This is a genomic window from Sorangium sp. So ce1335 (assembly GCF_051521615.1).
Lineage (GTDB): Bacteria > Myxococcota_A > Polyangia > Polyangiales > Polyangiaceae > Sorangium.
In genome coordinates this window covers 11,959,824-12,017,494 of the sequence record NZ_CP150363.1, presented here as the reverse complement: position 1 = coordinate 12,017,494, position 57,671 = coordinate 11,959,824, and the positions used below count along the sequence as shown (strand labels likewise).

Genomic DNA, 57,671 nt, shown 5'->3' with positions numbered 1-57,671 from the left:
TTTGGGGATCCACCCCCGCGGCAAGGGGTTGCTACTGATGATGCGTGCCGGATACGTCGCGAGTGCCAATATACGATGGATGATTTGCGCGATCTTTTGACGCGTTCCGGGCTGCAAGTGCCCTGGAAGCAACGACATCGCGTGATCGGCGTGGTCGAGCGTGAAGCGTACGAGAGGGACGGGACCGAGCACGTCGAGCACGTGAGCGAGTCTCGTTCTATAATTATCCGCGCTTCGAATCGCCTTCACATGATCCGGATACTGCTCGGCGAGCTCCCCGGATAGAACCCGCTCCGCGAATTCGGCGAACGTCGTTTCGCCTGTTGCGCGGGCCCGCGCTTCGCCCCGGCACAGATGGTCGATGGCGAGCCGGACATCGCGGAGCGCGTTCCCCTCGCGCGCGGCAGCCTGCTCCAGCAGGGGCACGCCGAGCACGACCTGTCCCGCAGCGATCAGGCGCCCGGCCAGCTCGGCCAGCACCTCGAGCCGCGCGTTGGCTTCATGCTCGGTCCGGCACGTCGGCAAGCTGAACGTGCGTCGGCCGGTCTCGCCGAGGCTGAGGCGCGCGGTCCACGTTTTCCCGCGCAGCCGCACGGAGCCGGAGCCGTTGGCGCGCTTCTCTGCTGCGCAGGCCGCCGACTGCGGGCGCTTCATCGAGTCCGGCGAGGCCGCGTCGGGCGCGGCCGTATCCGCCACCGGAGAGAGGCGCCCGCCAGGGCGGCTCGAGCGCAATCGCCGGTCGGTCGACGCCGGTGCAGGGAGGGATGAGGCAGGGGACGAAGCCGAGCGCTTGGCGCGCGCCCGTCGCTGGGGTACGTCGGTCATGGGTCGGTCTCCGGTGATGCGGGGGTCGATCAAGGGCCCGTCCGGCGTTCGCAGCGCCGAGCGGGCCCGCTCTACTTCGGCGGCAGCCTACCACGGCTCGCGTCTGCGGGAGGACGGCTCGCTCGGCCGGTCCGGGCGCACGGGACGGGTTCGAGGCCGGCTGTCGCCAGCACGGCGGCGACCCGCGTGCGCTCATCCGCCTCCGCCGTACGGCGTGATTCCGGCTCACTGGCCATCGCTTGGAGGTAGGTCACGAACGCCTCGCGGTGGACCAGGCGCAGCTTGCCGAGCTTCGTGATCGGCAGCGGGAAGCCCGGCGCGCGGATCGTATCGAGGAAGACCCGCGGCGGGATGCCGGTGACCGACTCGACATTCTTCTGCGAGAGCATCTCCGGCTGCGGCGCCGTGATGGTCAGCCCGTCCAGCGGGATCGCGAACGTCGCGATGGCCGTGGCCGTGGGGCTGCTCACCCTGGGCCTCTGTGACCCGCCGACGGGTGTCTCCGGGATCGTCCGCTCGATCGGGCGCATGCCGTTGTCAGCCTGACGAAGAGCAAGTTGTGCCGAACCACGCGCGAGAGCCGCGGATGCCATGCCGTACCTCCATCCTTTAGGGGTTCGTGAGCGACCGTGACCGACGGCGCCGCAAGGGGCACGAAAAGGTAGTTCTGCGGCCAAGGTAGTTCGACGCGAACTACCGTGGTACGCGCCCGGCGAAATCAGCACGTCGTATCGCGGGGTTAGGTGTTCCGGGAAGGGCCGCTGAGGCGCCGAAAAACGGGGGGAGCAAAGGGCGCGATTTGGTAGTTCTGGGCGCCCCTCGGCGCCGCACGCGGAGGCGACCCCCAGGGTGCGCCGGGGTCGGCGCGGCGCGTAGGATGCGACCGGCGCCCACCCGCGATCGGGCTCGCTTCACTTCAGCGGCGGCCTACCACACCTTGCACCTGCGGGAGGACCAAGCTGCCACGTCGCAGGGTCATGGGGCCACCCCGTCGCAGGGTCATGGGGCCAGGGGGAGACGACGTGATCGGCCTCGACCATGCCCGAGACCGCGAAGCGTGTCGAGGTCCCCGGAGCCGGGCGCGCAGCGACCGGCGACGTCTCTCTTTTCGCAGGGTCATGGGGCCACCCGGGCCCCCTGAGAGCTCCGGCGCAGGGATCGCGACGCTCAGCAGCAGGAACGTCCACCCCGCCCCCGGCGCCCCTCACGGTCACGTTGACGAGGGTGGGCGAGGCGCGCCGAGTGGAGCGAGGGGGTCAGCGGCGCGGCCCCGGGATCGACGTCCTCGCCGGGGCGGCAGCGGTCATCGCCGTTTGCTGCGTGGATGGCTGGGCGGCTTGCTGCGCGCGGGAACCGGCGCGGCCGTGTTGCTCTCGTCGAGCTTCGGCTTGAGCCGTGGCCTGTACGACTCGCCCTCGACGATGAAGTCGAACGCCGCGTTCTTGAACCGATCGACGGCGCTCTGCGCGAGCAGCACGTCGTCGAACATCGCGAGCCACTCGGCCGTGTCGCGATTGCTCGTGACGATCATCGACGCGTGACCCGTGCGCTCGAGGAAGAGCTGGTAGACGTCGCGGCTCTCTTCCTTGCTCATCGCCTCGAGCGCGAAGTCGTCGAGGATGAGCAGGTCGACGGTCGTGAGCGCGACCATCTCGGCGTCGCGTGAGTTGTCGAGCCTGCTCTGGCGCAGCCTGCGCAGCATCGCGTCGGCGCGCAGGAAACGCACGCTGTAGCCGTGCTGGCACGCGAGGTGTCCGAGCGCGTTCGCGAGGAAGGTCTTGCCCACGCCGACCGAGCCGAGGATGACGATGTGCTTGTGCTCTTCGAGGAAGCGCAGGCTCGTGAACCCACCGAGCAGACGCTTGTCGAAGCTGACCTTCGCGGTCTTGTCCCAGAGCTCCAGGCGCATGTTGGGATCGAGCCCGGCGTCGCGTACGCGGCTCTCCGTCGCGCTCGCCTCGCGGCGCGCGATCTCGTCGGTGAGCAGCATGAGCAACATCTCCTCGTGCCCCATCGACTGCTTCTCGGCCAGCAGCAGCCGCTCACGCAACGTCGCTGCGATGCGGCCGAGGCGCAGGCGCTTGAGCGCCGTGACGAGCGCGGGGTCGACTTCGCTCGAGCTCATCACGCCTCCTCCTTCGTCGCGGCAGCCGCCAGCGTGCGTGTCGCGAAGTGCTCGGTGCTGCGCGCGAACCGCGGCGTGGGGAGCGCAACGACCTTGCGCTCATCCGTGGGCGGTGACGCGGGCGTCTTCGCCGTCTCGAGCATGCGCGTCACGCGCTGCACGTCGACGACATCGAACGCGAGCGCGCTCTGGCAGATCGCCTCGACGCGCCCGTTGCCGAACTTGTTGCACAGCCGCAGCAGCGCATAGACGAGCCGCATGCGCGTCCACGGTAGCGGCACATCGAGCAGCCGCTCGGCGTAGATGCCGACGTGCACGCCGCACTTCTTCGCGCTCGCGATGAGCGAAGCCACATCGCGCTCGGCCGCGATGTCCTTGCCCACGGGGTAGTCGCTCGGGTCGGTGGAGCGCTTGCCCGGCGCAACGCGCGCGTGCACCTTCACGAGCTGCGTGCCGGCGTAGATCCTCACGGACACGCTGTCGGCGCGAACGCGCACCGTGCTGCCGACGTAGCGCGTCGGCACGCTGTAGAGCGACCGGAGGACCTGCACGTGATGGTCGGGGTGCACCTTCGCGTCAGTCCAGTGCGGTACGTCGAACGGCGCTGTCGGCGCCGGCTTCATGGCGCTCCTCTCGCGCGTCTCGAACACCTCGCGCGGCACTTCGCGCGTCGTGCCGTGGACACGCGCACCGGCGACGTCGCGACACCACCGCTCAGCGGACGCGCGCGCCTCGTCGAGGCTGGTGAACGACTCGCCGTCGAACCAGCTCTCGCGCACGTACGCGACCTGATTCTCGACACGCGCCTTGTCTTTTGGCGACCTGACTCGCGCGGCATCCACGAACAGCCCGCGCGTCTGCGTGTAGTCGAGGAACGCCGGCACGAGCACGGGCGCGAGCTCGTCAGCGCGAAGCACGATGGCCTTCGTGTTGTCCGGGAGGATCACGCGCGCCATCGCGCCGAAGAACCTCCACGCCGCATCCAGGCCTGCGCACACCGCCGCGGTGGTCTGCTCGAACGACGGCCACACGAACTGGTAGCGGCTGTACGCGAGCGTCACCACGAGCACCCACAGGTTACGAACCCGCTGTGTCGCTGGGTCGAACAGCTTACCCATCAGGCCGAAGTCGATCTGCGCGACCTCGCCGGGCTCGGTGTCCGCGACGCGAACCGTCGGCATCTTCTTGCGCCACGCGAGCTCCTCCCTGGCGAAACGCCAGAGCGTGTCGTAGCTCGCGGTGACGCCGTAGTCGCGCGTGAGCAGCGTGTGGATCTTCCGCAGCTTCAGCGGGCGAGATTGGGCTAGCCAGGCCTCGATACGTGCTCGATGCGCGTCGACCTGCCTCCACTCATCGCTCGCATCAGGCACCGGGCGCGCCTGCACGCGCTGGGCGATCGCGTGAACCTCCTCGTCCGTCGGCTCGCGGTCGCGTGGCAGTGGCAGGGTCGCTGCGGCCTCGAAGTACCTGCCGACCGTCTTGCGATCGAACCCCGTCTCGCGCGCCACATGACGCGCGCTCTGCCCCGCCGCACGACGGCGGAGCATTTCCTTGATGTCAACCATGATCAGCTCTCGGTAGGGCATCGGCCTCCTTCCGACGGCGACCCGCGCCGTCGTCGGAAGGAGCCCGTCTCAGATCCCGACCGCGGCGTCCCGAGCTGGCCCCATGAGGCTGCGAAAAACCTCGGAAGCTGGCCCCATGACCCTGCGAAAACCGGGTCACGCCCCCGCGCGGGTGGCCCCATCCTCCTGCGATTGGGGTGGCCCCATGACCCTGCGAAAAACGCCGTCAGGTGGCCCCATGAGGCTGCGAACTGGCACAAGCGCTCGCTCGCCCCATGGGTGCGCGCGGGAGACAGGTTCAAGGCCAGCGGCCAGAGAACGGCTGGAACCCGCTCGCCGGGAACGCGGGGCGGCAGACGATTACCTCGCCGCCGCGCCCGGACCCCCGTCGCGCATCCCGATCTGCCTGTCCTGCACGCGTACCTCCCCCACCGGATCGATCCATCCAAGCTCGGGCTGCACCAGACTCGGTCGAGATTCGCGCCCATGGTCGTCGAGGCGGTGCGCACGCGGCCCGAGCCGAGCGACTTCACACTCGGCTCGCGTTTTTCCTCGCCGCGGCTTCATCATGGACGGCCAATCGCACCTCGACGAGGGGCAGCCGTGGCGCCCGCCGCGTGCACGCCGAACCGGCCCGAATGCTTCATGAATGCCTCGATACTGGCATGGATGGGCCGATTCCGCATGAGGTCAGCGCTTGACCCGCGAAGCAGCGTCGTGGCACTTCTGTGCGTCAGGGAGGCTGCGATGGCGCCAGTTCCGCGATGTGTGCTCCGGGCGTTGATCCCGCTCTGGATGTTTCTTGCTTGCATGCTCGCGCAGGGCGGGTGCCAGTGCATCTTCGGCGACCCGATCCCGGAGCCGCATGGCTTCATCGCCTGCCGGACCGAGCGCGCGCACCGTCCTGCCACGCCCCGCCCCGCGCCGGAGGTCGAGACCGTCGCGGCCGGCACGATTCCGGGGACGTTCTCGATATCGAGCACCGGGGAGGCCGTGTACACGATGGACTTGACCATCGTGCCCTCCCGCGCGGGCATGGGACCTCGGCTCCAGCTCGTCTATCGCAGCGATGGCGGCGACGGCGTGCTCGGCGCCGGCTTCTCCATCGCAGGACTGTCCGCGATCACGCCGTGTCCCAAGAACCTCGCGCAAGACGCGGAAATCCGCGCCGTGAGGTACGACGGCGACGACGCGCTCTGCCTCGACGGCCAGCGCCTCGTGCCCGTGCGAGAGGGGCCCGGGATCATCGAGTACCGGACGTTCCCGGATACCTTCGTCAAGGTGGTCGGGCACTATCCTCCAGAAGGGGCTTCGCCCGCCGAGGCGCTCTTCTTCGAGGCGCACCTGCCCAACGGCCGTGTCGTCGAGTACGGGCGCACCGAGGGCAGCAAGCCGCTCGCGCGGGGCGGCATCCCGCGCGCGTGGCTCGCGAACAAGGCCCGCGACGGGCGCGGTAACGCGATGACGTATGCGTACTGCGTCGCCGAGGCGGAGGACGGCCACGCCGCCGAGTACGCGGTGGACGAGATCCGCTACACGGGCTTCGAGGGCACGCCGTCGCTCGCTCCTTCGCGGGCGGTGCGCTTCGTGTATGGGACGAAGGATCCGACTGCGGTTGGCACCGGCTACTCGGGCGGCATGGCGCTCCAGCGCGCGCTTCGCCTGGACGAGATCCAGATGCTCGGCCCGGGCGATACCCTGGTCCTGCGCTACGGGTTCGGCTACGAGCTCAGCCCGGCGACGCACCGGACGCTCCTGACGCAGGTCGAGGAGTGTGCGGGCGACGGGGTGTGCAAGCCCGCCACGCGGTTTCAGTACAGCCGCGCCACGCCCGGGTTCAAGCGGATCACGACGAACATCGACAAGCCGGTCTCCGAGAGGGCGAGCCCGATGGTGTTCGACGTCGACGGCGATGGACGCGACGACCTCGTGATTCCGGACATGGTCGCGGGGCTCAGCACACCGAGCAATCCGATCACCGCGTGGTGGGCGGCGCGAAACCTTGGGCCCCGCGCCCCGCCGTCCTTCCTCGCGCCGGCGGAGCTCGCCTTCCTTGAAGACTGGCCCACGGTCGCCGATCCGAGTGGGCCCTCCGATCCGGCCCTTCTACAGCCCGAGCTCGGGACGGTCCTGGACTACGACGACGATGGGCGGGCGGACGTCCTGCTCCATGACGTCTACGGTTCCGAGGTCACATGGCATGTGCTCCTGTCCCGCCCGGACTGGACCTTCGCGCTCCACGACACCGGCATCCGCAGGCCCTTCCCGCTCCGGACCACGCCCGCGCCGCCCAGGTTGAGCAGCCCCGGCGCGTCGATGCACCTCGCCGATCTGGACGGCGACGGCGTGCCAGATCTGATCCAGTGCGAGGACCACGCCCGCGACGCATTGGCACCGCTGCCGCTCTTTGCGGTGTGGACCGCCCACCTCTGGCGGCCTGCGCGCGGCGCGATCCCCGGGGGGTTCAACCCCACGGGCGAATCGATCGAGCCGCTCTCCGGCTATCCCTGCGATACGGAATTCCACACGCTCGATCTCGACGCCGACAGCAAGATCGATCTCGTCGTGCCGTACTTGAGGCGGTTCGGTGACGGGTCGGTCCTCGTCGGAGCCAGCTACGACGCGATCACGCGCCGGGGCGATGGGCGCTGGGAGGTGTTCGACACCGCGCTCCCCATCGTGGGCCCCGGCGGCCGCGTCGTCTTTCTCGACGTGAACGGCGACGGCTTGCCCGATGCCGTCGAATCCGGCTTCGGCCATCGCCAGCTCACAACGTACATCAATACGGGGTCGACCTTCGTGCCCTCGGCGTTCCGGACCGTGGATGCGTTCAGCTTCGGCGATTTGCTGGACTTCCCGGATCAGGACGCGTTCTTCCGGTTCGCCGTGCCGCTCGACTTCAACGGCGACGGGCGGCAAGATCTCCTGATGCCGGTTCCACCGGGCATGCTCCTGGGCGGCTCCGATGCGCTGCCGTCGTGGGCCGTCTTGCTGGCGACGGGCGACCGCCATGGGCCGCCGTTCACGCTCGTCGACCCCCAGGTGCCGTTCGAGGCAAGCCTCGGCGACGCGGTCACCCTCGCCGATCCGCGCGGGCCGCGCACTGGCGACGTCGACGGGGATGGGGCGCAGGACGTGATCCTCTCGCTCGGCGGCGTGTTCAACGTCTTCCAGAACCTCTCTGCCGACCAGGATCTCCTGGTCGCGGTCTCCGACGGGATGAACGCGCACGACCCGACGGAGCCGGGCTTCGTGCCCAACGTGAGCATCTCGTACGGGCATCTGACCGACGACGCTTCGGTGGCAACGGGCGACGGAGCGGGGGATCCGGCGCGGGAGAGGCCGCTGTACCTCGCGCGTTCCGGCGCGGCGGACGACTGCGGCTACCCGCGTCGCTGCGTCGTGGGCCCTCGCCGGGTGGTCAGCGCGTATGCGCTCAACAACGGTGCGGATCGACCGCGGCGCTTCGAGATCGGCTACCGCGACGGGCGCTACCACCGGCTGGGCCGCGGATTTCTCGGGTTCGGGGAGCGGATCGTCTCCGACCTGGATACGGGCGCCGTGGCGATCGACGTCTACGACCACGTCACCTTCGACGATGAGCTGCAGGTGTTTCCCTTCGCCGGGCGCGTCCAGCGGACGTTGCGCGGGGCTCCTGGGCTGGCGAGCCAGCCCAGGCCGGAGCAGATCGAGCTCGCGTTCGTCGACGTGACGCGGACGCTCGTATCGACGAACGACGGCGCGACGTACTTCACGCTGCCCACCGAGCGCCGGGTGAGGCGAGCGCAAGGGGTCTATCCGCCCCCGGGCGGCGCGGCGCCCTCCATCGAGGCGTACGTGCGGGAGCTCGAGCGCGGCGGCGGCGCGACGGTGCTGCGCGATTCGGTATCGAAGGTGACGGACTTCGATGCGTTCGGCAACGTGCGCGCCGAGGAGGTCTCGACCGATGGCGTCGACCTGACGCTCGAGGTCACGCGGACGTTCAAGAACGACACCGAGCGCTGGGTCCTCGGCCAGCTCGAGACGCAGAAGGAGTGCAGCGCGGCGGCGGGGATGTCGCAGTGCCGGAGCCTCACGCGAACGACCACGATCTACGGCGAGGTGGAGGCCGAGGCCACGGAGAGCGACGACGGCCTGCCCGACACGAAGCTGAAGCTCACCTATGCGCGCGACGACTTCGGGAACATCACCGGCGTCACGGCGGAGGACGCCTTCGGGCACAAGCGCACATCCAGCACGGACTTCGACGAAGAGGGCCTCTTCCCCGAGAAGTACGTGAACGCGGCCGGGCACACCACGCTCGTGGAGTTCGACGGCGCGCTCGGCGTGCTCCTCGAGCAGATCGATCCGAATCAGCTCGTGACGACGTGGGCGCACGACGGCTTCGGGCGGCTCGGCATGGAGACGCGCCCGGATGGCACGACGACGACGGTGACGCTCTCCCGCACCAAGGACGGCGGCCCTGAGCAGGACGCGTGGCGGGTGAGGCAGCGGAGCACCACGGCTGGCGGCGCCGACGATACGATCGAATTCGACAGCCTTGGCCGCCCGATCCGGTGGTGGTGGTACGGACCCGACCCGGAAGCTGCGCAGGGCTCGAGCAAGGCAAAGCGCATCCTGCAAGAGATCGGGTACGACGCGCTGGGCGAGCGCATCGCGCGGCGTTCGGTGCCGGTCAGCGAAGATACCCTCGAACGCGAGCGGCTGTACGAGCGCTACGAGCACGACGCCGTGGGCCGCGAGGTGCGGCATACGACGCCGTGGAACGCGGTCACGACGACAGCGTACGATGGCCTGCTCGTGCGCGTCACCGACCCGCTCGATCACGTGACGGTGACCGAGCAGGACCCGCTGGGGCGCATCAAGACCATCACCGACGCGGCTGACGGGATCACCCGCTACAGTTACGGCCCGTTCGGCATGCTCCACACGGTCACCGATCCAGGCGGTGCGGTGACGCGCACGACGCGCGACGCGTTCGGCCGCGTCCGGCGGCTCGACGACCCCGATCGGGGCACGACGGTCTCGACCCATGACGGCTTCGGCGAGCTGATCTCCTCGACCGATGCGCTCGAGCGAAAGGTCACGTGGACGTACGACGCGCTCGGTCGACCCCGCTCGCGCGTGGAGCAGGACGGCGCCGAGCGCCGGACGACCACGTGGACCTGGGACACCGCGGCGCACGGGATCGGCAAGCTCCACACGCTTGCGAGCCGCGACGGAGAGAAGACATACGGGTACACCGACCGCGGCCAGCTCGACACGATCTCGCTCCGCATCGACGGCGAGCGCTCTGCCCTGGCGGCCAGGCTGGGCTACGACGGGCTCGGTCGCGTCGAGACGGTCACGTATCCGGCGCCTGCCGGCGCGGCGCCGTTCGTCGTGGCCCACGATCGCGACGCGCACGGCCATGTGCTCGCCGTGCGCGACAGCGGAACGAAGCGCGCCTACTGGCGCCTTTCGGACGTGGACGACGCGGGGCGCTTCCGGGAGGAGGTGTTCGGCAATGGCGCCGTCACGGAGCGGAGCTACTTCGCCGACAAGCAGCGCCTGAGGCACATGGCGACGCAGAGCGCCACGGGCGAGGTGCAAGACCTGGACTACGGCTATGACGATCTCCTCAATCTCACGCGCCGCACCGACGCCCTCCAGCCCGAGAACACGACGGAGCGCTTCCGCTACGACCCGCTCCAGCGGTTGACCTGCGCGTACTTCGGCGACGTCGAGCGCGCGTCATCGCCCTGCGCGCTCCGCTACGACTACCACCCGAACGGCAATCTCACCTTCAAGTCGGACGTCGGAACGCTCTCGTACGATGACCCGCTGCACCCGCACGCGGTCACCGGCGCGGGGACCGACGGCTTCGCGTACGACGCTGTCGGCAATCAGATCGCGCGCCCCGGCGGCACGACCGTGCGTTATACGCCGTTCGACCTGCCGGAGCGCATCACGCAGGGCGCGGCGACCATCACCTTCGGGTACGACGGCGACCAGCAGCGGATCCGCAAGACCACCCCGGAGAAGGAGACGCTCTACTTCGGCGACCTGGTCGAGCGGGTCACCGATCGGGCGTCGGGCACCGTGGAGCACCGGTACCACGTCCACTCGCCGGAGCGCGTGGTGGCGATCGTGACCCGGGGAGGCTCGGACGACGGCACACGTTACGTGCACGTCGATCACCTCGGCTCGGTCGATGCGCTCACCGACGAGGACGGCGACGTGATCGAGCGGCGGAGCTACGACCCGTTCGGACAGCGCAGGAACCCCGTGTGGGGAGAGCGCCCGCCTGCGTCTTTCCCGAGCGACATGACGCAGGGGTTCACCGGGCACGAGAGCGACGACGAGCTCGGGCTCGTGAACATGAAGGGCAGGATGTACGATCCCAGGATCGGGCGGTTCTTGACGACGGACCCGATCGTGTCGATCCCGTCCTTCGGGCAGAGCTGGAACCCGTACAGCTACGTGCTGAACAACCCGCTCGCCTACGTCGACCCGGGCGGCTTTCAGCAAGCGCCCCCGGAAGACGGGGCTCGCCCACCGCCGCCGCCTGGCGCGGAGCTCAGGTTGGAAGTACACGACCTGGCGCCGCTCGGACTCGATCTGCGCGTCGTCCCGTTGCCGAAGCTCGAGGCGCGCCCCGACACCGATACCAACACCGTGGCTGCCGAGACGGGCGGCGCCATGCCGCCGATCGACGTCAGCACGACCGGCAGCGCGTCCGGGCATGTGCCCCAGCCGGTGACCACGGCGCCGATCGACTGGTCGCAGAACCCTTATGTACAGCTCGAGGGCGGTTTCGTCGCCGGGCTGTTGCTCGGAGCGGTCCCTTTCGCCGGCGTCGGGCATGGGCTGCTGGACGCCGCGGGCGTGCTGGCCCATGGGACGCCGGAAGCCCGGATGGGCCTGGCCATCGGGCAAATCGTGGGAGGGCTGGCCCTCACGATCGGGGGCTTGACGGGGGAGGTCTTCGGGGGCATCACGAGCGCCACCGGCGTCGGCGCGGCGATTGGTGTGCCTGCGATCGTCGTGTCGACCGGGCTCGTCGTCGGTGGGGTCGGGAACATCGCGGCGGGGATTCAGGGGCTGTCGCAGGCGTTGATGTCACAAGGGTCGGGCAGTCCCGGACCGCAGAGCAAGGCGGCTGTTGCCAATGGCCCCCCGTCGCTCCCCGCATACGCTGGGGGCAAGACCTCCGGCGTACTCAGAACAGCATCCGGTGATATCCCAATCACTAGCGGTTATAAGGGTCCGTCTGCGGGCATGCCACCGGGGACGCCGGGCATGAACTGGCGTATCAAGTCACATGTTGAAGCTCATGCTGCGGCAGTGATGCGACAGCAAGGTCTGAAGGATGCAACCCTGTATATCAACCAAGCTCCCTGCGTGGGTACTACTGGCTGCGGCGCGATGCTGCCCAGAATGCTGCCCGAGGGGGCGCGGCTTCGTGTCGTCGGGCCGAATGGCTACGATAAGGTCTTCATCGGGCTGCCAGATTAAGAGGATACCGTGTTCACAATCGCATGGAACCAACACGAACTGCAGGCGGCATCAGTTCCGGATGTTGAGCGCATTCTTGACGAGCTTCATGAGGAATTTGCCAACGACGAACCGCAGCTTGTGACAGTGCAGTCAGAGGAAACGGGCGACTCGCTCGCGATTGGTATCGGTCGGGATAGGAGCGTATTGAACTACGTTAGTGGCAGCAAAGATCCGCCCTACTTCACGAGCACCGGGGAGCTTGATGTGGATGAGCCGATCGCGTTTCGCTTCGGCGGCGAGTGGTCTGAATTTCCCATAAGAAGCAGCGTTCCCAGCCTGGTTGCACGCCAAGCAATGAGACATTTTTGCATAACTGGAAAGCTCAGTCCTGACATCCAATGGGAACAGGATTGACATCAGCATCGTGCCACAGCCGGTGACCACGGCACCGATCGACTGGTCGCAGGACCCGTACGTGCAGGTGGAGGGAGGGGTCATCGCGGGGACGGCAAGCAATTGACATTCTGAGCAGTGTCGGCCAATCGCTTCGGCCAGGAGGGTCTCCGTGATGACGATTCCGAGGGTCTACAAATTTCGGTACAGCGAAGGCTTCGAGTGGCTGCTGCCGGTCAACGACGCTGACTTCGAGCTGCTTCGATTTGACGGGCAACGTAAATCCAGTTCATGGAGGCCTATCAGGATGAAGCGGCTCAAGGTCACTGAGCAAGGCCGGCCGCTTGAGCCGAGCGACTTCCCTGCGTGCTCAGGTGGCGACGTGCTCATCCTTGATCGGGCTGCACGAGACAGGATCGGATGGCATCTGGAACGGTACGGGGAGTTGCTACCTCTTCTCTGTGACGGCGGAGATTTCTGGGCGCTGAACGTGACCCGATTGGTCGACGCTCTCGACGAGAATAACTCCGAGCTTTTGAGGGCATCAGACACGGGAGCGATCCTGATGGTCCGAAAGCACGCGTTTCGCGCTGCGGCGTTGGAACGGGCTGAACTTTTCAAGGTGCCGCAGATGGTCTGCGGTTTGATCTATGTTACCGATCCATTTGTTGAGTTGGTAAGAGCGTCGGGACTCAAGGGGCTCGACTTTGTGCAGGTCTGGTCGCCGAACTGAACCCGCACGGCGGCAGGGGGTGAAGTCCGGGCGAGCGCTGCACAAGGCAAAGCAGTTGAGGCGCAAGTAGCCGCCGAGATTGAAGCCGAGGAAATGGCGGTCGGGGTTGTGCCGTCCGGGAGGCGGACGCCGATCGCCGTCCTGGCGGCGCACCTCGCCGCGGAACCCCTGCCGCCTCGCCGTGGGCGGCGCGAGCTCGTTCGGCGTCACGCCGTCCTCCCGCGGCCTGATTCCGACTATTCGGGAAACCGAAGCGTCTCGACGGCGATGCCGTCCTCCCCTCGGATCTCGCTGCCAGTCCAATCCCAGCTCACGCCGCCCTCACCCGGCGGTCCCAGCTCGAAGGTGACGCCCTCCAGCGTGAGCTGGTCCTCGTCGAGGTAGGCGATGCCGATCGAGTCGCCGCCGCGCCCTGGGCCGCCGTAGCCGCCGGGGCCCCCTTCGCCCCCGTTGCCGCCGGGACAGGACCACGTGCCGTCCCCCAGGGCGCCGCCCGGCGCCCCTCGGCCAGCCAGGCCGCCGTCCTGGGGCTCGCCTCCATCACCGCCCGGGCCGGCGGCGCTCGTGATGATCGCGCTGTCGCGCACCGTCACCTTGGCGTGGAGCGCGAGGAGGCCGATGCTCGGGTAGCCGTTCTCGCCTGCCAGCCCGCCCCTGCCGCCGCATCCGCCGGCGCCTCCGGAGCCGCCTCCGGCGCCTCCCTTGGTGGCCGCGCCGCATACGCTGAGCCCGCCGCGCCGTCCGCCCCCCCCGCCGCCGCCTTGACCCGGCATGCCCCAACGGCCGTCGCCGGCCTTGTCGCTATGCCAACCTGTCTCATCGATACGCCCGATGCCCTGGCCCGGCGCGCCGGCCGCGCCCCACGCGCCGCGGATCCCAGGCGTCCCGCTGGTGCATCCGATGTCGGGCACGTCCCCGCCTCCTCCCCGCCCAACGTTGTTCGGGTTCGGCGCGGGCGCCGGCTCCCCGTCGTCCCCGTCGCCGGCGCCGCTGGCGAGCCCGTCGCCCCCCTTGCCGCCGGTGCTCGGGGTCCCGCCGTCGCACGGGTTCACCATCGCGGCGCCGCCGGGGACGATCTCCGCCGAGCATGCGTCGCCGCCGTACAATCCGTGCGCGCCGCGTGGCGCGCGCAACGGTCCGGACAACGCCTTGCCATCGCGGCCCGCCCATCCATACGAGGCGCGAATCCGGCTTCGAACGATCTCCACCGTCGTGCCCGACCTCACGAGCACCACCGTCGGGCCGGCCGCGTCCAACCTGAACTGGACGATCCTCGATACACCGTCCGCGGCGCCTGTGTCCTCGGGGCCCGCCGGCTCGACGGTCAGCAGGACGCTCGTGTCGCGCAGGACCTGCAGCGTGGGCCCAGCATCTTCGGGGTCGAATTTCCAGTTCAGGCAACTGTACCCGCCGATCAGATCCACGCCGGAGGGAACGGTCAGGGGGTTGAAGAAGCCGTCATTGCAGGCGAACACGCGCCCCCGCCCCTTGCGCGCGAGCTCGACGGCGCGCTGCAGCGTCCGCAGCGGCTTGTCCCTCGTGCCGGGGTTCGCGTCGTCCCCGCCGCCCACGAGACCGCCGACGAACACGCCGCAGCCATCGAGCAGCTCATCGGCGGCGAGGTGCTCGAGACAGACCGACTCCGCCGGCGGTTCATCGGGGCACGCCGCCCGCTCGCCGTCGCAGGGCGCGGGGCCCACGTCGAGCGGACCGGTCGTGGTCCCGCATCCGACGGCGAGGAGCAGGAGGGAGGAGGCGAGGTGGACGGGAAAGGTCGGCTTCATGGTCCTTCTCCATGCGGCGCTGGGCGCGGGGCCTATCAACGTGGCGGCTCGGGGGCGGGCACGTCGAACGGACACCACGCCTGCGCTTCGCCGCGGGCGCCCTTGCCCTCGTCATCCTCGGGCGAGGCTGCGTTGCCCGCGAGCCCGCCGTCACCGGCCCCGCCGTGCCGTAGCGCGGCGTCCGGCGCGAAGCTCACGTGGGCCGCGATGGACGCGACGGCGCACGACGGGCCCCCGAGGCCGCCGCCGGCGTCGCCTCCGCGGCCGCCATCGCCCCCCGTGCCACCGCGGCATGCGTCCCACATCTCGGGTCCAAGTCGCGCCCCGCCGCGGCCACCACGTGCCCCAACGCCGCCCGGCTGGCCCGTTCCGCCCACTCCACCGCGGCCGCCGTTGCCCGTCGTCACCCGCGTCGCCTCGAGCATCAGCGCGCTCCCCTGCAACGCGACGACGCCGATGCTCGCGCCACCATGGCCGCCGCCCTTGCCGCCCTCGCCGCCGCAGCCGCCGCTCCCGCCCGAGCCGCCGGCCGCACCGGTCTGCGGGGCGCCCGCGCGGCACGCGACCATGTCGCCTCGCCCTTTGCTGCCGCCGCCGCCGCCCCCGCCTTGGCCGACGCCCCCTCGTTTCCCGTCCTGACCCCGGACACCGACCCATCCTTCTCTCTCGGTGAGCTCGCCTGGGCCTACGGCGCCGGCGGCGCGCCCGCTCGGGGCGCCGGCAGCGCCGTCTGTCCCCTCCGTGCATGTCTCGCTGCCAGCGCCGACCCCCGCGCGGCCCGTGCCGTCTGGATTCGCCGCCGGCCCCGGCTGACCCGGCGCACCGTCGCCGCCCGTCTCGAGACCTCCATCGCCGCCGTAGCCACCCGTCGACTCGATGCCGTCTTCGCACACGGTGACCACCGGAAGGGCGCCCACGGCGGCGCCCGCGGTGCAGGCGGAGGCGCCGTCGTTCCCCTCAAGGCCGTCCGTCGCCCGTTCGCTGGGCATGTCCTCACCCGGCTCCCCATCCTTGCCGTTGCCCGCGACGATCGCGCCCGCCCGCACGATCGCCCTGGCCCCCGGGCTCAAGATCATCGCGATCGACGACTTGCCATCGCCCGCCGAGGCGTCCGCCGCCACGACGCGCACGCCGAAGACCGTTGACGTTGCGCCCTCTTCTTCTCCCGTGATCACCCGCAGCGGGATCCCCACCGGCGGTGCGATGATCGTCGGGTGATCCGGTCCGCCGAACGACCCGTCATACGACCAATCGCCGCCGTCACACAGACGCCCGCCCCAGAGGTCGACCCCCGAGGGCAGCGTGGTCTTCTCCTCGAAATCCCCGCCGCACGCGTATACGCGCCGGGTCGGCGCCTCGCCGTGGCCTCGTCCGCTCGCGGCGAGCCCGATCGCGTGTTGCAGGGTCTTCACCGGCGCGCCCTTCGTGCCAGGGTTGCTGTCGTCACCCGACGACGCGCTGACGAACACCCCGCATTCGTCGAGCGCCGGCGCCGTGGTGGGGTCGCCGCCACAGAGAGACGTCGGTGGTGTGACGCAGAGGCGTCGGTCGTAGCAGCTATCGTCGTAGGCGCACCCGGAGAGGCCGCCCGCACCGACCGTCGAGACGGTACCTAAGGCCAACAGCAGCCGCATTCGTCGCGGTTCGAGAAGACGCATGTCCTGGCCCCTGATCACCACGCGCCGTACGCCACGAGGCCGGCCTGTGTCGGCGCGAACGTCGGCACCAGCGCGACCCGCGCCTTGGTCGGTTCAGCCTGCAGTGAAGAGAAGTCCGTGAAGAATGAAGCCAGAGTCGCAGCGCCCACCACACCGCTCGTCACCACCATCGCCGTGCCGAGCCCGGCGAAGAGATCTCGCTCTCGTTGGAGACTCGTCAGCTCGGCGCACGCGGAGGGTTTCGGCGTGTCCCGACATACCCCTTGAGAGACGCCCACGGCGTCGAGCTTCGCGTTCCGCTCGTCCAGGTCTCCGTCGGCGGTCCTCGCACGAACCATGAAGACCGCACCGAGCGAGCCTGTCGCCAGGGTCAACCCGAACCCGGTGATGCGCAGGGCGCCTGGCCAGGATGTCCAAGGGCTGGGCGGCCGGCCCCGCACGACAGGCGAAGAGCTCCTGGTCGTCGACGCTTCCTTCGGTGAACCCGGCGGGCTCTCCGGAGCGAGGCTCACCGCCAACCGCGGCAACGGCATTCTGACGTTGTACGCCGTTCCGGCCACAGCCCCGAACTCATGGAAGCCATCCTGGCGGCCCGGTGCAAAGGCCCGCACCATGCGTTGGCCGGGCTCCAAGAACAGCTTGTAGGTCCGCGCGACCCGGCCTACCCGCTTGCCGTCGACGAGCACCTCGGCATCCGACGGATCGACTGAGAGCAAGAGAGTCGCGACATGTCGTATTGCCTCGCGCTCTCCATTCTCAAATCGTAGCTGGAGCGCGAGCGGCAGCGCCGTGCGCTGCTCAAGGCTAAAGGCCAGGTGCTCGGCAGCATCGCGGTACTTGCGGAGCGCGAGCTCACACAGACCAAGCTCGCCGGCGAGCTCCGCGCGCTCCCGCTCCGTGCTGGACGCGGGGTGTGCCGCCTCGAAGGCAGCCTTGTAAGCGGCGTATGCCTCGGCCCACTTCCCCCTGTCGCGTGCCCTGCGACCGCGGCGAACATGGTCCTTCACCGTGGAGCCGTCACGTGGTCCTGGCTCCGGATAGGTGTCCTCCGCGCTGGCCGAGCTCGCACCGCCGCTCACAGCAAGGAGCGCAGATAAGAGCAGAACGCATGCGGAACATCGCATGGTTGGACGGTACTCACGCCGGCCGCGCGGCGTCAACGGAAGCGAATCGATGCAAAGTGGCCCCGACAGCGGCAAATTGCGTTCAGGTGCGGCAATGCGGTCGCCTGTTCGCGGCGGCGCGGGATCGAGCACCTGAACGCATGGTTCGGTGCCACATGGTGCTACCAAAGTTGCCGCTCCTTGCGCTTTCCTGCACCGTTTCGAGCGGCTCAGGGATGCTACCTAACCGTGGGCAAGCCAGCGACCCATCTCCTCAGCTTCAACCGCTTCCGGCGCCTGGCCAGGCTTCACGGCGTGCCCGCGCGCGACGCCGAGGACGTCGCGCAGAACGCGCTGCTGCGGGGATTGGAAGTGGAGAGGCGGGTCGAGCTGAGCGGCGATCCGGCGCGGTACTTCGTCACGATCGCCCTCAACGAGGCACGGAAGCACAGACGGAACGAGCGCCGCCGCGGAGAGATGCTGACGTCGTTCGAGGAGCGCGATCCCCGAGACGAATGCCCTACGCCGGAGGAACTGCTGCGCTTGCGGCAGCTCGAAGAGCTGGCCCGGGTCTTGCTCGACCGGGTCGGCCCCAAGTACCGGGATCTCTTGGTCAAGCACGAGCTGGAGGGGACACCGCTCTCCACGATCGCCGCCGAGCTGAACGTCCCGTTGGATACGGTAAGGGCGCAACACCGCCGGGCTTGGGATCGACTCGATGCGGCTTTCAAGCGGTGGAGGGCCCAGCAACCCGCGCACGGTAGGGACGAGAGCGCCTGCGTCCCGCTGGTGCTCGGGCTGGACCGCCGTGCGTCGTGGACGGCCTGGCTGCGCCGGCTGGGCGTGAGGATCGTCGTCCAGGTTGCGTTCGTCGTGTTGACCGGCGCGCTCCTCTCGGCGGTGCCGCCGCTGCCCAGCGCGGAATCGTGGCTGGACCCGGCGGCACGCGACGCACCGGGGGGCGCGCCCGCACCAGACGACGTCACGGCGCAAGGCTCACGTGACAGCGCGCGTTCCGCTGCCGCGCCCGCCGCGCCCGAGAGCTCGTCGTCGGCGGCCACCGGCAGTGCCCGCGCTGAGGCTGTGGTGAGCAGCACGCCCGCGCCCTCTGTGACGACAGCACCTCGTATCTCGTCCCCGGGGCGCCCCGTGTGGCCAACGGTCACCGCACGCGAGATGCGCCTGATCAGCCAGGCCCGAAGGGCGATTGAGGACAACGACGGAGCGGGCGATCACGAGGCGCGCCAGCTGCTCGAAGCCCATGCGCGTGAGTTTCCGCGCGGTCGGCTCGCAGCGGAGCGCGAAGCGCTGTTCAGGCACATTCGCTGAATCGTCGGCCGTCGATCGACGGCGAGCTGAGGGTGACGCTGACGCTGTCTTCAGACCAGACAGCACACGGCCGAGATCTGTCTTGCGCAGGAATGCGTACATCCAGGAGGCGGAATACCATGGAAGACATGCTGGGTGCGATGTGGCTCGTTTCGCCGATCGTCCTCGCGATGATGGCCTGCGTCGCGATCGGTTACGCGGTCACGGCGCGCGAGGCGCTGGGCCGCGAGCGGGGGCTGCGCGAGGCGCGCGAGCAGGCGCTTGACGACGAGGTGTCAGCCCTCATCGATGCGAAGGAGAAGGCGGAGCAGGAGCTCGGGCGACACCAGCGCCTCCTGGACTGCCATGTCGATGCGCTCGTGGCGGCGACGACAGGCGGCCGCGCGCGCCCGGTCCCGTGGCCGGGCAGGGTCCTCGAATCGTTCTGCGCGATGACGCCTGCGTGGCGGCGAAAGCTGGCCGAGGGCACGGGGCTCGCGCCAAGCGAAGTGCAGCGGCTGCTGAACAGCGACCTCGCGATCACGCCCGGCCTCGCGCGGCAGCTTGAGACCTGCACCGGCGCCCCTGCTCGGTATTGGGAGCGCCTGTGGCGCCTGCACGATGACTACCGGATGGACGTGGAAGAAACGGTGGTGCTCCAGCTCGGCGGCGAGCACATCACGAGGCGCGAGGGCTCGGCGCGTGCGCCGGCCCCGTCGTCCATGCCAGCGCCGCCGAGTCCCGCTTCGATCCCCCCTCGCGCGCCGGATGTCCCGCCGCCCGTGGTGCCGGCTCCTGACCCGGCCGCCAAGAGCCCACGGGCCAAGCTGCCGCCGCCTCCGCATCCGCGGCTGCGGTCGCCGCTCCCTGCTCGCTCCGTGGCGACGGACGAGCTGGCGCGCCGCGCGGCCACCCTGATGAGCTTCCCGTTGCAGCGTGACGAAAGCGGGCCCAGTCCTGCACGCGGGTCCGATTCGGATGACGTGGAGCGCTCGTCGCTGAACGCGACACTTCCAGGAGTAGGGAGCCATGGGTGAGCCCGGCTGCGCCTCGCGTTCCGTGGGAATGGGCGTGCGGGGCTCCGACGCCGCTCGCCATGAGGAGCATGCTGGCGAGCATGGCACCGATCCGGCGGCTGAATAACCACGGCTGACATCTCCGTTCGGTTTCGGACACCTGCGGGGGTGGCTGCTCACCCTTGCCTCATGCCACTTGACCATCGAACGTGATTCAGCGCTTCCGCGGCGTGGCGGAGCCATCATCGCGGGACGAACGAGCATCCAGGGGGAATGTGAGTCCATGTGTTGTTCGTCGAACGACGATGCGTGCGCGGCCGCACGCGCGCGCTTGTTTCGCCCGATCTTGGTCCGTGCCGTGCTGCGCTGGCTGGAGAGGCTGAGGGTGCCACGGCGCCATCGTGGCGACGTTGCAGGACAAGTCTGGGTCGAGGCCTGCGAGAGCTGGTCCAGGTTCGATCCGAGGCGCAGCCGCCCGGAACGCTGGTTGAACAGGATTACGGTGTATGTCGCCGCGCACTACCACGAGCGGGCGCAGCACCGCATGGAGCACCTGGTCGGGCTGATCGACGCGATCGATCCAGCGCCCGACGCTGTCGCGATGATGGTATCCGGCGCCGCCAGGACCGACATCATCAACGCGGTGAATGGGCTCGACCCGGAGCTGCGACACGTGCTCGTGGCACACGATCTGAACGGAATCCCGATGACCCAGATAGCCGATAGTGCGGGGGTGCCTATCTCCACGCTCTACAAGCGACGCACAGAGGGCACTTCGCGCGCTGCGCGACGTCTTTGAGCGTCACCAAGCCAGGGAGACCCACGCCCAAAAGGCCGGACTCCGGTGAGCGTCAAAGGCCTGGTGGTACACTTCCGGCGCGACTTGGACGCCCATGAGGTGGAGCGAATGACCGACGCCCTCATGATGCTCAAGGGAGTCACCAAGGTGACCCCGGTCGAAGTTCGCGTCGAGGACGACCTGAACCGGCAACGGGTCAAGCGGGAGCTCCTCGACAAGATTCGCGCGCTCCTGGAGGACAAGTAGCGAGGCGACCACGGCGCCGGGAGTTGGCATCGGAGGGGCTCCGCGCTTTCGCCGCGACCGAATTGGCGATGACCGACGTGCTCCTCGACCTCCGAGGCCACCGCGGCGGGCGGGGGCGCCGAGTTCGCGCCGAGCTCCTCGCGGCCGGCGAGGTGCCCGGCCGCCGCGGTGAGCACGCGGCGAGCTCAGCGCCTCTGGGGTCGGCGGAGCGCTGGGGACTGGTGGCGGGTTCGTGGCGGAGCGCCCCACGGTAACCTCGGCGGTCGTCTCACGATGCCGCGCGCCGCGGCGCGACCGTCCACCGCTCGCCACGCTCGACCGAGACGACGACGCCGACCGCGGCGAGACCATCGAGCAGGTCCGCGACGTCGGCCTTCTTCGCACCCTTGAACGAGGCCGCGATGTCGTCCACGGTGAACGCCCCCCGGATCGTGCCGAGGCAATCTCGGACCGCGGCGATCTGCTCGGCTAGCTTCTTCGGCCAGGGCTTGGCGTTCGGGGCGGTGGCAGCGGCCGGCGCCTCGTCGTCGGGCGTCTCGTCGGCGGTGGTGATCGTCGTTTGCGTGACGGAACGCGTGCCGCTCGGGTTCTGGAACTCGGGACGGAGCCAGCGGACCATCCCGCGGGCCTCCTCGGCGGTCCGCTCAGCATTCAGGGCGACGAGCTTTTCGAGGACTTGCTCGTCGGTAAGGTCCGAGGGCCAGCCGTAGGTGTTGCCGAGCCGGCTGGCTGATGGCACTGCGCCCCGCCTGAATGATGGCCATCTTGCCGCAGCTCGGTAGGTCTCCCCAGCCGCCGATGCCCATCGCGGGCGTGTCGCGCCGGCGCTGTACGGCGATGGGCATCGTGCCGGCCACGGTCCCTCGCGGCGAGGCGATGGCCATCCTGGATCAGACGCGCCTCGGCCCGCGAGGCCGACGAGCCTCGCGGGCTGTGCGCCGCCGTTCAGCCGAGAGACGAGGCGAGCGTGAGCGTCTCGGCGACGCGGGCCACCGCTTCGCGGTCGACCAGCTTGCGCTTGCGGCGCGCCGATTCCCGCATCGCCGCCGAGGCGAGGCGGTCGATCTCGCGCAGCGAGCCCGACGCGAGCTCATGCAGCGCGGCGAGCGACTCGCGCGAGAAGAGTTCGTGTTCCACACCGGCGCCCTTCAGCCGGAAGGCCACGTACTCCGCCGTGTCCTCCACCGTGGCCGGCTCGATCATGAAGCGGTGGTGGATGCGCGTGAGGAGCGAGCGATGGGAGCGCAGCGCCATGCGGCCCTCGAGCTCCGGGAGGCCAACAAGGACGATCGACAGAAGAGCACGGCTGTCCCACTCGTGATTCAAGAGGATATGCAAGTGCGCCATCATGTCCGGGTGCAGCAGATGGGCCTCGTCGAGCAGAAACACCGGGTGGATCTGATCTCTGCGCAACTCGTGGACATGCCGCTCGACGGCGAGGAACAGGTTCGCGGCGCTCGAGGTCGGCTGCAGGCCGAGCGCGTGGCAGAGATAGCGGTAGAAGTCGCGTCGGCCGAGCGTCGCATTGTGGCAGTAGGTCAGGCGGAATCCGGCCTGGGGTAGCCGATGCCGCAAGGCCCGTAGCACACACGTCTTGCCGACGCCCGGCTCACCGACGAGGAGCACACTGGCACGCTCGAGGAGCGCGGCTTCGAGATCGTCGACGAGCACCTGCTTGGACGTGGGCAACCACAGCTCGGCATCGTCGAGCTCCTTGGAGAAGGGGGCCGTGCGAAGGCCGAAGAAGCCGAGCTCAGAAGATCGCATCGAGGTCCTCCTCCCCATCGGCCTCGTCCGCGCCGGTCGCCAGGGCCGCGTCGCGCGCGCTCTTGACGAGCAGGGCGCCGCCCGGGTCGAAGGCAACAGGCTGCCCCGCGGCCGACGCGCCGCCGCTCGTGGCTCGGCGCGCTGGCCGCTTGACGTGCGCGTTGTGTACCGGGTCGACAGGGCGAAGCGGGATCCGCTGCCCCTCCAGCTCGACGACCGGGGCGAGAGGCTCGTCGAGCAGGCAATAGGCGACCGTCACGACACGGCCGGCGAGGTAGCCGTGATCAAGCTCGAAGAGCTGTCCTCGGAGGGCGACGGTCGTGTCGCGGCGCACGCGCCGACGCTGCCGGAGCGTGAGCGCCTCGCGCAGGCGAGCCTCGGAGAGGGCGTCGATCTCGCGCTGCCCGGGCGCGTACACAAGCCCCGGCGCGCGCCCCATCAGCCCGGCGTGCGGCGACGGGTGGTAGTGGACGTCGAGGAAGGCCTGGATGCGAGAGGAGATGTCCTGCAGCGACGTGACCGAGCCCAGGTGGTCGAGCACGTTCTCTCGAAGCGTCCGCCAGAATCGCTCCATCTTACCACGCGCCTGCGGGTCGTAGGGGCGCGCGTGAAGCAGGGTGATCCCGAGGCGCGAGCAGAAGAGGCGCAAGGCGTCGCCACGGTAGGTTGCACCGTTGTCGAGGTAGAGCGCATCGGGGACTCCGTAGAGCCGGAGGGCACGGACGAGCAGCCGCAGCAGGGTGTCTTCCTTCTCGTCGCTCTCGACCGAGAGGATGACGATGAAGCGCGAGGCATCGTCGAGCAGGGCGTGGATCCGCACCGTGACCCTTCGGCCGTCGAGATGAAGTGTCGGGCCGTGACACACGTCACCATGCCAGAGCGCATCAGGGCGCTCGGCTTGCCACTTGAGCCGAGTCGTCGGCCCTTTCCCGTCGCGCTGCGGGATCTTGTCGAGCCCCTCTTGACGGAAGAGGCGACGCACGGTCGACGCGCTGACCGTGGCGCTCAGGCGTCCGTCTGCGCGGAGCGTGCGCAGGATGAGTGGCACCGAAGCGTCCGGGTGCTCCCGGCGGATGTCGCACAGCAGCCTTCTCAGCACCGGGTCGAGCTCGCGGCCGCGCCCGCGGTCGCGACGGGCGCGAGGGCAGAGCCCTTCGAGCCCGCGCTGGCGGTAGGCATAGAGCCAGCGCTCGAGTGTCGGCACCGCGAAGGTGCGTGTACACGAGCTCCCGGGCGGTCGCACGCGCTCCTTCGAGAGGGCGCGTAGCGCTTCGACGAGGTCGCCATGCTCGAGATCGCGAGCGCAGAGCTGCCCGATCATGCCGTGGCGGAAGATGGCGATCTCCTCCGCGTGGTCTCTGGGTTTGAGGATGTCCACGAGCGGTCCTTTCCACGGGTCCGTCTTCGACGACCCATGTGGACCCAGTGCCTCATTCCTGCACCGCCGTGCCCGATCCTGCGTGGTGGAGTCGCCGGAGCTTGCGTTGGCCTGCGGATGGGCATCACGCTGCGAGCACGGCGCCGCGGAACGCCAGGTGCGGCGCCGGCTCCCGCGTGCTGCCCTGAGGTGACAGCCCCACGAGCTGCATCGCGGTGCGCTCGGCGATCTGCGCGCGGGGGCTTTCCGCGCCATGGCGCCCGAGCCGAGGGAACAGCTGTCCACGGCGGCTGGCCTCGATCCAGCGAGACGGCGCGAGCCACCGCTCGGCCGCTGCGACGCCCAGGGTCGCGCAGGGGCACACCTCGGCGCGGGCGACAGGCGTGCTCACGCCGTCGAGCCCGATGCGAGCAAGCACCCAGCCGATCGCCGCCGCGGAGTAGCGCCGGCGGTGCAGCAACCCGCGAGGCACTACGACCACGATCGCGCCGCAGGCGCTGCAGCGGTAGCGTCGAGCTTGGATCGTGACCTGCTGGGGAGCGCCGCCGGGCTCGAGCGGGCCGCACACCAGCCGCTCGCGCAGGCCGTGGCCGCGCATCACCAGCGGGCCGTTGACGGGGCGGCCGGCCGCGTCGCAGCAGGGGCAGCGCGCGGGCCGCACGAGGTCAACCGTTGGCAGCACCGTCATCCAGCGCTTGATGTCGACGTCGGCTTGAACGATCCTGCATGAGCTCCGCTCCTGCACGGTGCTCGGAGCACGACGAGGGGAAGACGGGTCGCCACAACACGCATCCCCTCGTCGCCTATTTTGTGGCCGGCCTCGCGCCGATGCTCCGCTCCCTCGGCCCCGGCCTTACGTCAGCGAGGGGCTGACGTGTCGCAAAGTGTAGTGGTAATTGGGGTCGTGGAACGGGAATGCAAGGGCGCTCAGCGCGGCGAAGTCGCGCGACTTGACGTTTGTGTGAGATTTTTTGGTTGGTTTTAGGAATGCACAGCGAACGCCGGCCGACGGCGGGGCATCAGCCTCCACCCTGGCTTCCTCTCTCGGGCCCACACCGGCTCGCTGATGGGCGGGCAGCGGCCGATCAGGGGATTCCCATCACGAATAGGGATCGAGATCGGGGCGAACTCCACTTTTGAGAGGGCGCGGTAACACGTAGGCCTCGAAGACCGCGACGTCCAGGTCGTCGTGGATTTGCTTGAGGACTGAGACCAGACCCTGCTGGTGAATTAGCCTCTCCTTGTCGGTGAGCGGTTCGTTCGCTCGCACCTTCTCCAAGGTGGCATACATCCCATTCAAGGTGAGTCCGGGGTGCTCGGCCTGTTGCTTGTTGCGATGCGCGTTGAGTTCGTCGGCAATCGCGCGAACCCGCAGGACCTGGTTTTGGTTCACCTCGGGGAACGGGAACGTGTCAAAACAGCGCGTCTTATTGTATCGAGGTTCATGCCGCACCCCGAGACCACCACCCGCCGTGAGCGCCCACAGGGTGTGCACGCGACTGGAAAGCACACCTAGGTAAAATGAATCAGCTAGACCGATCGCCACGATGGCGTTGTCGGGCAGGACCTCGTGCGACAGGAACACGAAATACCTCCGCCGCGCAGTTTCCGGAGTCGCGATATAGCGATGAAGGCCGCGCAGCGCGGCTCGAAGTTCGGTATTACGCCGCCCAAAAAGCCACCAGTTGGTCCGTCGATAGGGTTCGTTGTTGTGGTCTCGCTCGGGCTTCACTTTCTCGAAGACCCATTGGTAAACCGCGGGAAAATTCTTGCGCACCTCTTCCTCGGTCAGACCATCGAGATCGATCACCATCACCCCACGGGGGATCGACGTGATGTCCTTCCCGTTTCGATATGCACGAATGTGCCTTTCGATTCCTGGCACTGTCCCTAGTCCAAGCGAGCGTGCCTCGTCGGGTGTCACGATGAAGCCATGGCCGTGCAACTTCACACCTGGAGAGCTGAGCGCCTCGTTCGCACGCAATGGCATCGCCTCCGACACGTTGGCTCCGATGCGCAAGTCGGCGTTGATCCTCCCTTGGCGCTCTTCGATTTCGACCACAAGCTCGCCCTTGTCATCCACGTGTTCGCGCGTAACCTTGCCGAGGATGCCGAGGCTTCGTCCCGAGGTTATCGTCGTCATCGCGACGCGGACTTCTGCGCTCTCGCCTGCATTGCCATAGCGGTCGGTGGCCCATGGATGATCGTCGACCGCAAAGGCTAGCGACAGCCCGCCGCCATCGGTGAGATAGGGCCGCGTGACGCGCCGGCTCTGTACCTGAGTAATTGTAGTTGTCGTCACTAGGCCCGCTCGCCGCACCTCGCCCCGCAGCACGAGCTTCGCTGCATGATTCCACCAGTACATCACGAGGTCGCATGCGTCGGGCACATCATGGTGAACACGCCGCAGCGCTTCAACATATCCTTCGCCAAGCGCCTGTCGCATCTTCCAGCCGCCCATAAAAGGCGGATTGCCGACGATGAAGTCGGACTTCGGCCACTCGGACTCCCGCGGGTTCACGTACTGATACACAGGCACGGTCGCCTTCTCATCCGGTACCATCTCCCCCGTGACGGGGTGCTTCTTCATCGTCTCCCCGTCCCACCGCGTCACGGGCTTGCCCTTCGCGTCCCGGACCAGCTCCTCCCGATCCCACGCCAGCACGGCATCCCGGCATTCGATGTTCCGGAAGTCCCGAAGCACCGGCTCCGGTGGGGGCGTCAGCCTCCCGTAGGCGCGGAAATGCCATTGTAGGTAACCAATCCAAAGGACCAGCTCCGCGATCTCCTTCGCCCACGGCTTCACCTCGATCCCGAGGAACTGCCCGGGCGTCACGCGGATCCCCTCGGCGTGCAAGAGCTCCTGCCGCTCGCCGAGGTCGTTGAGCAGGGCAAGAACCTCGCTCTCCAGCCGCTTGAAGAGGTCGAGGGTCACATAAAGGAAGTTCCCCGAGCCGCAGGCCGGATCGAGGACGCGCGTCTCACAAAGCTTCGTGTGATAGGCGCGCACGGCCACGCGGGCGTCCTTTTCCTTGCCGCTCTGATAGAGCTTTCGCGCCGCGGTCTGCACGTTCTCCCATTCCTCACGCAGCGGCTCTTCGATCGTCGGGCGGATCAGCCTCTCGACGTAGGCGCGGGGCGTGTAGTGGGCGCCGAGTTTGTGGCGCTCCTTCGGGTTCAACGCGCGCTCCAGGAGCGTCCCGAAGATGGCCGGATCGACCTGGGACCAGTCGCGCCGCGCAGCATCGAGCAAGAGCGCGAGCGATTCCTTCGAGAGCGGCAAGCCTGTCGGCTGATTGAAGAGCCCGCCGTTAAACCGGAGGAGCTTGCCGAAGTAGGAGAACGAGGTGCCCTCGTTCATCGCGCGCCAGAGCCCTTCGATGGCCGCAGGGAAGGCGCGTGGGCTCGTGATCCAGTGGTGCTCCAGCCCGTCTGTGAAGAGCCGTGACGGCAAGAGCGCCACGTCCTCTGCAAACATCGTGAAGATGCACCGCATGAGGAACTTGGCCACGGCCTCGGGCGGGTTCCCCTCGGCTTCCATCTTTTTCGCGAGCTCCGCGAGCTGCGCGGCGACCTCGCGCGTCACCCGCTCGGCACGTCGGGAAGGATCAAGGGAAAGCGGCTCGGTGAAGACCGCGCGCAGGGTGTCGACGTGCTTCGCGAGGTCGCGCAGATAGATGCGCCGGTTCTGCGCGTTCGGGAACGCAGGCCAGCGCCGCGTGCCGTCGAAGTCGGCGTAGAGCTCGAAGACATAGCCGATGTCGCAGACGATGAGGAACGGAGGCGGCTCGTCGAGCGCACTCGCGTAGCCGAGCGCCTGCCCGCGCGCGTCGACCATCGCGAGGTCCCAGGAATCCGTCCCACGCTGCGTCTTACCGCTCTTCTTCGTCCCGGCCGCGGCCGCCTGCTTCGCTTCGAGCAGGAAGCAGCCATGCTTATAGAGGTCCGCGCGCTTCGTCGTGACCTTGCCGCCCTCCTGCGTCATCGGGATCGGTTTCTCGAAGACGTACCGATCGCGGGCCGGATCGCCCGTGGCCGGCTCGGTGCCGGTTTGCAGCCTCATGGGGCCACCTGACGGCGTTTTTTGCAGGGTCATGGGGCCACCCCAAACGCAGGAGGATGGGGCCACCCGCGCGGGGGCGTGACCCAGTTTTTTGCAGGGTCATGGGGCCGGCTTCCGAGGTTTTTTGCAGCCTCATGGGGCCAGCTCGGGACGCCGCGGTCGGGATCTGAGACGGGCTCCTTCCGACGACGGCGCGGGTCGCCGTCGGAAGGAGGCCGATGCCCTACCGAGAGCTGATCATGGTTGACATCAAGGAAATGCTCCGCCGTCGTGCGGCGGGGCAGAGCGCGCGTCACGTGGCGCGCGAGACAGGGTTCGATCGCAAGACGGTCGGCAGGTACTTCGAGGCCGCTGCGACATTGCCACTGCCGCCCGATCGCGAGCCGACGGACGAGGAGATCCACGCAATCGCCCAGCGCGTGCAGGCGCGCCCGGTGCCCGACGCGAGCGAAGAGTGGAAAGAGATCGGCGCGCATCGCGCACGTATCGAGGCCTGGCTCGCCCAGCCTCGGCCGCTGAAGCTGACGAAGATCCACACGCTGCTCAAGCGCGACCACGGCGTCAGCGCGAGCTACGACACGCTCCGGCGCTTCGTCATGGAGGAGCTCGCGTGGCGCAAGAAGACGCCGACGGTTCGCGTCGCTGACACCGAGCCCGGCGAGGTCGCGCAGATCGACTTCGGCCTGATGGGTAAGCTGTTCGATCCAGCGACGCAGCGGGTTCGAAATCTGTGGGTGCTCGTGGTGACGCTCGCGTACAGCCGCTACCAGTTCGTGTGGCCGTCGTTCGAGCAGACCACGGCGGCGGTGTGCGCGGGGCTGGATGCGGCGTGGAGGTTCTTCGGCGCGATGGCGCGCGTGATCCTCCCGGACAACATGAAGGCCATCGTGCTGCGCGCTGACGAGCTCGCCCCCGTGCTCGTGCCGGCGTTCCTCGACTACGCGCAGACGCGCGGGGTGTTGGTGGATGCCGCGCGAGTCAGGTCGCCCAAAGACAAGGCGCGTGTCGAGAATCAGGTCGCGTACGTGCGCGAGAGCTGGTTCGACGGCGAGTCGTTCACCAGCCTCGACGAGGCGCGCGCGTCCGCTGAGCGATGGTGTCGCCACGTCGCCGGTGCGCGCGTCCACGGCACGACGCGCGAAGTGCCGCGCGAGGTGTTCGAGGCACGCGAGAGGAGCGCCATGAAGCCGGCGCCGACAGCTCCGTTCGACGTACCGCACTGGACTGATGCAAAGGTGCACCCGGACCATCACGTGCAGGTCCTCCGGTCGCTCTACAGCGTGCCAACGCGCTACGTCGGCAGCACGGTGCGCGTTCGCGCCGACAGCGTGTCCGTGAGGATCTACGCCGGCACGCAGCTCGTGAAGGTGCACGCGCGCGTTGCGCCGGGCAAGCGCTCCACCGACCCGAGCGACTACCCCGTGGGCAAGGACATCGCGGCCGAGCGCGATGTGGCTTCGCTCATCGCGAGCGCGAAGAAGTGCGGCGTGCACGTCGGCATCTACGCCGAGCGGCTGCTCGATGTGCCGCTACCGTGGACGCGCATGCGGCTCGTCTATGCGCTGCTGCGGCTGTGCAACAAGTTCGGCAACGGGCGCGTCGAGGCGATCTGCCAGAGCGCGCTCGCGTTCGATGTCGTCGACGTGCAGCGCGTGACGCGCATGCTCGAGACGGCGAAGACGCCCGCGTCACCGCCCACGGATGAGCGCAAGGTCGTTGCGCTCCCCACGCCGCGGTTCGCGCGCAGCACCGAGCACTTCGCGACACGCACGCTGGCGGCTGCCGCGACGAAGGAGGAGGCGTGATGAGCTCGAGCGAAGTCGACCCCGCGCTCGTCACGGCGCTCAAGCGCCTGCGCCTCGGCCGCATCGCAGCGACGTTGCGTGAGCGGCTGCTGCTGGCCGAGAAGCAGTCGATGGGGCACGAGGAGATGTTGCTCATGCTGCTCACCGACGAGATCGCGCGCCGCGAGGCGAGCGCGACGGAGAGCCGCGTACGCGACGCCGGGCTCGATCCCAACATGCGCCTGGAGCTCTGGGACAAGACCGCGAAGGTCAGCTTCGACAAGCGTCTGCTCGGTGGGTTCACGAGCCTGCGCTTCCTCGAAGAGCACAAGCACATCGTCATCCTCGGCTCGGTCGGCGTGGGCAAGACCTTCCTCGCGAACGCGCTCGGACACCTCGCGTGCCAGCACGGCTACAGCGTGCGTTTCCTGCGCGCCGACGCGATGCTGCGCAGGCTGCGCCAGAGCAGGCTCGACAACTCACGCGACGCCGAGATGGTCGCGCTCACGACCGTCGACCTGCTCATCCTCGACGACTTCGCGCTCGAGGCGATGAGCAAGGAAGAGAGCCGCGACGTCTACCAGCTCTTCCTCGAGCGCACGGGTCACGCGTCGATGATCGTCACGAGCAATCGCGACACGGCCGAGTGGCTCGCGATGTTCGACGACGTGCTGCTCGCGCAGAGCGCCGTCGATCGGTTCAAGAACGCGGCGTTCGACTTCATCGTCGAGGGCGAGTCGTACAGGCCACGGCTCAAGCCGAAGCTCGACGAGAGCAACACGGCCGCGCCAGTGCCCGCGCGCAGCAAGCCGCCCACCCATCCACGCAGCAAGCGGCGATGACCGCTGCGGCCCCGGCGAGGACGTCGATCCCGGGGCCGCGCCGCTGACCCCCTCGCTCCACTCGGCGCGCCTCGCCCACCCTCGTCAGCATGGCCGCGAGGGGCGCCGGGGGCGGGGTGGACGTTCCTGCTCCTGAGCGTCGTGACCCCTGCGCCGGACCTACCAGGGGGCCCGGGTGGCCCCATGACCCTGCAAAAAAGAGGGACGTCGCCGGTCGCTTCGCGCCCGGCTCCGGGGACCTCGACACGCTTCGCGGTCTCGGGCATGGTCGAGACCGATCACGTCGTCTCCCCCTGGCCCCATGACCCTGCAAAGGGGTGGCCCCATGACCCTGCGACGTGGCACTCGGGCCGCGGGACGCCCAGCACATCGCAGAGCTCCGCAAGAAAGAGGTCCTTGTTGGCGCGCTCGGAAGCGCCCGAGGCGCTCCACTTCTCGACGAAGGCTGCAACGTCCATGGCGGAGGCGGGAGGGTAGCCCACGAACGCGATCGGCAGGAAGGGCCGATCTCGTCCGGAGACGAGCGAGCCGTTGACCTGCGTGATCTCGTACTGGTACTCGGGGTCGCGGACGCACATCGTTCCCCTTCGGCTCGCGCCGCAGGGAGTGCCGATCCAGCAGGTCGAGCACGCGCAGCAGGCCGACCCGTTCGCGGAACGTCTCGCGGTGGGCTCGGGTCCTGGCGGCCAGGTGCTGGTCGAGCACGGCAGCCCAGAGCGCGGCGCGATCGCACAGCTTCGCGCCGGGGTACGGGTCCAGGATGGGAAGCCGCTGCCCGACCTGCGTCCACCTGGCGGCAGGGGACGCCGAGCTCGCGCTCGAGTGCCCCGCCCGCCCAAGCAACGCGGTCGTGCGTGACAGATGGCCAGCGTGATGGCGTGGAGCGTGTCGTCACGGTCGCGCGCCTGAACGGTCGAGATAAGCGAGCAAGCACGAGCGCTGAACTTGCTCCCAGCGCTTGTGCTCGTCCGCTCGGATCTACCTCCGCGGAAGCCGCACCCGCTCCCGGGCGAGGTCGACCATGGCTGCTGCCCCGCCCCCACGCCGAACGGTAGCGGTAGGCCGAGCAGCCGGCCGATCACCTCGTAAACCACACGAGCTGCCATGTCGTCGCCGACCGCGACGGCGCGGGTGAGCACTTCCGCGAGCGACGTGACCACGGGGCCCGGGGTGGGGGATCAGCGGGCACGAGTTCCGTGAGCCCGGGGCTCGCCGCTTGGGCCCGGCTTGGGTCCATGCGTTCCGCGGGGGTGCGATTCGGGGCCATGCCCCCCTGGAATCTCGGTGAATGCGACGGATCGCGACGGTTCGCCCTCGGGGAATCGTCCCGCCACGATGTCAGCGATCAGTCCATGATGCTGCTGACCATCTCCTCGCTCGCCTTCGCACAGCAGGGCCATGCGTCGCTACGTGGTGTCGTCGGTGGCTGCGCCCCGTCGCTGAGTCGCCGAGGACTCAATCGCGGCGCAGGAGCGCTGGGAGCGCGCAGCGCTAATGTACGCGCAGGCGGGGTCGACCGCGGCATTGCCGCGCATCGTGCGCCATCGTCGTCGCGGGTTGCCGCTCCCTGGGCCCCCTCGCGGAGCGCTCCCGCGAGGGCACGGTATCGCGCAGCGCCGCGACCTCGCCGGGCGCCCGGGAGGAGTCGATGAGGAGAGCAGCAGCACGTACGAGGGGCGGCTGCTCTCCGAGAGTTCGCGGGCGCCGACGAGCTGCAAGGCTCGGGCGGCAACCCCAGCCGCGGTGAGCGAAAAGCTCGCTCTTCGACCCGCCCGTATTCACCCCTCCGGTTTCGGGGGCAGGTAGAGCAGCCGGCCGATCGCCTCGTGAACGATCCGGGCTGCGTCCTCATCTCCGAGCGCGATGGCGCGGGTCAGCGCCTCGGCGAGCGAGGCGACCACGGCCGCCCGAGGCGCTGGGGCGGTCACCGCGAGCTCGCCAGGCCCTAGGCTCGCCGGTTGGACCAAGCCGCTTCGCGGCAGCTCCAGCCACCATGAGACCTTGGGAGCCATGGACCTGGCGGCGGCGCTCGGGCCCCCGAGCGAGCGCGATGCGGACGAGGTGCAGGAGTTCGGCGTGAGGCTCAAGAAGATGCTGCGGGCTCTGCTTCGTTGAGCATTCCGGATACCGAGCCGCGATTTCCTTCCGCGGCTCGGGTCCTTGTCGTCGTTGCAGTTGTCGCGGCAGTGATTGCTGCCGCAGCGCGGCTTTTGCCGGTATTCCCTGCGAAAATAAACGCCCGGCGCAGCGCAGGACTGCCCGCCTGCCGCCTCATTCCCTGCCCACCCTGCCGGTCGCGACGCCCCTGCCCGGGCGCCGCGTTCACCAGGAGGGCAGCGATGGGACAGCTCCGCGATCGAATGGCCGAAGACCTGAAGCTGCGGCGATACAAGCCGTCGACATGCGACAATTACCTCCGCTGCGCACGGGCCTTCGTAGCCTACCACCGCAAGCCGCCGCAGCAGCTGGGTCTCGACGAGGTGCGCGCGTTTTTGCTCTACCTCGCCGAGCAGCGGAAGATCGCGGAGGCGACGCAGCACCAGTACGTGGCGGCGATCAAGTTTCTCTACGCCACCACGCTCGGGCGTCCGGAGGTCGCTGTCGCGATCCCGTGGCCGAAGGTACCCCAGAAGCTGCCGCCGGTCCTCAGCGGCACCGAGGTCGAGGCGCTGCTCAACGCGATCGGCTCGGTCAAGCAGCGCACGATCGTGCTGACGGCGTACGGCGCCGGTCTGCGCATCGATGAGGTCTGCTCGCTGCGGGTCGAGGACATCGACAGCAAGCGCCACCTCATCCACGTCCGCAATGGCAAGCACGGGCGTGATCGGTACGTGATGCTCAGCGCCCCCGTGCTGACCGCGCTGCGCATCTACTGGCGGGCGGAAAGACCCGCTGGACCGGAGCTGTTCCCGGGTCGCCAGCAGGGCTCGGTCATCTCGCACGAGGCGGTGCGCAGCGCGCTGCGCGAGGCGGCGAGGCGCTGCAAGCTGCACAAGCGCGTCACCCCGCACGTGCTGCGGCACAGCTTCGCTACCCACCTGCTCGAGCTCGGCACCGATATCCGCGTCATCCAGGCGCTGCTTGGCCACCGCTCCATCCGCACCACCGTCCGCTACGTCCGCGTCAGCCAGGCTCACATCGGTCGCACCCGCAGCCCGGCCGAAGTGCTCGGCACTCAGGAGGCCAAGAAGAAGCTCGGCTGAGCTCGCGTGCACCCGCATCGCCCGGCGCCGCGGCCCGCGGCCGCGGGTAGGCCTCGGCTCGAGGTCGCGGATATCGTCCGCGCCCACGGCGAGGCCTACCTGCGCGCGCACGCCGTCTCCGCCGCCCAGCGCAAGGTCCTGCGCGACATCGCTGCGTGCAGGACCGCGGTGCTCGGCGGCCATGTCGACGTGTGCACGAGCTGCGGCCACGAGCAGCCCTCGTACAACTCCTGCCGCAACCGCCACTGTCCCAAGTGCCAGAGCCTCAGCCAGGCCCGGTGGATCGCCGAGCGGCAGCAACGCATCCTGCCGACGCATTACTTCCACGTCGTCTTCACGCTCCCGGCCGAGCTGCGCCCGCTGGCGCTCGTCAACCAGCAGACGGTCTTCGATCTGCTCTTCCAGTGCGGCTCGCAGACCCTGCTCGCGCTCGGCCGCGATCCCAAGCGGCTCGGCGCCGACCTCGGTGTCACCGCCGTGCTGCACACCTGGAGCCGCGATCTCAGCTTCCATCCGCACCTGCACTGCATCGTCACCGGCGGCGGGCTTTCGCTCGACGGCTCGCGCTGGATCGAGGGGCGGCGCGGCTACCTCTTCCCTGTGCAGGTCCTCGGCAAGCTCTTCCGCGGCAAGTTGCTCGCCGCGCTTCGGCAGGCCTATGACCAAGGAGAGCTCGACCTGACCGGCGGGGCCGCCGCGCTGGCCAACCCCGCGGCCTTCGCTGCGCTGCTCGACGCGCTCTACCGCAAGCCCTGGGTGGTCTACGCCAAGCCGCCCTTTGCTGGGCCCGAGCAGGTCTTTGCCTACCTCGGTCGCTATACCCACCGTGTCGGGCTGTCCAATCACCGACTGCGGTCGATGGATGAGCGCGGCGTGTGCTTCCGGACCCGCGGAGACAAGACCGTGACGCTCTCCGCCGAGGAGTTTCTGCGTCGCTTCCTGCTGCACGTGCTGCCTCATCGCTTCGTGAAGATCCGACACTTCGGCTTGATGGCAGCGTGTCACGCCACCACCACGCTCGAGGTGGCACGCACGACGATCCTGGCGGCGCGAGACGCAGCGCAGCGCGCTGTCGGGGGAGAGGAGCGCCGGGAAGGCAGCTCTCACGAGCACGAGCCCTCTCCGCGCCACGTCGTCAAGGTCGACTGGTGCACGCTGCTCGCCGCGCTCACGGGGATCGACCTGTCCCTCTGTCCTCGCTGCGGTCAGGCTGCGATGGCTCGCCGTCCGCTGCCGTCGTGCGTCGTCGCCTCTTCCGCTGCTCCTCCGGACACGTCATGAGCATCGATGGCCTGGGCAGGAGCAACGACACCACCTCCGTTGCGCGGCGGTCAGGCATCGATCCGCCTTCTGCGCCGTCCATGGCGGCGGCGTGCGTGCTCCTGGGCCTCCGTCGGCGCCGCGCTCTGCCTCGGCACGTCTGCGCCCGACGTCGTGGCAGCGGGATGCCCCCCGCGTGCGAGCCCCGCCGAGCCCGCCCTCTGCTGCCTTCTCGGGCAGGATCCCCATAGGCCTCGCGACCGCTCCGCCCGGCCGCGAACCGGCCCGGTCCAACCCGACGTTTGCGGGACTGCGCCGGGACCTCGCCGCCGCCGCTGCTCAGGCGCAGTCCCGCAAACGCCTATTCGTTGGGCCCGGCTTGGGTCCATGCCTTCCAAGGGGGCGCGATCCGTCGCCACGCCCGCCCGAAATCCAGGCAAACGCGCCCGATCGCACCGGTTCGCCACCGCAAATTCGTCCTTGGGCAACGGGTCGCCTTCAGAAGCTTCAGCATCCACCACGGTGGGGCCGGCAGCGTCGTCCCTGGCCAGCGCCTGAGGCGGCGGCGAGTCGATGGTAAGGGCGAAGCGCCGCCCATCGCAGGTGACAGAACCTTCTTTTCTGCGATCAGGCAGGCCTTCCACGCCTGAAACGCCCGCGATTTCCGCGACGTAGCACCGGGCGGAAGGCGTCCTACCGTAGGGCTATATGCTGCTGAGCGTCAGCTGGGCGGCGGTTCGACGCGAGCGGCGAGGGAGGCCGCCGTCACTCCCAGCCGGACACGCCGTTCGTGTCGCGCAGGATGGCGTGGACGGCGTGCACCTGACCGCCGGACATCTTGATCATATGCATGTCCAGGTGCCCGTCCGTCATGAAGTCGAACATGGTGAGACCGATGGCGATGCCGCGCACCTCGTCGGCCAGGATGACGCGCGGGATGAAGGTGCCGCCAGACCCAGGAGCGCCGTTACTGCAGGTTGCTCCGGTGCGGCAAGAGAAGTTGCCGCCCCCGTTCTCCAGGCGCCTGCAGGCGTCCGTCACGTTGCAGACGCCGGAGGGGAACGCGCGGAAGTACTTGTCGATCCAGCTCGTCAGCTCTTCCCGCGTGGCCCGCTCGGCCGCCGGGACCTCGTCGTGCCAGCCGATGTCGTCCGCGATGGCGATGATCGCAGCGGGATCCGAGTCGACCGCGAACGACGCCGTGTAGTCGCCCGGGCGGACGACGATCGTCTCGATCTCCGTCATCTCCGAGCCCTCCACCTTGATGCGGAGAGCGACGGGAAGGTCCCTCCCGCCTTCCGGGATCACCGCCTGAGCGGCGGCGCTGCACGCCTCGGTATCCAGGGCACGCTGCGAGTGCTTCACCGCGCCAGCGTTCTTCCAGAAGTCCGTCGTGCCGATGTCGGCCTGCACGGCGTTCTCGGTGAACTTCACGCCTTCTGCCAGGGGTAGGCTGGAAGGATCCCCGGCGGCGAGGGCGGCGAAGTAGTCGTCCAGGAGGCCATCCAGGAGCTCGCGCGTGCAGGCGCCCCCCGGAGCGCCGCCCGTTCCCGTCGCGCCGCCGGTGCCCGCTCCCGGTCCACCGCCGCTGGAGGTGCCGCCGGTCGGCCCCGCCCCGCCGGTCGACGCCGCGCCGCCGCCGCCGCCGCCGCCGCCGCCCGAGGAGGCGCTGCCGGTCGCTTGCGATGAGCCGCCGGTGCCTCCCGCGGGGCTCTGGCCGCCCGAGCCCACGGCGCTGCCCGAGGCGCCACCACCTCCGGTGCCGCCCGTGGCGTCACCGTCCTGGCCAGGGCCGCAAGCGCTCAGCGTCACGGCCAGGGCGACCCCGAGAGAGCGGAACGAGTCACGATTCATGTGCTACCTCCGCGCTGGATCAAAGCTCGCCGGCGAGCGTCGGCGGTGTCCAGTCGATGTGGTCCATGTGGTTGGGCCGGTTGGGCAGGTCCGTGGCGAAGTTGCCCGTCTCCGCGGCGTCGTTGCCCTTCAGGAACTTGTCGATCATCGCGTTGAGGGACGCAGTGTACTGCGAGCGCCAGCTGCAGTGGGCCCCACCTGCGCCCGTGTAGGCCATGTGGTCTCCGACGCCGAGCGCCTCGAAGATCATCTTGCCGACGTTGGCGGTGACCCACGCCGAGTTCCTATCGAGCCCGTTGTACATGGTGCTCGGGTTGTCCACGATGTAGAGGCCGCGTGGCGCGATGAGGCCCATCATCTCGTGCATGTCGACGGGCAGCTTGTTCGTGTTGTCGGCCCCGGCGTTGTTGCCCGTGGTGAACTGACCGAGCGCGGTCTCCGAGAGCCAGCGGACGTAGCTGATGCCATGATAGGGCCATTCGGCGCCGCTGTAGCTGTCGAGCACCTCGACGAGGCGCAGGCCGACCGTGCCCCCGAGACCCGACTCCACCGGGATGGTCAAGGCGATGCGGTTGTCGAGCGCGCCGGCGACGAAGGCGCCCTTGCCCCAGCGAGAGCAGCCCGTCACACCCACCCGGCGCGGATCGATGACGCCGGGGTTCTGCTCCAGGACGTCGAGGACGCGGCTGATCTGCCAGGCCTGTGCCGTGAGGTACCCCGCGGGATGGTTCGAGCCGTACACGCTGTAGAACGGCCCGTTCTTCCCGCCGCTGCCGCCCGTCGACTCGACCGCGGTGAAGGTGATCGTCGCGACGCCTCGCGGGACTGGCATGCCGCTCAGGCCGCCGTAGCCGATGATGGCCGGCGCGGGCGCCGTCGCCCCGTTCATGTTCACGGTGAGGTTGAACGAGGCGCTGCCGCCGCCATCGTTGACCTCGACCGTGATCCTGCTCTCGCTCACGGTACCGGACACGGCTCCCTCGGCCGGGACGGGCTTGTCGCCGTAGATGAACTCGTAGGCTTGCTGGAGGATCTCTTCGCGCCGGCAGGCCCACTGGCTCCTGTCGGAGATGCGGGTGCCGTCCATCTTCTTGAAGGGGTCCGGCAGCTTCGCGTTCGCCGTGAGCGAACCGACGCTCGGCATCGGTCCGACGGAGCACCCGGCTCCAGGATTCTCCACCTCGCCCCACTCGGCGCTCGCGGCGTTGCCGCCGCCGCCGCCGCTGCCGTCGGCACCACCGGTTCCCGTCGCGCCGCCCGTTCCGACCGGGCCCCCACCACCGGTGCTGCCGACGCTCGTCGCCAGGTCGCCGCCCGTCCCGGTCGGGGTACCGCCCGAAGAGGACGCTCCACCAGTGCCCGTCGGCGCCCCTCCGGTGCCGCTGCCGGTGCCGCTGCCGCTGCCGTCGACCCCCGTGCTGACTGCAGAGCTTCCTCCTCCGCCTGAACCGCTGGAATCCGATCCATCTCCGGTGCCGCAGGCGGCGAGCGCGACAGGCAGCGCTGCGAACAAGGCCAGAGAGATCGTGGGACGTGCAGTGCGTAGACGCATGTTGAGCGCTCCTCGTGAGGGGGTCGTGTAGCAGGATCCCGCCGGAGTCGGGCGATGGGGTGGCGGCCGGGGGCCCGACCCGCGCGTGCTGCCGAGGTTATTCTCCACTTTGCCGGTCGTCTTCAAGTCAATTCTGTTCCAGTTCGTGGCGTCTGCGCGCACCGCTCAGGTGGACTGTTGTCGGTACTTGCGGATTCTCTACTCGCCAGGGGCCAGGAGCAGGCCGAAGCCGATTCCCTATCTGATCCTCGACGGTACGACGAAAGAAGCCCTTCCACGCATCGAGGGGGCCGCCTTACACTCCAGGGTCTGCGGGGCGACTCACGCGTCAAAAATTGCACCCACGCCGAAAGCATTGTGTTTCTCCGCGCCACCAGCGCCGAACGTCGGACAGCGACCCCTTGAATGCCCGCGCGCCGGCGCCTTGATCACGAGCCCATCAGAAATCCGACGACCGCGGGGCTGCTCGGGCAGGACCGGGCCGGCCTCTTCACCAGGACATCGGCGACCCCCCGCCCGGCGAGGGGGTGGTCGCCGAGATCCTCGTCGATCAGCGGCTCCGCTGGCTGGAGGAAGGCTCGTGGGAATGGCGCTTCCCCTCGTCGCGGCGTACATCCCTCGAGGGCGCGGTCGCCGAGGCGACGTGCAGGGCTCTTCACTCCAGCACGAGGCTCACGCTCTTCGTGCCCTCGTATCCGTCGCCGCGCACGGTCACCGTGAGCTCCAGCTTCTGACCTTCGAGGGTCTCGCGGTCCCATGCGAAGGGGTGGTAGAACGCGCCGTCCGAGACCAGGAAAGAACCGGCCTTGACGAACTGGGCGTTGAACTGCGCCGAGGTGAGCCCGCTTGGATCGTCGGCGAGCGGGCCCTCGAACCGGTTCGCGAGGCGCACCACATGGCATGTCTCCTCCGCGTCGCCGGGCAGAGCCTCCACCTGGACCCAGGGCGTGATCATCATCGAGCCCTGGTTGCCGAGGATCAGCTGCACGCCGGCGCCATCGGCGTAGGGCACAAACGTCCCGGACGACGCGTCGCCGATGTCGACGGCGCGGGTCTCGGTGAAGTCCTCGCCGAACAGCGTGGGACACCCGCTGGCTTCCGCGGGGATCGACGGCTCGCTGCCGACAGGGCCACAGCCGAGGAGGGACGCGAGGAAAGAGGAGGCGGGCAGTACCAGGCAGGGTCGCATCGCGCGCGCTGAGCTCCGAAGAAAGCCGGGACGAGCCGGACAGGAGAGACGCCGCCTCGCGGACGCGCGAGGGCCAGGCGGTGCTGTAGCACGCCGGGTCCCGAGCAACCTCGGCGATCAACGCCCGTCGCCGAGGCAGCGAGCAAGGCGTGTTTGCCGGCGCGCGGCGCCGGCGCTCCGAGCAGCCGTCGTGCAGCGTCGCTCGCCGCCTCGGCGGCGGGCCTGACAGGGCAGCACGGGCGAAGGCGGGGGCCGGCCGCGACCCGATGGCACGCCGCACCGACGGCTGCGGCGAGTGGCACGCGCGCTGCTATGGGCTCGCTTCGATGCTGAACTCATCACGGCGAAACGCCGGCGGCCCCGCGGATGCTCTGACGTTGGTGTCACGGTCGCAGCGACCTGCGCCGTCGCGATTCGCGGTCCTCCGCCACCCCCTCTTCCTTGGCGCCCTGGCGCTCCTGGTGGTCAACGACCACCTCCTCAAAGGCGCCGGGCTCTTGCCGGGCGCGCTCACGGGCAAGCTCAGCGACCTCGCCGGCCTCGTCGTCGCCCCCGTCCTCGCAGCGGCGCTCGTGGACGCGCGCACGTCGCGCGGGCGAGCGCTGGCGTTCGCGGCGGTCGTCGCGCCGTTCGCGGCCATCAAGCTCTCGGCCGCCGCCGCGCAGCTCCTCGTGGGGCTCGTGGGCCTCGCGGGGATCACGTGGCACATCTGGCAAGATCCGACGGACCTTGCCGCGCTCGTGGTCCTCGTTCCGGCGTGGCGCCTCTCGGCGCGCGCTGCTTCCGGCCGGGAGATATCGGCCCGGACCGCCGGGGAAGGCTCGCGCGCAGCCTGGGTGCTCGAGCGCGCGGCCCTGGCGGCGTCCGCCGTCGCCTGCATCGCGACCGGCACCCCACGACCCAACGGCTATCTCACGGACGCCTATCTCGTCAACGTCACGCCCGGGATCGTGGACGTCCGCGTGCGCTGGGTGGACGCGTCGCTCGACTGCTCTGCCGTCACCTCCGGCGATCCGACACGCATGTTCGGGCCGGGCGCGTTCAACCTCGGGATCACGTACCGGCTGGACCCGCAGGACACGCTCCCGCTCAACGGGGACGTGGCCCGCCGCGCCGCAGGCGACTTCGATGGGACGGTGCCGGCCTCGGAAGAGGCTTGCGATGTGGTGCTGCTCGAGACGGATGGAATGCGGCCTGTGATGGTGTGGTGGTCCAACCTGCAAAACGTCGAGATCCCGCGAAACGTGAGCGACAACCGCGATTTCTGGGACGACACGGACGCGGTGGCGGGGCGCGTCGCGCTGGAGCCGGACACCGTCGTGACGCCCGGACAGGTGAAGAAGGGCGCGCTGCTGACGAACGTCGCGCCCTCGGCGTGCGCCAGCGTGCCGCAATCGTCCTTCCAGTGGGCCGCCCCCTGGACGAACCTGGTCGGCAAGATCATGGCCATCGATGCGTTGTCGGACGGCTGCATCGAATTGACCATGGGCTCTCCGAGGATCGACGGCGGCGGTGGCTCGGGCAGCGCGGGCGGCATGGGCACGGGCGGCGCGGGTGCTGGTGAAGCCGGCGGCGGTGGCGCTGCCGGCGACATGGGCGCAGGCGGCATGGACGCTGGCGGCGCGGGTGCTGGCGGAGCCGACGTCGGTGGCGCTGCCGGCGGCGCCGGCGGCGAGGGTGCGATGGGCACCGGCGGCGAGGGCGGCGGCGAGCCGGATCCGAGCTTCCCCTCTCAGACGCACTATCTCTGCATTCCGATCGAAGACTTCCCGTTCTCGGCGGGCGAGAAGGTGCGATGGCTCGCGACGAACGACAGCCTCGGCGACCACCTCGAGGTCTCGGCCATCGACTCGGAGAAGCGGCTCGATGTCTATCGCAACCTCTCCGAGCTCCAGCTCGTCGGCCTCACGGCCTCGATCGAGCCGACCGAGTGCGAGGGCGACCGGCTGGGCTGCGGCGCCTACGTCACCGACGCGGCGGTCGCGGTGTACCACGGCGGCGCCAGGACCCTGCTGAGCCCTGGAGACGCCCTCGAAGGGCCGGATTTCCGCGTCCGGGTGGGCCGCGCCGAGCGCGTGCTCGCCGGACGTGACGAGTGCGACGCTGGCTACCAGACGCCCAACACGTCCGCGGATCTGTTGATTGCTTACGAATGAGGAGAAGCCACATGGTGTCGAAGATGAAGCTTGTCTCACTCGGTCTCTGCGCCGCCGCCGTCGGCTGCTCCGACCACAGCAGCGTCGGCGCGGGCGGCGAAGTCCCCACAGGCTCGGTCAACGTGGCCCAGGGCGGGGCGCAGGACATCTCCCAGTTCCGCGCGCTGGTGAAGGCGGGGAAGGTGCCCACGCTCGACACGCTGGATCCGGTCGGCTTCTTCGCCGAGCACGCGTTCGACCTGCCCGACGCCGACTGCGGCAAGGACGTCTGCGTTCACCCGTTCCTCGCGGTGGCGCCGCGCTTCAACGGGGGCAACTGGACGATGGCCTTCGTCGCGATGAACACCGCGGTCGACCCTTCGAAGCTGGAGAGGCCGCCGGTTCACCTGGCGATCGCCGTCGAGAGCAGCAGCTTCGCCGCCATCGACGAGGACGCGCTGGACCTGGGAATGATGAAGCTGCTCGCCCGCCTCCGCCCCGAGGACCGCGTCAGCGTCATCCGCTATGGCGAGAGGGCCGAGCGCCGCGTCTTCCTCGCAGAGCCGGAGTCGGCGGAGCTCACGAGCCTCATCGTCGACGAGCGGCTCGGCGAGGGCGACGGCGAGCTCGTCGGCCTCTACGAGGGGATCGCCGCCGCCGAGAAGGCGTTCGAGGAGGGCGACGCGGCGGGCTTCGAGGGCGCGCACCGCGTGCTCCTGCTCACGAGCGGGCACGCGACCAGCGGTATCACGGACCCCGACCACATCCTGGGCCTTGGCGAGGCGCTGGTGGAGGACGGCACGGCGTTCGGCGTGATCGGCGTGGGCGAGCGCTTTCATGTGAAGATCCCGTCGGCGCTGGGCTCGATGGGCGCGGGCACGTACGCCTACGCGCTGAGCGCGGGCGACCTCGGCGATCTGCTCTCCGAGGAGGCGAAGACCACGCTCTTCCCGCTGGCAACGGGGTTCAGCCTGGAGGTGACCCCGTCCGCGGGCTACACGGTGGGGCGCATCTACGGGACGAAGCGGGCGACCGCCGACGCCACGGGGGCGAGCCTGGAGATGCCGGCGCTGTTCATCGGCCAGCGCGACGGCGCGACCGACGTGGGCGGCAGCCGCCGCGGCGGCGGTGGTGGTCTGTTCGTGGAGCTCCTCGCCGACCCGTCCCTCGGCGACGACATCGGGCCGGGCCAGGCAGCCTTCCAGGTGACGGCGGACTGGACCTCGGCGAAGGACGGAGCCGCGGAGAAGGTCGACACCACGCTGCTCAACGCGCTGCCCCCCGGGCAGAACCCCGACTCGATGTGGTGGAACATCTCCGACGGCGGCTCGGGCAAGCCGTACATGATGCTGAACATGTACCTGGCGCTGCGCGGCGCGCTCGATTTCTACCAGGCGGGCGACTGCCAGCGCTCGCTCGGGGTCATCGAGATGATGAAGCCGTCGGTCGGGGCGTGGCTCGGGGAGTACTCGGACACGGACATCCAGGACGACAACAACCTGATGTTGATGTTGCGACAGAACATCGAGAATGCCTGTCGTGAATCGCTGTCGTCCACGGAGCCCGTGCCCCCCGGCGACTTCGATGGCGGCTGCGGTTGGTTGTGACCTCCACCGTCCCTCCCTGAACGTCGCTCGGCGGCGGCGCCTCCCCCGCGCGCGGCCGCCGGTCCTTGTCATGAACCGCGGGCGCCGAAGGCGAACGAGGCGGGGCGGACCGAGAGCGTCGCTACCGATGGCGGGGCGGCGGCGCAGCGGAGGCGATCGTGAACGTCGCGTCGCGGGCGATGTACGGCACGTACCTGAAGTCTCGAATCGAAGTCACCCGTCCGTCCGCCACCGATAGCTCGATGAAATAACCCGGCCGCTCGTCGCCCGCGCCCCTAAATACGGCGAGCACCTCGCGCCCCTCGAGCCAGGCCGGGACCATGTGCCAGTCGTGTTTGCTCGCGTAGTTCGTCACGTAGCCGCCCACGGCGCGCCGCCCCGCGCGCCGGGATCGCGAGACCAGATCGAGCCGCACGTCCTCCGCGAGCATCGCGCGCACGCCGTCCCAATCGCGCGCGTTGAACAGGGTCGCATAACGCGCGATGTCAGGTGACACGTCGCGGGGCGCCGCCTCGGACGCGGGGACGTCGTCTTCCCTCTCCTTCCGGAGCTGCGCGCGCCCGCGGTGCAGCGCGGCCTTGACGGCGGGGACGCTCATCTCGAGGAGCTCGGCGATCTCGTCGAGCGCGTGCCCGAGCACGTCCTTCAGGATCACGCAGCTCCGTTGCATGGGGGCCAGCGCGACGAACCGCGACAGGGCGGCGCGGACCGCCTCCTCCTGCGCGAGGGTGTCCTCGGCATCGAGCCCTCCCGCCGTCGCCGTGTCCAGCACGACCTCCAGCGGCCGCCCCATCCGCCGGTCGTACCGGCGAAGGTGATCGATCGCGCGCCGATGGGCGATGCCGAACAGCCACGGCCGGAGCGGCGGCAGGGAGTCGAGCTCCGACAGCGCGTAATACGCGCGGGCGAGCGTCTCCTGCACGATGTCCTCGCCGTCGGCCACCGAGCCGGTCATGCGCGCGCAATAGCGGTGCAGGTCCGGCCGCACGTCCGCGACGAGCGCCAGGAACCGCTCGCGCCCTTGATGCAGCTCCGAGACGAGGGGGTCGCGCTCCGCCATGGTCCTCAGCCGTCGAGCGGTTGAATGCCGGTGTCGCCCTTGAGGCTGAACGCGTTCCCCGCTTCGTACCTCGGATCCGTGAGGATCGTGACCACGTGCTCCCCGAGCTGCCGCGGGGGCATCGGCGCCCCGAACCCCGCGAGGAACTCGTCCGGGGTGATCCCCTTTCGCGCGGCGTACGCCCGCGACCCCGCGCCCCCGACGCCGGTGCCGCCGATCATCTGTCGCGGGACGATCGCCTGAAACCGGATCCCGAGCTTCGCCTCCTCCGAGACGCCGTTCGCGTACCTGGCCATGATCCAGAGCATACGCTTTGCCCCGGCGTAGCCGCCCGAAAGGGGGGACCCGGCCACGGCGGCGCCGCTCGAGCCGATCAGCACGCGGCTGCCGGCGACCAGCGGCAGGCGGATGGCCTCCTGGATCCAGTGGAGCCCTGCCTTGACGTCCGTCTCCCAGGGCGCCGAGAACGCCTCCCAGGTCTGCTCGTGGAGCGGCGCCATCACCGGCACCGCGCCGGCGTTGAGCACGACGACCGCGGGGCGAACCTCGCGCAGCAGGCGCGCCGCGAGCGCGCGGTCCGTCGCGTCCCCGGCGATCGTGCGGACCCCGAGCCGCTGCGCGACCGCGTCGAGGTGCCCCTTGTCGCGCGCGACGACGGTGACCTCCGCCCCCTGGGCGACGAGCGCTTCGACGATGCCGAGGCCGAGGCCGCGGCTTCCACCCGTGACGAGGACACGCTGACCGTGAAGGGATTGCATGGGTCGACTTGCTCCTTGGAAGGGATGAGGGCGAGGCCGCCGATCGGCCTGCCACCCCCATGACGATCGAGCCCCTCGAAAGGATGCGGGGTCGTGGGTGCACGCCCGGGCCGCGGAGGTACGACAGCGCAAGGCCGGCGCGGTCGCCCCGAGGGCCTGGTGCCGGCGCGGCGCTACCGCGGCGCCCTGGCCTGTGCCGCCCCCCGGCCCGGCAGGGTCAGGGCGCAGCCGATCGCCAGCAGCAGCGCCGCGCAGAAGACCGCGACGGCCGTCGTGTGCTCGCGCAGGACGGCCTCGCGGTCGCGCGTCTCTGTGAGGACGAGGCCGAGCACGGTCAGGCCGCCGACGCCGCCGACGTAGCGCATCGTCGAGGTGAGGCCCGCGGCCATCGCGCTCCTGTCGCGCGGGACGTCGCTGATGGCGGCGGCCTGGGAAGGCGCTGACGTGAGCCCGAGGCCCGCGCCGAGCATGAGCAGCGCCGGGATCGCGTCGGTGATGGCGACGAGCGGCCGCGCCGCGAGCAGGACCATGCCGGCGAGGGCGAGCGAGCAGCCGACGAGGGCGACCGCGCGCGCGCCGAAGCGCTCGGAGGCGCGGCCGGCGAGCGGCGAGGCGACGACCATCATCGCCATCATCGCCACGAGCGTGTTGCCGACGTCGCGCGGGCCCACGTCGGACAGCCGCGCCGCCACCTGCGGCAGCTCGAACAGGACCGAGTACATGGCGAAGTTCTGGAGGGCGATGATCAGGCTGCCGCCCATGAAGACGCGCCGCCGGAACAGCGAGAGGTCGATCACGGGGTCGGCCGCGCGCCGCTCCCAGAGCACGAACGGCACGAGGGTGAGCGCGCCGACGGCGGCCGCCCAGCGGAGGTGGGCGTTCTCCAGGCCGAGCACGAGGCCCATGAGCGAGGCGCCGAGCAGCGCCGATCCCAGGAAGTCGAAGCGCCCCGGCGGCGCGGCGGGCCCCGCGGCGGACGCCGGCGCGGCGGGCCCCGCGGCGGACGCCGGCGCGGTGGGCACCCCGGCCGCAGCGGGCGCCGCAGGCGGCGCGTCCGCGAGGGCCGCGGGCGCGGCGGGCGGCGCCGTTCGCGCGAGCGCGGCCGACACGAGCAGGACCGGGACGTTCGCGAGGAAGATCGACGTCCAGCCGAAGTGCCCGACGAGCAGCGCGCCGACCTTCGGGCCCATGCCCGCCGCGATGCCCATCAGCGCCCCGAACGCGCCGAACGCGCGGCCGCGCACCTCGGGCGGCAGCTCCGTGCGGAGCATGGCCGTCGCGCTCGGGGCGAGGATCGCGGCGCCCGCGGCCATCACGACGCGCGACGCCGTGAGCACCGGGAGCACCGGCCACACGTACGCGAGCGCGGCGCCGAGCGCGAAGACGAGCTGCCCCAGCGCGAGCGCGCGCCGGTGGCCGAGCCGGTCGCCGAGCTTCCCCCCGGGGCTCTGCAGGACGATGTTCGTGAGCAGGTAGCTCGTCACGAGCCCCTGGCGGAGCTCGCCCGAGCCCTCGTGGAGGTCGCGCGCCATCTCGGGCAGCGCCACGGCCACCATCGTGGAGTTGAGCGGCGCGAGCGCCGTGGACAGGGCGATGGCGGCGAGCAGCCGCACCGGCACGCGGGGTGAGGCCTCAGCCACGCGTGATCGCCCGCCGCTGGAGCAGGTACAGCCGGTCGCCCGCGAACGCCCACTCGATGTCCTGCGTGCCGCCGAACGCCGCCTCGCACGCCGCGGCCAGCGCCTCCAGCGCGGCGAGCCGGGCGTCGTCGAGGCACAGCGCCGCGGCCCGCTCCGGCTCGACCTCGACCTCCCGCGTGCCGCCCTCGTCGGCCCACAGGATGGCGATGTCCTTGTCGCCCGGCCGCCGATCGAGGACGCGCCCGCCGCGCGCCATGCGGTAGCTGTCCGGGGTCACGAGGCCCGCGACGACCGCCTCGCCGAGGCCCCACGTCGCCTCGACGACGCGCTCGTCGGCGCCCGTGGTCGGGTCGCGCGTGAAGAGCACCCCGGCGCAGTCGGCCTCGACGAGCCGCTGCACGACGATGCCCATGCGCGGCTCCGGCGGGAGCCCGAGCCGCCGCCGGTAGGCCAGCGCGGCCTCGGTGCGCGCCGAGCGGTGTACCCGGTGGACGGCTTCGACCAGGCCCTCGCGGCCCCGCACGTTGAGCTCCGTCGCGTGCTGGCCCGCGAAGCTCGCCGACGCGCCGTCCTCGCCGATGCCGGACGACCGCACGGCCACGGGCCCGCCGAGCGCGCGGAACGCCTCGACGAGCCGGTCCACGGCCTCGCCCTCGCCGCCGACGACGCGCTCGACGAACCCCGCCGACAGCGCCCAGGCCGGCGGCACCGGCAGGCCGCTCCGGTGCGCGCGGCCGAGCTGCGCCGCCTTGCCCCCGAAATCCCCCTCCCCCAGCGCCTCGTGCAGCGCCGCGATCACAGCGCCGCCTCCTGCGCGCGGCGCTCGGGCGCGGGCGCCAGGATCGTCACCTCGCCGGCCGCCCCGTCGACGCGCACGCGCGCCCCGTCCGGGATCGTCACCGTCGCCTCCCGCGTGCCGACGATGCCGGGGATGCCGTACTCGCGCGCGACGATCGCCGCGTGGCAGAGCTGGCCGCCGCGGTCGGTCACGATCGCGCCGAGCAGCGGGAGCACGACGTTGAACGACGCCGACGTCGCGCGCGTCACGAGCACGTCGCCCTGCTGGATGCGCCCGAAGTCGTCCGGGCCGGTCACGACGCGCGCCGTGCCCTCGTAGACGCCCTCGTTGATGGACAGGCCGCGGACGGTCGTCTCCGTGTTCCGGGCCTCGGACTCCGCGAACATGGCCCGCATGAGCGCGTCGACGGCCAGCGACGCGCGGCGCGCGGGGGCCGGGAAGACGTCGGACGGCGGCGGCGGGCCCGGGGGCATGTTGAGCCACGGGGGGGCGTCGGCGAGGGTCGCCGTCGCGCGCCAGCGCGCGCGCCCGGCGATCTCCGCGGCGGACGGCTCGCGCCTGTCGCGCAGCAGGCCGATCATCTCCTCGAGCGTGAGGTCGGCGGCGTGCTCGGGGTCGTCGACCTTGCCGGCGGCGGCGAGGCGGCGCCCCGCCTCGAGGACGGCCCGGCGCGCGAGCCCGGTGCCCCAGCTGTCCGAGTAGAGCGCGCGCTCGTCGCGGAGCCGGCTCATGTGGCGCGCCTCGCGGAGCAGCCCGTCGAACTCCGCGCGGTGGGCCGCGGGCACGCGCTCGCGCAGCGCCCTCTCCTTGGCGTCGCGCGCGGCGAGCGCCCGGTCCCCGCGATCGCCCTCGACGGCCGCCCGGATCGCCCCGACGAGCGTGTCCGGCAGCTCGCCGCCGGTCTTGTCGGCCACGTCGTAGCCCACCGTGCGGAAGCGCACGAGGTGCAGGTACGCGCGCGTCGCCGGGCCGACGTCGCCCTCCAGCGCCGCGAGCGCGTCGAGCGTCGCCTGCGGATCGCCCCGCCGGGCGAGCGCCTCGCGGCCCGCCGCGCTCTCGCGCAGGGCCCTGGCGAGGACCTGGAGCTCCTCGGTCGCGACGCCCTTCGCGAGCGGCGTGGTCCCCTGGAGCAGCGCGAGCGCCTCGCCGGGGCCCGCGCCGGTCCACGCGCCGACGTGCGCGAGGTAGTCGCCGATCGGGAGGACGGCGGCGAAGTTGTAGCGGTGGTGCAGGGCGACCATGTCCTCCATGTGCGCCTCGGCGCGCCGCAGGTGCGCGATCAGCGCGTCCGTGTCGAGCGGGGCGGGGTCGATCGCCTGGACGGCGAGGTTCTTCTCGGTGGCGCGCGGCCGGTCGACGCGATCCCACCGGTCGAGGTCCTCGCGCCAGAGCTTCCCCTCGAACACGCGGCGGGTCTGCCGGATGCGCGCGCGCAGCCGCGGGTGCAGGCGCAGGAGGAGCCACAGCGCGAGCTTCGGCGGCGGCCCGCTCGCCCCTTCCGGCGCGCCGTGGACGACGAGCTGCGAGTACATGAAGCCGTTCACGACGGCGGGCTTCATGTGGCTCACGAGGAGCCCGAAGCGGTCGGAGCCCTCGGCGAAGCCCCTGGGCATCCCGCGCGTGAACGGCCCGGCGGCGAACCGGGTGATGGGCCGCATGAAGTGCGCCCGCTCGACCTCCCAGGGGCCCGGGCCGGGGGCCTCGAATCTGACGCCGTTCAAGCTCGGATCTCTCTTCATGGCTGGACCACCTCGACAGGCGCCGCGCCCGCGCGATCCGCCGTCTCGTCCCGGGGACGACGGCGACATCGCGGTGACATTGCGGTCACGACATCGTGTCGCCACCGAGGTTAGGGGGCGCGATCCGGCGGGTCCAGCCTCCGCCACGATCGCCGCGGGGCCGGTCATCGACGGATCGGTGCGTGGGCGCGTGTGCGAGAGGTGGGAGGGGCGCGAGGGTCGCTCAGGCCGGCCCGAGCTCGCGGAACAGGGCGCTCACCGCGTCGCTCGATCCCTCGAGCATGTCTCGGACGAGCTCCGCGGGCGTCTTCGTGCTGTCCGCGCGGCGGCGGCAATACGCTTCCGTGGGGACCAGGCGCAGCGACGCGGAAATGCGCGCGCGGACGTCCCAGAGCCGCTCGGCCGGCGTGGCGGGGGGCGCGGGCTCGTCGCGCAGCGGCGGCGCGTCCTCGAGCGCCGCGAGCACGTCGCGCGCCGCCCGGAGCTCGGTCGTCGCGATCTCGTCGACGAGGCGCGCCGCGGGCGGCGGCGCCGCGCCCCTGGCGAGCCTGTCGCGCAGCGCCGCGGCCTCGCGCGCGTAGAGGTCGAGCAGGAGGTGGACCTCCGAGCCCGCGGGCGGCGGCGACGGGTCGAGCGCCGCGAGCAGGCCGTCCAGCCAGGCGCAGAACTTCCTCCCCGCGGCGCCGAGCTCCCCCTCGTGGCGGCGCAGCGCGTGCGCGAGGAAATGGGCGCGATCGAACGAGCGACGCGCCTGGAGCGCCGGGTCGAGGTCGCCGAGCGGCCCGAACTCCGCCTCGAGCGCCGGGGCGCGCCGCTCCACCGCGCGGAAGAAGAGCGCGAGCGCGACGTAGACGTGCAGGACCGTGAGCATGCGGTTCACCGTCCAGTCGCGGAGCCCGCTCGGGTCGCGCCGGTGCCACGGCGGGCTCACGACAGGGGATCCGTCGATCCGGTACCCCTTGCGCAGAAGCGAGTGGGTCAGCTCGAGATCGATGAACTTGAGGTGCATCGACTCGTGCAGGAGGTGCTCGGCCGCGGACCACGGCGTCTTCAGCGTGACCGGCCCGAGGACGATGGTCCCGAAGAGGCCCGCGACGGTCGCCGACCGGAAGCCGCGCGCCTGCGCGGGCGCATGGCCGTCGGGCCCGGCGACGACGACGAGCTGGGTGTGCGCGAGCGCGCTCCGGGCGAGCTCCGGGAGGAGGGCGTCGAGGAGACGGGCGCCCTGCGCCAGCGTGTCCCGCTCGTGCGCGTCCGGCGCTGCGGGGCGCAGCCAGGGGAGCCTCTGCCGGAAGAGCGCCGCGAACCGCCGGGAGAAGGGCCGATCGTCGTCGCCGCCGCACCAGACGAAGCCGTGGTGGGGCGCCTCTCCGAGGCGGACAGCGCGCGCGGAGCCGGCGGCGAGCGGCGCGTCCCGGCGCGCGTCGGCGTCGTGGGCGGCGGCGTGGGCGGCGGCCTCCCGCAGGACCTGCTCCATCTCCTCGGGCCGCGGGTGGCTGACGCGCAGCCGGTGATGGCCGAGCGCGTCGTGGATCGCGGCGCGCACCACGGGATCGCCGAGGACGCGGCGGCGGCGGCGCGCCGCGCCGGCGCCCCGGAGCGCGGCGAGCAGCGCGCGGCTCGGCGGGACGTGCCCTTCGAGCATCTCGAGCCGGCGCTCTTCATGACGCCACGTGCACGCATGGATGTGGTCGCAGTCGCCGAACGGCCGGCTGTTCGCCAGCGCGTCCTCGACGGCCTTCAACACCTGCGGTTCGTCCGATTGCATTGCCAGAGCTCCGTGAAGGTGCGTTCGACGGCGGGACGGAGCGCCGGTGCCGCCCGCGGCCTTGGCGGGCTCCGGCGGCACCGGCGCGCTCATTTCCATCGCCTCGCCCGGCAGGCTCAGAAATCGTAGATCTCCCAGTAGTGCGGACAGGAGGCGCCGTCCGGGGTCAGGGCGACGCAGCGGGCGACCGCATCGAGGTCGTCCGTGTCGAGCTCCAGCTCCGTGACGTCCGCCTCCACGAGGGTCTGATCCATTCCGATGGTCTTCGTGCTCATGATCGATCGATACCTTTCTGCAGCGGCGCTCCGCGCTGGCGCTGTCCCCTCAAGCGCGTCGTGTGCCAACCCCCGCGCCGCGCGTGCGCTGCGCTCCTCGGGCGCTGAGCTCGGGCGCCGGTCGGAGCGCGCCGCGCGTGCGCCGCGCTCCTCGTGTGCCGGACTGGCGCGTGGCGCGCGGGTGCTGCGCTGCTCGTGTGCTGGGCGGTGCGCCGGGACGGACTCCTCGCATCCGCTGCTCACGGCTCTCGCGCTCGTCTCTGACGCTCGCGGGCGCGAGCGCGAATTGTCTTGTATAACGACACAGGATCCGTTATAACGGACGCCATGTTTCCTTCCCTCGTTGCCACGCGGCCCGTCGGTTCTCACCCGGGGGTCCGAGGCGCGTGCCGTCGAACGAGCGCTCGCTGTTCTTGCTGTAGGTAGCCGCATGCGCCGCGGCGCGCGCTGCGGCGAGGAGAACAACGAGGCAGCGTGGTGCGTCGAAGGCGACGCGCCACGCCGCCATTCGTCGTGACGGCCGAGCCACGCGGCTCATCACCGTCAGAGTCCGCCCTTCTCGTGGCGCGCCCGGCTGACCTTTTGCCAGCGCGCCTGACCGAGGTGTCCTTTCAGGGGCATGGCGGGTACTCGCTTCCGACGACGTTCGACTCCGGCCTGCGGCGCCTCCAGCACCCCGAGGAGACAGGACAGGTATGAAGCGGTTCTTCGAACGTCATCGATGGATTGGCTCGGCGCTCGCGGGCGGGCCCTGGTTGCTCGCCACGCTGCTCGGCCCGATCGCCTGCGGGAGCGACGACGACCCGGGCAGCGCCGGTCAGGCCGCCAGCTCGAGCAGCGGATCGGGCGGTTCCACGAGCAGCACCGGCAGCGCCACGGGCGGCTCCGGCGGAGGCGAGGCTGGCGCGGCAGGCGAGGGCGCCGGCGGTGCAGGGGGATCGGGCGGTGCTGGCGGCGGGGCCGGCGGCGCCGGTGGTGCCGGCGGCGCCGGTGGTGCCGGCGGCGCTGGCGGGGCCGGCGGCGCTGGCGGCGCTGGCGGGGCCGGCGGCGCTGGCGGGGCCGGGGGCGCTGGCGGGGCCGGCGGCGCTGGCGGGGCCGGCGGCGCTGGCGGGGCCGGCGGCGCTGGTGGTGCCGGCGGCGCAGGGGGATCGGACGGCACCGGTGGTCCTGGTGGCGCCGGCGGCGCCGGTGGTCCTGGTGGCGCCGGTGGCGCCGGTGGCGCCGGCGCGGACGCCGAGCTGCCCAACATCGTCACGATCGTGGCCGACGATCTCGGCTTCTCGGACCTCGGCGCGTTCGGCGGCGAGATCAGCACCCCGAACCTCGATACCCTCGCAGCCGAGGGCCGCATCCTCACCGGGCACCGCTCCGGATCGCTGTGCGCGCCGACCCGCGCGATGCTCGTGTCCGGCACCGACAGCCACGCCGTCGGACTGGGCCGCATGGGCGGCGGCAATGGACCGCAAGCAGGGCAGCCCGGCTACGAGGGCTACCTGACCGACAACGCGCTCTCCGTCGCAGAGCTCCTGAAGGACGCCGGTTACCACACGTACATCGCCGGCAAGTGGCACCTCGGCGACGCGGAGGATCAGAGCCCGCCGGCGCGCGGCTTCGAGAGATCGTACGTCCTGCTCGGCGGCGTGGCGACGTTCTTCAACGAGTACGCCGACCCGCCCACGACCGCGCAGACGCAGCTCTATCGCGAGGACGGCGTGTACACGCAGCCGCCGCGCGGCTTCTACGCGACCGAGCTCTATACGGACAAGCTCATCCAGTACATCGAGAGCAACCGCGCCGACGGCAAGCCGTTCTTCGCGTTCGCGACGTACACGACGCCGCATTGGCCGCTCCAGGCTCCGCCCGAGTACATCGACAGGTACCGCGGCCGCTACGACGCGGGCCACGACGTCATCCGCGAGCAGCGCCTCGCGCGGCTGAAGAGCCGCGGCATCATCCCCGAGTCGTTCACGCCGAACCCCCGCTTGCCGAGCGACGGCAGCAACCCGAAGACCTGGGAGCAGCTGACGCCGGAGGAGAGGATCTACGAAGCGCGGCGCATGGAGATCTACGCCGCCATGGTCGAGAACCTCGACGCCAACATCGGCAGGTTGATCCAGTATCTCAAGCGCGTCGGCGAGTACGACAACACCTTCATCTTCTTCCAGTCCGACAACGGCGCGGAAGGTGGCAATCGCGAGACCTTCGCCGCGAACGACCCGAGCCGCTCCGGGCCTGTCGTGAACACGCTCGAGAACCTGGGGAGGCCGGGCTCGTACATCGGCGTCGGCCCCCGCTGGGCCGAGGTGAGCGCCACGCCGTTCCGGCTGTGGAAGAGCTACACGACCGAAGGCGGCGTCGCCGTTCCGGCCATCGTGCGGCTGCCGGGGCAGCACCATGCGAAGCCGCAGTTCGACGGGACCACGCATGTCGTCGATCTCCTGCCGACCGTGCTCGAGCTGGCCGGTGTGCCCGATCCGGGGAGGACCTACAAGGGCAGGGACGTCGAGCCCATCAGCGGGCACTCGATATTGCCGGTGCTCGAGGATCGGGAGACCCGCGTGCGCGCGCCCGGTGAGGCGTTGATCTGGGAGCACGGCAACCACCGCTACGTGATCCGCGACAACTGGAAGCTGCTGTGGCTCAGCGCGCCCTATGGCCCGACGCCGCGCGCCTGGGCGCTGTACGATCTGGCCACCGACCGCGGCGAGATCAACGACGTGTCCGCGGCTCATCCGGACGTGGTGGCCGAGCTCGCCGCCGCGTGGGCGCACTACGCAACCGACCGCCGCGTCATCCTCACCGAGTGATCGCACACGGCGCCGCACGCGAGGCCCGGGCGTCTCTGCACGACCCGGGCCTCGCGGCGGTGCTCGCCTCCGCTCCGCCCATGCCCGATCCCCGACTCGCTCGCTGGTGGCCCATCGCCGTCCTGACCCTCTCGCTCGCCGGGCTCGTTGTCTGGCGCGCGCCCACGGGCGCATCCTCCCTCGCGCCAGCCGGCGCCTCCACGGCGAGCGCGTCGGAGGCGAGCCCCGGGGCGGCGCACGGCGACGCCGCGACGGCCTCGTCGGCTGCCGCTGCGCCGGGACGCCCGGCGGAGCGCACGCCAGGGCGCGCAGCGGCCGATTTTGTCGGCAGCGACCGCTGCGCGCCGTGCCACGCCGAGGAGCACGCCGCGTGGCAGGGCTCGCAGCACGCGCGGGCCATGCAGCACGCGAGCGCCGCCACCGTGCTCGGCGATTTCGAGGGGGCGCGCCTGCGCTACGCCGGGCAGGTCCACCGGTTCGATCGCCAGGACGGCAAATACTGGGTCACCACGGACGGCCCCGATGGCCGGCTGCACCGCTACGAGGTGCTGTACACCTTCGGCGTCGAGCCGCTCCAGCAGTACCTCGTGGCCGGCCCGGGCGGGCGCCTGCAGGCGCTGCCGTTTGCGTGGGACGCGCGCCCGAAGGCGCGCGGTGGGCAGCGCTGGTACCACCTGCACGAGCGCGACAGCGTGCGCGCCGGCGACGTGCTGCACTGGACCTCTGCCAGCCAGAACTGGAACCACATGTGCGCCGAGTGCCACTCGACGCACGTCACGAAGGGCTACGACGCGGCCGCGGACCGCTTCACCACCACCTGGTCCGAGATCAGCGTCGGGTGCGAGGGCTGCCACGGCGGCGGCGCGCGCCACCTCGACTGGACCCGGGTGCGAACGCCGGACCCCTCGAAGGGCCTCGACGTGCGCTTCGACGAGCGCAAGAACGCCACGTGGACACGGCTGCCCAGCGGCACCGCGCGGCGTGACAAGGGCCCCTCGAGCGGCGCCGAGAGCGCCGCGTGCGCGCTCTGCCACAGCCGCCGCGAGACCCTCTCGCAGCCGCTCCGGCACGGCGCCCCGCTGCTCGACAGCGTCGCGCTCGAGCTGCTGACCGAACCCTTCTACGCGCCCGACGGCGTGATGAGCGACGAAGTCTTCACCTACGGCTCGTTCCAGCAGAGCAAGATGGCGCACGCCGGCGTGACGTGCAGCGACTGCCACGATCCGCACTCCGGCCGTCTGCGCGCCGAGGGCAACGGCGTGTGCGCGTCCTGCCACGAACCGGCGCGCTTCGATGTCCCCGCGCATCACCACCACGCCGCGAGCGCCGCCGCCTCGCCCGCCGCGAACGCCGCCGCCGCGCCCGCCGCCTCGCCCAACGCGAACGCCGCCGCCTCGCCCGGCACGCCCGCCGCTCCGCGCTGCGCCGACTGCCACATGCCGGCGCGCACGTACATGGGCGTCGACGTCCGTCACGATCACGGCTTCCGCGTACCTCGGCCGGATCTCTCGGTCCGCCTCGGGATCCCGAACACGTGCACCGACTGCCACGCGCAAAAGCCCGCGCGCTGGGCCGCCGACGCCGTGCAGGCCTGGCTCGGCCGCCCCGCGCGGAGCTACCAGACGTACACCGAGGTCTTCGCTCGCGCGCGCACCGCGCCCGGCGACCCCGCCGTCGCCGCCGAGCTCCAGCGGCTCGCGGCCGACAGCGCCATCCCGGCCATCGCGCGCGCCACCGCGCTCGCCTCGCTGCGCGCCGCCCCGACGGCCGCGTCGCTCGCCGTCCTCCGCTCCGCGCTCGCCGATCCCGATCCGCTGCTGCGGCGCGCTGCGCTCGGCGCGCTGGAGGGCCACGACCCTCGCCGCACCGCGGCCGTCGCCGCGCCGCTCCTCGCCGATCCCGTGCGCGGTGTGCGCGTCGAGGCCGCGCGCGTCGTCGCGGGCATCGACCTCGGCGCCTTGCCCGCGCGCGCAGCGCAGGATCTGGACCTGGCGTTGCGCGAGTACATCGCCACGCAGACCCTCCACGCCGATCGCGCCGAGGCCCGGAACAACCTGGGCATCGTCTTCACCCGCACCGGCAAACCGCGCGACGCCGAGCAGGCCTACCTCGCCGCGCTTCGCATCGAGCCCGCCTACGTCCCCACCTACGTGAACCTCGCCGACCTCTACCGCGAGCTCGATCGCGACGCGGACGGCGTCGCGCTGCTCCAGCGCGGCATCACCCGCGTTCCCGAGCAAGCCGAGCTGCTCCACGCGCTGGGCCTCGCCCTGGTCCGGCAAGGCCACAAGGACGAGGCGCTCGGGCCGCTGAAGCGCGCCGCCGAGCTCGCGCCCGAGCAGGCTCGCTTCCAGGCCGTCTACAAGGCCGCGCTGACCGCCTTGCGGCCATCCACCCCGGCGGCTCACGCCGGGCCTCCTCTCGGGCGGCCGTGAGCTCTCGGCCGCTCGCCTGCACCGCGCGCGGCCACCGCCGCAACGCCCGCGGGCAGAGGCGCATAGCCCTCGTCCCGGAGATCCGAGACCGGAGCAAGCGCCGCCGCCGTGAAGACGCGTGACAGGACATGGCACGATGGCCGTGCCGCTCACACCCCCGCCGCCCTCGGGGCGTGAAGCGTGCGATCTCGACATGTCGTGATCGTGGCCGAGCCGACCATTCCCGTATCGATGCCGGTCGTCACTGCATCTCTCATCACGGATTCTGCCCTTGACAGGTCCGTCATCGATGAGCTGTCATCACCCATCGATCGATGGGGGCGAGTCACAGCACACGCAGCCTGCGCTGTAGGGAGATTGGGCTGCGCGTGGGACTCGCAGCCATGATCTCCGCTTCATGCTCGTCGGCGGCGCCCGACGGCCCCGAGGACGCGGTCGTCATCGGGGCTCTCCTCCCCTTCTCGGGTAGCGAGTCGGCCATCGGCCGCAACCTCGAGCAAGCCATGTTGCTGGCAGCCGAGGATCTGAACGCAGCGGGCGGGGTCGACGGGAGGCCGTTCGACATCCTGAGCCGGGACAGCCACTCGAGCGCGGAGCGCGGGCTCGCTGGGCTGATCGAGCTGCTCTATACGGCCCGGGTCGCCTACCTGGTCGGACCCGAGGAGAACGATCTCGCCCGCGAGATCGCGCGGGACGTGAAGGAGCTCGACGTATTCCACATG

At 70.5% G+C, this 57,671-nt stretch carries 40 protein-coding genes (2 of these 40 cut by a window edge); 16 read left to right on the top strand and 24 right to left on the bottom strand.

What is annotated here, in order from left to right; all coding sequences use genetic code 11:
• The 4 genes from WMF24_RS44820 to istA (WMF24_RS44805) form a co-directional block, all read right to left on the bottom strand.
• Positions 1-654, bottom strand: the beginning of a protein-coding gene (locus WMF24_RS44820) for a tyrosine-type recombinase/integrase (RefSeq protein WP_437733611.1). It extends 1,503 nt beyond the left edge of the window; the window shows 654 of its 2,157 coding nt (coding positions 1-654); its start codon is at positions 652-654; its stop codon lies beyond the left edge, outside the window.
• Positions 655-896: 242 nt separating this feature from the next.
• The gene (locus tag WMF24_RS44815) at positions 897-1,295 is read right to left on the bottom strand and encodes a hypothetical protein (protein ID WP_437733610.1); all 399 of its coding nucleotides are present in this window, start codon (positions 1,293-1,295) and stop codon (positions 897-899) included.
• Positions 1,296-2,128: 833 nt separating this feature from the next.
• The gene (locus tag WMF24_RS44810) at positions 2,129-2,950 is read right to left on the bottom strand and encodes an ATP-binding protein (RefSeq protein WP_437730880.1); all 822 of its coding nucleotides are present in this window, start codon (positions 2,948-2,950) and stop codon (positions 2,129-2,131) included.
• Positions 2,950-4,515, bottom strand: a complete 1,566-nt coding sequence (gene istA / locus WMF24_RS44805) for an IS21 family transposase (RefSeq protein ID WP_437730881.1) — start codon at positions 4,513-4,515, stop codon at positions 2,950-2,952. Before istA (WMF24_RS44805) ends, WMF24_RS44810 begins: the two co-directional genes overlap by 1 nt.
• A gap of 747 nt (positions 4,516-5,262) precedes the next feature.
• On the opposite strand from istA (WMF24_RS44805), the gene WMF24_RS44800 reads away from it, so the two are divergent.
• From WMF24_RS44800 to WMF24_RS44790, 3 genes are all read left to right on the top strand, one after another.
• Positions 5,263-12,012, top strand: a complete 6,750-nt coding sequence (locus tag WMF24_RS44800; RefSeq protein ID WP_437738932.1) for a DddA-like double-stranded DNA deaminase toxin — start codon at positions 5,263-5,265, stop codon at positions 12,010-12,012.
• Between the two features lie 9 nt (positions 12,013-12,021).
• Positions 12,022-12,408, top strand: a complete 387-nt coding sequence (locus WMF24_RS44795) for an Imm1 family immunity protein (RefSeq protein WP_437733609.1) — start codon at positions 12,022-12,024, stop codon at positions 12,406-12,408.
• Between the two features lie 154 nt (positions 12,409-12,562).
• Positions 12,563-13,120 carry an imm11 family protein gene (locus WMF24_RS44790; RefSeq protein ID WP_437738931.1) on the top strand — a complete coding sequence of 186 codons (558 nt, stop codon included), beginning with the start codon at positions 12,563-12,565 and terminating at the stop codon, positions 13,118-13,120.
• A 236-nt stretch (positions 13,121-13,356) separates the two neighbouring features.
• Here the strand turns inward: WMF24_RS44790 and WMF24_RS44785 are convergent, their stop codons facing one another.
• From WMF24_RS44785 to WMF24_RS44775, 3 genes are read right to left on the bottom strand one after another with little or no spacing between them, the layout of a single operon-like run.
• Positions 13,357-14,904, bottom strand: coding sequence for a hypothetical protein (locus WMF24_RS44785; protein ID WP_437733608.1), 1,548 nt, complete (start codon positions 14,902-14,904; stop codon positions 13,357-13,359).
• Positions 14,905-14,939: 35 nt separating this feature from the next.
• On the bottom strand, positions 14,940-16,538 hold the full coding sequence (locus tag WMF24_RS44780; RefSeq protein WP_437738930.1) for a hypothetical protein: 1,599 nt from the start codon (positions 16,536-16,538) through the stop codon (positions 14,940-14,942).
• 38 nt (positions 16,539-16,576) lie between these two features.
• Positions 16,577-17,569 (bottom strand): PEGA domain-containing protein, encoded by a 993-nt coding sequence (locus WMF24_RS44775; protein ID WP_437733607.1) that lies wholly within the window; start codon positions 17,567-17,569, stop codon positions 16,577-16,579.
• A gap of 345 nt (positions 17,570-17,914) precedes the next feature.
• On the opposite strand from WMF24_RS44775, the gene WMF24_RS44770 reads away from it, so the two are divergent.
• From WMF24_RS44770 to WMF24_RS44755, 4 genes are all read left to right on the top strand, one after another.
• Positions 17,915-18,994, top strand: a complete 1,080-nt coding sequence (locus tag WMF24_RS44770; RefSeq protein ID WP_437733606.1) for an RNA polymerase sigma factor — start codon at positions 17,915-17,917, stop codon at positions 18,992-18,994.
• A 119-nt stretch (positions 18,995-19,113) separates the two neighbouring features.
• Positions 19,114-20,010 carry a helix-turn-helix transcriptional regulator gene (locus tag WMF24_RS44765; RefSeq protein WP_437733605.1) on the top strand — a complete coding sequence of 299 codons (897 nt, stop codon included), beginning with the start codon at positions 19,114-19,116 and terminating at the stop codon, positions 20,008-20,010.
• A 262-nt stretch (positions 20,011-20,272) separates the two neighbouring features.
• Positions 20,273-20,788: a sigma-70 family RNA polymerase sigma factor gene (locus tag WMF24_RS44760; protein WP_437733604.1), complete on the top strand. Its 516-nt coding sequence runs from the start codon at positions 20,273-20,275 to the stop codon at positions 20,786-20,788.
• Positions 20,789-20,911: 123 nt separating this feature from the next.
• Complete coding sequence (locus WMF24_RS44755) at positions 20,912-21,034, top strand: hypothetical protein (protein WP_437733603.1); 123 nt, start codon at positions 20,912-20,914, stop codon at positions 21,032-21,034.
• Between the two features lie 268 nt (positions 21,035-21,302).
• Here the strand turns inward: WMF24_RS44755 and WMF24_RS44750 are convergent, their stop codons facing one another.
• The 5 genes from WMF24_RS44750 to WMF24_RS44730 form a co-directional block, all read right to left on the bottom strand.
• Complete coding sequence (locus WMF24_RS44750; protein ID WP_437733602.1) at positions 21,303-21,773, bottom strand: RNA-binding protein; 471 nt, start codon at positions 21,771-21,773, stop codon at positions 21,303-21,305.
• Between the two features lie 206 nt (positions 21,774-21,979).
• On the bottom strand, positions 21,980-22,705 hold the full coding sequence (locus WMF24_RS44745) for an ExeA family protein (protein ID WP_437730025.1): 726 nt from the start codon (positions 22,703-22,705) through the stop codon (positions 21,980-21,982).
• A gap of 82 nt (positions 22,706-22,787) precedes the next feature.
• Positions 22,788-24,179 carry a DDE-type integrase/transposase/recombinase gene (locus tag WMF24_RS44740; RefSeq protein WP_437733601.1) on the bottom strand — a complete coding sequence of 464 codons (1,392 nt, stop codon included), beginning with the start codon at positions 24,177-24,179 and terminating at the stop codon, positions 22,788-22,790.
• A gap of 124 nt (positions 24,180-24,303) precedes the next feature.
• The gene (locus WMF24_RS44735) at positions 24,304-24,924 is read right to left on the bottom strand and encodes a hypothetical protein (protein WP_437730027.1); all 621 of its coding nucleotides are present in this window, start codon (positions 24,922-24,924) and stop codon (positions 24,304-24,306) included.
• A 354-nt stretch (positions 24,925-25,278) separates the two neighbouring features.
• Positions 25,279-28,275 carry a class I SAM-dependent DNA methyltransferase gene (locus tag WMF24_RS44730; RefSeq protein ID WP_437733600.1) on the bottom strand — a complete coding sequence of 999 codons (2,997 nt, stop codon included), beginning with the start codon at positions 28,273-28,275 and terminating at the stop codon, positions 25,279-25,281.
• 206 nt (positions 28,276-28,481) lie between these two features.
• Here WMF24_RS44730 and istA (WMF24_RS44725) point away from each other — a divergent pair, with 206 nt between their 5' ends.
• Entirely contained in the window at positions 28,482-30,047 is a 1,566-nt protein-coding gene (istA, locus tag WMF24_RS44725; RefSeq protein ID WP_437730029.1) for an IS21 family transposase, read from the top strand.
• Complete coding sequence (locus WMF24_RS44720; protein WP_437730028.1) at positions 30,047-30,868, top strand: ATP-binding protein; 822 nt, start codon at positions 30,047-30,049, stop codon at positions 30,866-30,868. Before istA (WMF24_RS44725) ends, WMF24_RS44720 begins: the two co-directional genes overlap by 1 nt.
• 278 nt (positions 30,869-31,146) lie before the next feature.
• On the opposite strand, the gene WMF24_RS44715 is transcribed toward WMF24_RS44720, so the two are convergent.
• Positions 31,147-31,446 (bottom strand): hypothetical protein, encoded by a 300-nt coding sequence (locus WMF24_RS44715; RefSeq protein ID WP_437733599.1) that lies wholly within the window; start codon positions 31,444-31,446, stop codon positions 31,147-31,149.
• Positions 31,447-32,646: 1,200 nt separating this feature from the next.
• Positions 32,647-32,796, bottom strand: a complete 150-nt coding sequence (locus tag WMF24_RS44710) for a hypothetical protein (protein ID WP_437733598.1) — start codon at positions 32,794-32,796, stop codon at positions 32,647-32,649.
• 411 nt (positions 32,797-33,207) lie between these two features.
• Here WMF24_RS44710 and WMF24_RS44705 point away from each other — a divergent pair, with 411 nt between their 5' ends.
• Both WMF24_RS44705 and WMF24_RS44700 read left to right on the top strand, forming a co-directional pair.
• The gene (locus WMF24_RS44705; protein ID WP_437730089.1) at positions 33,208-34,071 is read left to right on the top strand and encodes a tyrosine-type recombinase/integrase; all 864 of its coding nucleotides are present in this window, start codon (positions 33,208-33,210) and stop codon (positions 34,069-34,071) included.
• Between the two features lie 6 nt (positions 34,072-34,077).
• Entirely contained in the window at positions 34,078-35,352 is a 1,275-nt protein-coding gene (locus tag WMF24_RS44700; protein WP_437729911.1) for an IS91 family transposase, read from the top strand.
• Positions 35,353-36,096: 744 nt separating this feature from the next.
• Here the strand turns inward: WMF24_RS44700 and WMF24_RS44695 are convergent.
• The 3 genes from WMF24_RS44695 to WMF24_RS44685 all read right to left on the bottom strand — a co-directional run bounded on the left by WMF24_RS44695 (position 36,097) and on the right by WMF24_RS44685 (position 39,926).
• Positions 36,097-37,185 carry a hypothetical protein gene (locus WMF24_RS44695; protein ID WP_437733597.1) on the bottom strand — a complete coding sequence of 363 codons (1,089 nt, stop codon included), beginning with the start codon at positions 37,183-37,185 and terminating at the stop codon, positions 36,097-36,099.
• A gap of 19 nt (positions 37,186-37,204) precedes the next feature.
• Positions 37,205-38,698 carry a glucuronyl esterase domain-containing protein gene (locus tag WMF24_RS44690; protein WP_437733596.1) on the bottom strand — a complete coding sequence of 498 codons (1,494 nt, stop codon included), beginning with the start codon at positions 38,696-38,698 and terminating at the stop codon, positions 37,205-37,207.
• Positions 38,699-39,392: 694 nt separating this feature from the next.
• Entirely contained in the window at positions 39,393-39,926 is a 534-nt protein-coding gene (locus WMF24_RS44685; protein WP_437733595.1) for a hypothetical protein, read from the bottom strand.
• A gap of 377 nt (positions 39,927-40,303) precedes the next feature.
• Here WMF24_RS44685 and WMF24_RS44680 point away from each other — a divergent pair, with 377 nt between their 5' ends.
• Positions 40,304-42,082 (top strand): hypothetical protein, encoded by a 1,779-nt coding sequence (locus tag WMF24_RS44680; protein WP_437733594.1) that lies wholly within the window; start codon positions 40,304-40,306, stop codon positions 42,080-42,082.
• Between the two features lie 23 nt (positions 42,083-42,105).
• Positions 42,106-43,668, top strand: a complete 1,563-nt coding sequence (locus WMF24_RS44675) for a hypothetical protein (RefSeq protein WP_437733593.1) — start codon at positions 42,106-42,108, stop codon at positions 43,666-43,668.
• Positions 43,669-43,789: 121 nt separating this feature from the next.
• On the opposite strand, the gene WMF24_RS44670 is transcribed toward WMF24_RS44675, so the two are convergent.
• From WMF24_RS44670 to WMF24_RS44640, 7 genes are all read right to left on the bottom strand, one after another.
• On the bottom strand, positions 43,790-44,728 hold the full coding sequence (locus WMF24_RS44670) for an RNA polymerase sigma factor (RefSeq protein ID WP_437733592.1): 939 nt from the start codon (positions 44,726-44,728) through the stop codon (positions 43,790-43,792).
• A gap of 5 nt (positions 44,729-44,733) precedes the next feature.
• Positions 44,734-45,486, bottom strand: coding sequence for an SDR family NAD(P)-dependent oxidoreductase (locus tag WMF24_RS44665; RefSeq protein WP_437733591.1), 753 nt, complete (start codon positions 45,484-45,486; stop codon positions 44,734-44,736).
• 173 nt (positions 45,487-45,659) lie between these two features.
• On the bottom strand, positions 45,660-47,126 hold the full coding sequence (locus WMF24_RS44660; RefSeq protein WP_437733590.1) for an MFS transporter: 1,467 nt from the start codon (positions 47,124-47,126) through the stop codon (positions 45,660-45,662).
• Positions 47,119-47,925 (bottom strand): PEP/pyruvate-binding domain-containing protein, encoded by an 807-nt coding sequence (locus WMF24_RS44655; RefSeq protein WP_437733589.1) that lies wholly within the window; start codon positions 47,923-47,925, stop codon positions 47,119-47,121. The genes WMF24_RS44660 and WMF24_RS44655 overlap by 8 nt, the downstream gene beginning before the upstream one ends.
• Positions 47,922-49,664, bottom strand: coding sequence for a PEP-utilizing enzyme (locus WMF24_RS44650; protein ID WP_437733588.1), 1,743 nt, complete (start codon positions 49,662-49,664; stop codon positions 47,922-47,924). The genes WMF24_RS44655 and WMF24_RS44650 overlap by 4 nt, the downstream gene beginning before the upstream one ends.
• 223 nt (positions 49,665-49,887) lie before the next feature.
• Positions 49,888-51,432 (bottom strand): aKG-HExxH-type peptide beta-hydroxylase, encoded by a 1,545-nt coding sequence (locus WMF24_RS44645; protein ID WP_437733587.1) that lies wholly within the window; start codon positions 51,430-51,432, stop codon positions 49,888-49,890.
• A 116-nt stretch (positions 51,433-51,548) separates the two neighbouring features.
• Positions 51,549-51,707 (bottom strand): hypothetical protein, encoded by a 159-nt coding sequence (locus WMF24_RS44640; RefSeq protein ID WP_437733586.1) that lies wholly within the window; start codon positions 51,705-51,707, stop codon positions 51,549-51,551.
• Between the two features lie 695 nt (positions 51,708-52,402).
• Here WMF24_RS44640 and WMF24_RS44635 point away from each other — a divergent pair.
• From WMF24_RS44635 to WMF24_RS44625, 3 genes are all read left to right on the top strand, one after another.
• Complete coding sequence (locus tag WMF24_RS44635; RefSeq protein WP_437733585.1) at positions 52,403-54,514, top strand: arylsulfatase; 2,112 nt, start codon at positions 52,403-52,405, stop codon at positions 54,512-54,514.
• 80 nt (positions 54,515-54,594) lie between these two features.
• Complete coding sequence (locus WMF24_RS44630; protein ID WP_437733584.1) at positions 54,595-56,949, top strand: multiheme c-type cytochrome; 2,355 nt, start codon at positions 54,595-54,597, stop codon at positions 56,947-56,949.
• Between the two features lie 383 nt (positions 56,950-57,332).
• On the top strand, positions 57,333-57,671 hold the 5' portion of the coding sequence (locus tag WMF24_RS44625; RefSeq protein WP_437733583.1) for an ABC transporter substrate-binding protein. Its footprint extends 927 nt past the window's final position; 339 of the gene's 1,266 nt are visible here — the first part of the coding sequence; its start codon is at positions 57,333-57,335; the stop codon falls past the right edge of the window.

Bases quoted from the DNA above. Each gene is read 5' to 3' on its own strand.
- WMF24_RS44640 (WP_437733586.1), bottom strand. From the start codon at position 51,707: ATGAGCACGAAGACCATCGGAATGGATCAGACCCTCGTGGAGGCGGAC.
- istA (WP_437730881.1), bottom strand. From the start codon at position 4,515: ATGGTTGACATCAAGGAAATGCTCCGCCGTCGTGCGGCGGGGCAGAGC.
- WMF24_RS44670 (WP_437733592.1), bottom strand. From the start codon at position 44,728: ATGGCGGAGCGCGACCCCCTCGTCTCGGAGCTGCATCAAGGGCGCGAG.
- WMF24_RS44630 (WP_437733584.1), top strand. From the start codon at position 54,595: ATGCCCGATCCCCGACTCGCTCGCTGGTGGCCCATCGCCGTCCTGACC.
- WMF24_RS44780 (WP_437738930.1), bottom strand. From the start codon at position 16,538: ATGCGGCTGCTGTTGGCCTTAGGTACCGTCTCGACGGTCGGTGCGGGC.
- WMF24_RS44810 (WP_437730880.1), bottom strand. From the start codon at position 2,950: ATGAGCTCGAGCGAAGTCGACCCCGCGCTCGTCACGGCGCTCAAGCGC.
- WMF24_RS44720 (WP_437730028.1), top strand. From the start codon at position 30,047: ATGAGCTCGAGCGAAGTCGACCCCGCGCTCGTCACGGCGCTCAAGCGC.
- WMF24_RS44650 (WP_437733588.1), bottom strand. From the start codon at position 49,664: ATGAAGAGAGATCCGAGCTTGAACGGCGTCAGATTCGAGGCCCCCGGC.
- WMF24_RS44715 (WP_437733599.1), bottom strand. From the start codon at position 31,446: ATGTGCGTCCGCGACCCCGAGTACCAGTACGAGATCACGCAGGTCAAC.
- WMF24_RS44755 (WP_437733603.1), top strand. From the start codon at position 20,912: ATGATGCTCAAGGGAGTCACCAAGGTGACCCCGGTCGAAGTTCGCGTC.
- WMF24_RS44790 (WP_437738931.1), top strand. From the start codon at position 12,563: ATGACGATTCCGAGGGTCTACAAATTTCGGTACAGCGAAGGCTTCGAG.
- WMF24_RS44695 (WP_437733597.1), bottom strand. From the start codon at position 37,185: ATGAATCGTGACTCGTTCCGCTCTCTCGGGGTCGCCCTGGCCGTGACG.
- WMF24_RS44685 (WP_437733595.1), bottom strand. From the start codon at position 39,926: ATGCGACCCTGCCTGGTACTGCCCGCCTCCTCTTTCCTCGCGTCCCTC.
- WMF24_RS44730 (WP_437733600.1), bottom strand. From the start codon at position 28,275: ATGACCCTGCAAAAAACGCCGTCAGGTGGCCCCATGAGGCTGCAAACC.
- WMF24_RS44785 (WP_437733608.1), bottom strand. From the start codon at position 14,904: ATGAAGCCGACCTTTCCCGTCCACCTCGCCTCCTCCCTCCTGCTCCTC.
- WMF24_RS44800 (WP_437738932.1), top strand. From the start codon at position 5,263: ATGGCGCCAGTTCCGCGATGTGTGCTCCGGGCGTTGATCCCGCTCTGG.
- WMF24_RS44635 (WP_437733585.1), top strand. From the start codon at position 52,403: ATGAAGCGGTTCTTCGAACGTCATCGATGGATTGGCTCGGCGCTCGCG.
- WMF24_RS44760 (WP_437733604.1), top strand. From the start codon at position 20,273: ATGTGTTGTTCGTCGAACGACGATGCGTGCGCGGCCGCACGCGCGCGC.
- WMF24_RS44705 (WP_437730089.1), top strand. From the start codon at position 33,208: ATGGGACAGCTCCGCGATCGAATGGCCGAAGACCTGAAGCTGCGGCGA.
- WMF24_RS44665 (WP_437733591.1), bottom strand. From the start codon at position 45,486: ATGCAATCCCTTCACGGTCAGCGTGTCCTCGTCACGGGTGGAAGCCGC.
- WMF24_RS44765 (WP_437733605.1), top strand. From the start codon at position 19,114: ATGGAAGACATGCTGGGTGCGATGTGGCTCGTTTCGCCGATCGTCCTC.
- WMF24_RS44675 (WP_437733593.1), top strand. From the start codon at position 42,106: ATGAAGCTTGTCTCACTCGGTCTCTGCGCCGCCGCCGTCGGCTGCTCC.
- istA (WP_437730029.1), top strand. From the start codon at position 28,482: ATGGTTGACATCAAGGAAATGCTCCGCCGTCGTGCGGCGGGGCAGAGC.
- WMF24_RS44645 (WP_437733587.1), bottom strand. From the start codon at position 51,432: ATGCAATCGGACGAACCGCAGGTGTTGAAGGCCGTCGAGGACGCGCTG.